The following is a 57,671-nucleotide window of genomic DNA, read 5'->3' as shown; positions in this document are numbered from 1 at the left end:
CGATACATGGTTTCTCCTGTCTATCGTGGCTATCAGTCGAAACGTTTGCGAATCGTAGGAAATAAGGGAACACTACTTGCAGTTGTCAATTTGAATAAGCTTGATGGTGCAGATTTTAATGATATTTACCATTTTGTAGAGCAAGTAGCACCACATGTAAGATGGGATTTTTCAAATTCATAATGGAGGTATTATGTTAACGGAAGAACAACTACAGGATATTTTTGAACTGGCAGACCTCATGTCAAATAGTGACAGGGAGCTATTTCTTCAACTTAGGGATGTGGTTTTTGCTAGTGATCCGAATCAGATTCTAGACTCTATTGAACGCATCTTAGAACCAGATTCATTCGATGATTTCTTGGACCGTGTCGGGGAGTCTGAAAAGGAAAATCTTTGGTTAATCTTGATAAAATTACTAGAGCATTTTAATTATATTTGTGTGCGTGATTATAAGGATAATCTTGAAGATTTTATCTACTTTTTTGACCGTCTTCATCAAGTCCGCAATGCAGGGATTTCTCTCAAATTGGATTCAGATGGATTAAATCCAGCTGCCTCTATTTCAGAATGGGCAAGAGTCGTTGATAGCAAATATCTTGATGAAAACTTTTGTCTAGGGGCAGTAGATATGGACACGGATAGTTACTATCTCTTTTTCAGTAAGCAAGCGACTTTTGTTCGACTTCAAGAACTAGCTGGAAATTTAGGGTATCGAATTGATTACGCCAAAAATATGTAAAGAAAAGGTGGGGAAACCTACCTTTTAGCGTGTTGAGGAAGAAAATCTTGTCGGCTTATGATATAATGGATTCTATGGTCGAATCATATAGTAAAAACGCAAATCACAATATGCGCCGTCCGGTTGTCAAGGAAGAAATTGTAGATTTTATGCGAACACGTCAGGCGCAAAATACAGGTTTTTTGAAAGAACTGGAAGAGTTTGCTCATCAAGAAAACATTCCAGTTATCCCTCATGAAACGGTAGCTTATTTCCGCTTGCTGATGCAGACACTCCAACCTAAACGGATTTTAGAAATTGGAACTGCTATTGGCTTCTCTGCGTTACTGATGGCTGACAATAGCCCGCATTCGAAGATTACAACGATTGATCGAAATGAAGAAATGATTGGCTTTGCAAAGGAAAACTTTGTCAAATATGATCAGCGCCAGCAGATTGAATTGCTGGAAGGGGAAGCCATGGATATTCTTCCGACTTTACCAGATGACGCATACGATTTTGTTTTCATGGATTCTGCTAAATCAAAATATATTGTATTTTTACCAGAAGTCTTGAAAAAGGTCAAAGTAGGCGGTCTAATCATTTTGGATGACATCTTCCAAGGAGGAGATGTTGCCAAAGACATCAAGGATGTCAGAAGAGGGCAGCGCACTATTTATAAGGGATTGCAACGTTTATTCGATGCGACTTTGGATAATCCAGATGTGACTGCTAGTCTTGTTTCCATGAGTGACGGTCTCCTTATGTTGAGGAAAAACAGGGAAAATGTTGACTTAAAACTTACAGAAATTTAAGAAGTTTTTAAGCTTTTGTGTTATAATGAAAGGGTTAACGAAAAAAAGGAGAGAAACTTTAAATGAAGCAAACTAAAAAAATTCTCGCGGGTGCAGTAACACTCTTTGCTGCAGTAACACTCGCTGCTTGTTCCAATGCAGCTGATAAAGATATCATTACGATGAAAGGGAATACGATTACTGTGTCTGAGTTTTATGAGAAGGTAAAAACAAACTCTCAAGCTCAACAAGTTCTATTGTCAATGATTATTAGTAATGTATTTGAAGACCAGTATGGTGACAAAGTGACTGCAAAAGAAGTCGATGAGGCTTATGACAAAATGGCAGAGCAATATGGTGATTCATTTGCAACAGCTCTTTCTTCAGCTGGCTTGACTCAAGAAACTTACAAAGAACAAATCCGTACTAATAAATTGGTTGAGTATGCTGTAAAACAGGCTGCTGAAAAGGAATTGACTGATGAGAACTACAAGGCAGCTTATGATGCCTATACACCAGAAGTGACTGCACGTATCATCAAATTGACAGACGAAGCTAAGGCAAATGAAGTTTTAGCGGCAGCACAAGCTGAAGGTGCAGATTTTGCTCAATTGGCGAAGGACAATTCTACGGATACTGCTACAAAAGACAATGGAGGCGAAGTAAAATTCGATTCAACTTCAACAACTGTTCCTACAGAAGTTCAAAACGCGGTCTTTGCTTTGGATGCAGGTCAAGTAGGGGCATCCGTTATTTCAGTAGTAGATATGACAACTTATACAACTAGCTACTATGTTGTAAAATTGGAAGCGAAGTCAGAAAAATCTGCCAACTGGGAAGACTATAAAGATAAGTTGAAAGAGATTATTTTGGCGCAAAAGCAAAGTGATTCAACATTTGTTGCTACTGTGCTGAAAGAAGCGCTCCAAAAAGCAAACGTTAAGGTTAAAGACAGTGCTTTCCAAAATCTTCTTTCACAATATGTGACAACAGAAGAAAGCAGTTCTTCATCAACGGAAAGTAGCTCTTCGTCGACTGAAAGTTCTTCTTCTACAACAGAATCTTCTAGTTCTTCAGGTCAATAATTGACGCTTTACTTATTAAGAATAGATACTTGATTACTTAGTTCAGAAAATTGGCGGTTGTTGCGAGCCATCTAGGCCAAGTATCTTGCTACTTAATAGAACAATTGAATATGAGAACCTGTATTCATAGTTTAGTACTTCTATCTAAGTCTAGTTTTTCAGCTACTCATCGTTAGTTTTTTTCAAAATACAGTCGTATTACCTTAAAAACTGCTTTGATTAGCGAAATGCTATCTCTTATATACGAGTGCTTCACTTGTGAGCATAGGTTATGAAATGAGAATGACAAGTCATTGAATGAAGGTGGTACCGCGGTTTTTCGCCCTTCGTTTGATTTCTTGTTATTTTTTTGGAGGTTATCATGAAGCAATTTCAAGTGAAACAGCGCTTTACCTTTGGTGGTGAAAAATTTGATATTCGTGATAGTTTTGGGGATCTTGCTTATCAAGTGGAGGGCTCTTTCCTCGAAATTCCAAAACGATTTATCGTGACCAATTCCAGAGGTGGGGAAGTTTGTCAGATTACTAAGAAGTTTTTGACCTTCCTGCCCCAGTTTACCATTGATATGGCAGATGGTCATTCTTTCTACTTGCAAAAGGAATTTACCTTTTTCAAGGACCGTTATACTGTGGAAAATCTAGGTTTAATCCTAGACGGAAATATCTGGGATTTGGATTTTCGCTTGAAAAGACCAGATGGTATGCTCGTAGCTGAAATCTCCAAAGAACTCTTTCATTTAACGTCTCATTACTCCGTTACTGTATTGGAGGACTCCTATGCAGATTTGGTCATTTCCTTGGTGGTCGCAATTGACTACATCGAAATGATGGAAGATGCATCGAATTAATCGTGAAATAATCATTCAGTTTAACTGGTCCGTTAAATTGAACCCGCCTAACTATCACTTATGAAAGGAAATGTTCAATTTAGATAATTTTCTGAATTGAACCGGCCCGGAAGGCTCGCTTCTTTCTAATAATTTTTCAAAATATCTAAACGAAAGGAAAGGGCATCGAGTTTATTCTGAAATGACCTCGGGCTACGGACTTTGTCAAAAAGAGAAACACTTCCTAGACGCAAGCGTCTTCATCAGGGTTCCTATTTTGACGGTGTCCGCTTAACGCCCTTAGTATCTTAGTTGAACTCGGTCTACGGACTTTCACCTAAATTATCAAATATGAAAGGAAATGTTTAATTTAACTGTTTCGTTAAATTGAACCCGCCCGGAAGGCTCGCTTCTTTCTAATAATTTTTCAAAATATCTAAACGAAAGGAAAGGGCATCGAGTTTAATCTGAAATGAACTCGGGCTAGGGACTTTGTCAAAAATAGAACCACTTCTTAGACGCAAGCGTCTTCGTCAGTTTTTCTATTTTGACGGTGTCCGCTTAACGCCCTTAGTATCTTAGTTGAACTCGGTCTACGGACTTTCCCCTAAATTATCAAATATGAAAGGAAATGTTTAATTTAACTGTTTCGTTAAATTGAACCCGCCCGGAAGGCTCGGAAAAAAGATAAACTGCCTAGGAAATCAAGATTTCCTGTCAGTTTCCTATTTTTCAGTCGCCTTCTAATCGGGCTTGGTATCTTAGTTTATGAAAAATTTATCTTCTGCTCAAATTCGTCAAATGTGGTTGGATTTCTGGAAATCAAAGGGTCACTCTGTTGAGCCTTCAGCAAATCTTGTCCCAGTAAACGATCCAACTCTTTTATGGATCAACTCTGGTGTGGCAACTCTAAAAAAATACTTCGATGGCTCTGTCATTCCAGATAACCCACGGATTACAAATGCCCAAAAATCCATCCGTACCAACGATATTGAAAACGTTGGTAAGACAGCCCGCCACCACACCATGTTTGAAATGCTTGGTAACTTCTCTATCGGTGATTATTTCCGTGATGAAGCGATTGAGTGGGGCTTTGAGCTTTTGACCAGTCCAGAATGGTTTGCTTTGCCAAAAGACAAGCTCTACATGACTTACTATCCTGATGATGTGGATTCATACAATCGTTGGATTGCCCTTGGTGTTGAGCCAAGCCACTTGATTCCGCTTGAGGATAACTTCTGGGAAATTGGTGCAGGTCCTTCTGGTCCAGATACGGAAATTTTCTTTGACCGTGGTACTGACTTTGACCCTGAAAACATTGGTATCCGTCTCTTGGAAGAAGATATTGAAAATGATCGTTACATCGAGATTTGGAATATCGTATTGTCCCAGTTCAACGCAGACCCAGCTGTTCCGCGTTCTGAGTACAAGGAATTGCCAAACAAAAACATCGATACGGGCGCAGGTTTGGAGCGTTTGGCAGCTATTTTCCAAGGGGCTAAGACCAACTTTGAAACGGATCTCTTCTTGCCAATCATTCGTGAAGTAGAAAAGATTTCTGGTAAGACCTATGACCAAGATGGCGACAACATGAGCTTCAAGGTTATTGCAGACCACATCCGTGCCCTTTCTTTTGCTATTGGTGACGGTGCCCTTCCTGGAAATGAAGGTCGTGGTTATGTCCTTCGTCGTTTGCTTCGTCGTGCTTCTATGCATGGCCAACGTTTGGGCATTACAGAGCCATTCTTGTACAAATTGGTGGAGACAGTTGGCAATATCATGGAAAGCTACTATCCAGAAATACTTGAAAAACGTGCCTTCATTGAGAAGATTGTTAAGAGTGAAGAAGAGTCATTTGCTCGTACTATCCATACAGGTTCACAATTTGCTGAGCAATTGATGGATAAATTGGCAGCAGAAGGTAAGTCTGAGATTGATGGTCGTGACATTTTCAAACTCTATGATACCTATGGTTTCCAAGTAGAATTGACAGAAGAATTGGCTGAGCACCGTGGTATGACCCTTGATATTGCTGGTTTTGAAGCGGCTATGAAAGAGCAACAGGACCGTGCCCGTGCCTCAGTTGTCAAAGGTGGTTCAATGGGTATGCAAAATGAAACCCTGGCTGCTATCACAGAAGAGTCGACCTTTGTTTACGGCCAAACAGCTCTTGAAGCAAGCTTATCTGTCATTGTGGCTGATAATGCGCGTACAGAAGCAGTCTCAGAAGGTCAAGCCCTCCTTGTCTTTGACCAAACACCATTCTATGCAGAAATGGGTGGTCAGGTTGCAGACCATGGTTTTGTGAAAAATGCTGCTGGAGACATTGTTGCGACTGTCATCGATGTGCAGAAAGCACCAAATGGTCAACCATTGCACACAGTTGAACTGTCCGCAAGCATTTCAGTTGGTCAAACCTACACACTTGAAATCGAAACAAAACGCCGTAAGGGTGTTGAGAAGAACCACACAGCAACTCACTTGCTCCATGCAGCTCTTCACAATATTATCGGCGAGCATGCAACACAGGCTGGTTCCTTGAACGAGCAAGACTTCCTCCGCTTTGACTTTACGCATTTTGAGGCAGTTACTGCGGAAGAACTTCGTCGTATTGAAGAAGAAGTCAATGAGCAAATTTGGAATGCTATCCCAGTTGTGACAGTTGAGACAGATATTGACACAGCCAAGGAAATGGGGGCAATGGCTCTCTTTGGTGAAAAATACGGTAAAGAAGTCCGCGTTGTTACTATCGGTGACTATTCTGTGGAGCTCTGTGGTGGTACCCATGTTAGCAACACCGCTGAAATCGGTATCTTCAAGATTTTGAAAGAAGAAGGTATCGGTTCAGGTACTCGCCGTATCATTGCGGTAACAGGCCGTGAAGCCTTCCTTGCCTATCGTGACCAAGAAGATGCCCTCAAAGAAGTAGCGGCAACTATCAAGTCACCGCAGATCAAGGAAGTGCCAAACAAGGTTGAAAGTCTTGCACAACAAGTTCGTGACCTGCAAAAAGAAAATGCAGCTCTGAAAGAAAAAGCAGCGGCAGCAGCTGCTGGTGATGTCTTCAAAGAGGTCAAAGATGCTAATGGCATTCGCTACATTGCTAGCCAGGTCCAAGTTTCAGATGCAGGTGCTCTCCGTACCTTCGCTGACAACTGGAAGCAAAAAGACTACTCTGACGTCTTGGTGTTGGTTGCCGCAATCGGTGACAAGGTCAATGTTCTTGTAGCAAGCAAGTCAAACGATGTTCATGCAGGTAACCTCATCAAAGTCCTTGCGCCAATCGTAGCAGGTCGTGGTGGTGGTAAGCCAGACATGGCCATGGCAGGTGGTAGCGATGCCTCTGCAATCCAAAACCTCTTGAACAGCGTAGCTGAAAACTTATAATATAGTCAGTGTATATCCCTTTGCTAGAGTGACTAGCAAGGGAATATCTTTCAAAATTGGAATGAGGAATAATAATGGAACATGTAAGTGATATTTGGCAAGAGTTGTATAATCAGGCAAAAGTCCACTATGCTCCGCATTATGTTTCGCCTTTTATTTATTCAAACCATGTTGTTGCTGCAATTGAGGCAGAAGATGGACAAATTTACACCGGTTATTGCTTTGAGGCAACAGCAGGTGTGTTTCATCTTTGTGCAGAGAGAGCAGCTGCCTTTAATATGTTTCAGGATAGTGGTCAAACAGCGATAAAACGCATTATTGCTTTTCGAGATCAAGCTCCCTTTGGAGAAGGTTCAGGAATGCCTTGCGGAGCTTGCCGTGAATTTTTGATGCAACTGTCGGCTGAGAATGCACAGACAGAAATCATGGTTGATTTTGACAAACGAGAAACCATCACATTAGGCGAACTCATGCCTTACTGGTGGGGTGAAGAAAGAATGCAAGCTGGTGTGGATCACTTGGAATAACAAATGAACTCTTTTATCCTTTGGGTAGAAGAGTTTTTTGTATGGCATTCTAGTCAATTTGACAACATTCATAAACTTTTTGACAAAAATTATTATTTTTTTGACAAAGATACTTGTCAAAAAGAAAAAGAAGTGTTACAATGATATCAAGATAAAAATCAAAAGGATTCATCTAATACGATGAACAGATAAGGAGTCACCAAATGAAACAATCCTTTATGATTACAGGAACAACCGTTGCGCGTGCAGTCGAAATAGGGTCCATTCTGTTATTGGCTTACATTCTTCTTTCTGATTTGCTGGGATGGAGCGATATGGATACAGCTCTAATGACTACTATAATTGCTTCAATTGCTTGTATCGAAGCAAGTTTACAAATGGAGAAAAAAGGAAATAAGTAGAAGGAGATAGACCATGAAACGATACATTTCAGCAGATATGGCAGCGATTATGATTGCAGGAGCCTGTATTGTCGGATTATTGATTGGAGTTGCTCTAGGTTTATTGAGTTTGAGCTAGGTGAAATAGAAGGAGAAGAAAAATGGAAAATAAAAAGAAATTATACGAAGTAGATGTTAGAAGCGATAAAAAGTTGGCAGCAAGGTTGTATGTAACTACAATTTTATTAGTGTTTCCGTTCTTTTGGCTATTTGGATTCATAGCTTCTAAAGTTGAGTTTCAAAATGTCATGAATGAGTTGCAATTTATAGAAGCACTATTTGTTTTTCTATTGCTTATTATCATGCATGAATGGATTCATGGACTGTTTTTTAAAATTTTTTGTCCCAAAAATCCAGTCAAATATGGAATTAAATGGAAAACAGGGATGGCTTATGCAATCAGTCCCAACTCCCTTTATAATCGTTTCCAAACAGTTGTAATTGCCCTTGCCCCCTTCGTTCTTATTAGTTTGGGGTTGACAGCATCTGCAATGTTTGGTTGGCTTGATAAAGGGGCTTATCAGATTCTAGCAACCATGCATTCAGTGGCTTGTATTGGTGATTTCTATTATACATATTTACTGATGGCAAAATTCAAAGAGGTAGCGGTAGAAGTAGCTGTAACAGAAAAGAGCTTGATTATCTACCAAGCCTAGAAAGGAAACAACATGGAATATGTCTTAAAAAATCGGCTCAAGGAATTGCGGGCACGAGATAGCCTCAACCAGACTGAGTTGGCAAAATTAGCAGAAGTTTCGCGGCAGACCATTAGTTTGATTGAGCGGGGGGAGTACACGCCCTCGGTGGTCATTGCCATGCGAATTGCTCAAATTTTTAATGAAAATGTGGAGAATGTCTTTCAATTAGTGGAGGTAGAAGAATGAAACAGGGGAAACAATTAACGACAAAACAAAGATGGATGAGGAATCTTACCTATTTATTTTTAGGAGCAATTTTCGGTGCATTTTATGGCTTTTTTGGAGTATTGATTTCTAAGTTTGGATTACCGTCTTTTGTCAATCTAGATAACTTTCTATTTTGTTTGCGTATCGTTACTTTTGTCATTTTCGCTGGAACCGTATATTTTATTCTTAAGGCTAACCAAACTCATAAACTTTACCATTCTATTTCAGATGAGGATGAAGAACATGTTGATGAGACATATATGAAAATGTTTCGTAACCTAGAATACGCGAACATATCTTTCAATGTTGCTGCGTCATTGACTCTTTTAAATTTAGGATTAGGTTTTGGAGTTACCTTCTTAGAAAAGGGGGCACTCATGTACGGGTCAATATTTGATGCAGTTTTCTATGTCATTCTTCTCATTTCTCAGATTTTTATCATGAAATTAACTCAGAAAATTCGTGAATATAAGTTGTCTGTATTTGCTACGGTAAAAGAGGTGAAGGATTTTATGGAGGCTATGGATGAGGGAGAAAAACAAGCTAACTACGAAATGAGTTTTCAAATCGTTTTCACTCTGAATCAAATTGTTTTGCCAGGTTTGTATCTATTCCTATTTGTACTCAGTATGCTATTGCAAGAGCGACAAATTACAGCCTTTCTAGTTGTTGCATTTTTACATATTTACATCAATGTCATGCAGGTTCGCATGGTTCGTCGTTACTTCAAATAAGAATGTTATGAAAGAGTTTTAGGTGATAGCTATGAAAAAGGAAAATCTACACATTCGAGCAATTCGTTATTTCTATGATATTGTTGGTGAGTTAGACGAGGTGTCTTATGCGGCCTTGACAAATTTCGGCAACAATATGTATATGCTCTTTATAACAGTGACACTGGTGAGCTTCCTAGTTAGCTTTGCGCTGGGAGAAGATGTCATGGGAATCAGCCTCTTCTTGACATTGGTTTATTCTCAATTCAAACAGGACGCCATTATCAAACAGTTGGGTCTAGATAAATTGGTGGTTGCCAAGGCTGATGTGAAATTGGCTCGGAAGAAAATGATGAAACGAACTCTGTTTCAAACCCTACAGATTGCCGTTTTGAGTTTGCTAGTCAGTATCGGCCTCTGGCAGTCACAAATTCCACAGGAAAGTGGAACATCTGCAGCGGAGTATTTCCAGTTTGTCACTCCTATGACAGTTATCCTGCTGACTCTTGTTGGATTCCTTAGTTTCAATATTGTCAACCGTAAGAAAATCAAACTTATTTAGTTTAGATGGAGGTCAACTCATGAAATTCTTTAAGAAAATTTATCTTGTCCTATTAATCGGTCTTGGTCTGTACGCAGTTGACTATATTTTCGGAGAATGGCTGGCTACTGGGCAGATTGATTTGTCAAATCTGAATATCCTCTTGCCGATGGTTTTGGGCTTGCCAGCTCTGCTATTGATCGAAAAAGAAAGTAATGAAAACTGACTTAGTGTATGTGAAGGAGATTGCTATGAATAGACTTGGAAATGTCAAAGATTGGAATGTGGTTAAAAATTGGAAGTTTCTCTTAGTGGGACTAGCTGTCGTTGCCCTTAATGTATTGACCCAGATGGCTATGTTTACCCTACCAAATTTTGACGGTAATAATCTGCTGATTGCTGCAGCGCTCATATTGCTTGCTGTATTGCTTGGTCTTATCTTGACTGGTAAATTAGGTCTGTGGAAAGGTGAGCAGAAGTGGGGGATGGGTGCGAATGTTGGTTTTATAGTCCTCGCCTTTATCGTTATGTTTGGTTTGAAAATAATTGGTGGGCAATTGATTATGCTGGAAGAGGGATACGGTCAGACGACTGCCAATCAGGAAATTATCAACAATTCAGGCTTGCCAACCTTAGTTTTATTTCTCTTTGCAGTTTTCTTTGCTCCAGTTTTGGAGGAACTATTTTTCAGAGGGATTCTGATGGGGAAAGTCTTTGGTAAGGATTCGATTGTGGGATTATTGCTATCGAGTTTTCTGTTTGGACTTATTCACAATCCGACCAATATCGGATCTTGGGTTGTCTACGGAGGTATGGGCCTGGTCCTTGGACTAGCCTATCGTATTTCTGGCAAATATACCAATGCACTTATTCTACACAGTCTGAATAATCTTCTCGGATTTTTGTTGATGCTTCTGATGCAAAGTCTGGGCTTGATATAGGAGGATAGGATGTAACTATTTTTATGGATTCTAGTAGGATTTCTATTTTTCAATTCTCTATCAGATAGGAAAAAAGTGAAGCAGTTGCAAGCTAGGGTAAAAAAGTTGCAGAAAACTACAAAAGGAGAAAATCAGATGTCAGTTTTATTGAAAGAATTGGTCGGAAGTAAAGCTAAAATCCGCTTTGATGAGGAATGGGTTAAAATTTCTCGTGAATTAGCGAATGGGAAGCTTGAAACCAAGTTGGTACGAGTCGATAATATTGTTGACTTGAGCTTTTAGGGAGGGAATATGTTAAAATTTATCAAACACGCTGCATTACTTTTTCTATACTTTGTTGCCTATCAAATTGCTTCAGGTTTTCTGATGGTAGGACCAACTTTACAAAGCATACCAGACATTCCTGCCCAGTTGATTGACAGTACAATTTGGATTTGTGCGATAATTGGTCTTGTTCTCTCCATTGCGCTCATTATTCTGTTATGGAAGTATATCTATCCACGCCATTCTGTTGACTATCGTGTGACAGCTTCATGGTTCCATAAGATTCAATGGCCGATATTACTCTATATTGCATTTTTTATCTTCCAATTTATTGTACCAGTCCCAGAAAGTGAAAATCAGAAGCTAGTGATTGAATTCGTATCAGCTTATCCCTTGATTGCATTTAGCTCCGTAGTGATCTTTGCTCCAATTTTAGAAGAATTGATTTTCCGTGGATTTTTTGCGACCTATTTCTTCCCTAAAATGGCAGATATGAAGGCTGTTGGAATCTATCTATTTGTAACGGGGTCTTTATTTAGTCTGGTCCATATGCCAGCAACTCTTCCTCAATTTTTGATTTATTTCACGATGGGACTCAATCTAGGATGGCTCTATCTGATCAAACGTGATATTCGTTATCCGATTGCGCTACATATGCTCAACAACGGTATTTCTTATTTGATGATTGTATTTTTAGTATAAAAAATAAGCAGCTCAGATTGAACTGCTTTTTTTGATTATAAACCGTAAAGATAATCATCATCCTGCATAGCTTCCACTTCACCGAGTAGGTATCCGTTACCGACTTGGGAGAAGAAGTCGTGGTTAGATGTACCGGTTGAGATACCGTTCATGATGATTGGGTTGACATCATCTGCTGAATCTGGGAAGAGTGGATCTTGTCCCAAGTTCATGAGAGCCTTGTTGGCATTGTAACGGAGGAAGGTCAATACTTCCTCTGTCCAGCCGACTGCGTCATAGAGGGAGCGTGTGTAACCTTCTTCATTTTCGTAAAGTTGGTAGAGAAGGTCGTACATCCAGTCGCGGAGTCTATCTTGTTCTTCCTCGGACAATTCATTGAAACCAAGTTGGAACTTGTAACCAATGTAGGTACCGTGAACAGACTCGTCACGGATAATCAGCTTGATGATTTCCGCAACGTTGGCCAGCTTGTTGTTACCAAGGTAGTAGAGTGGCGTGAAGAAACCAGAGTAGAAGAGGAAGGTTTCTAGGAATACGCTGGCAACTTTCTTCTCAAGTGGTGTACCTGTTTCGTAGATTTCGTTGATAATCTTTGCCTTGCGTTGCAAGTATTCGTTGCTGTTGGTCCATTCAAAGATGTCTTCAATCTCAGACTTGGTATTCAAGGTTGAGAAGATAGAAGAGTAAGACTTGGCATGGACTGACTCCATGAATTGGATGTTGTTGTAAACAGCTTCTTCGTGCGGTGTACGAATATCGTTGCGGAGGGCTTGGACACCTGTTTCAGATTGTAGAGTATCCAAGAGAGTTAATCCACCAAAGACCTTACCAACTAGGTCTTTTTCTTCAGCAGTAAGTTTACGCCAGTCATCCAAGTCGTTTGATAATGGGATACGTGTATCGAGCCAGAATTGCTCGGTCAACTTTTCCCAAGTTGACTTGTCGATAACATCCTCAATGGCGTTCCAGTTTATGGCTTTGTAGTAGGTTTCCATCATATTCTCTTTCTTTTTCTTATACTTCAAATATTATATCACAAATAGATAGTAGCCTGTAAAAAAATCCCCTAAAAGGGATTTTAATCGATTGCTTATTAGTTGCTTCACGTGTTGTAAGGTAGCTAGCTAATCCGCTCATAGCGGTTGGCGTAGCTTAGCTAGTTGGCTTGCCAACAGCTAGACTTGTGAAAGTTACGACCTGAGAAAAGTCGTTCGAACTTAACGACTTTTCGAGGTAGTAAGCCACTTAGGTATTGACCAAATAGTCAGTACCGTTCATTCATTAGATGCTTTGGTATTAGTGTATTGCGACACGTAGAAACTGAAGACGATATTTCTTCAGTTTCGAAGTTAGTAAGGTAGCTAGCCAATCCGCTCATAGCGGTTGGCGTAGATTAGGTAGTTGGCTTGCCAACAGCTAAACTTGTGAAAGTTACGACCTGAGAAAAGTCGTTCGATAATAACGACTTTTCGAGGTAGTAAGCCACTTAGGTACTGACCAAATAGTCAGTACCGTTCATTCATTAGATGCTTTAGCATCAATGAATGTTAGTGTCTTGAAATCGAGTTCGGGCTAAGGACTTGGCAAAAAAGATAAATCCCTTTGAGATGCAAGACATCTCTGCGGTATTTCCTATTTTTGCTGTGTCCTTTTGACGCCCTCACATCTTAGATCACACAACTTTCGCATTGATTTGCGCCGACTTCTTCGCCGTCATCGGTAAAAGTACGGATGTAGTAGATAGACTTGATACCTTTGTTGAAGGCGTAGTTACGGAGGATAGAGAGGTCACGGGTGGTTTGTTTGTTCTCTGTTTTCCATTCGTAGAGTTCTTTTGGAAGCTCACTGCGGAGGAAGAGGGTGAGGGACAAACCTTGGTCCACGTGTTCTGTTGCGGCAGCATAGACATCGATGACCTTGCGCATATCCATATCGTAGGCAGACTTGTAGAATGGAATGGTTTCAGTTGCCAAACCAGCTGCTGGATAGTAGATTTTACCGATTTTCTTCTCTTGGCGTTCTTCAATCCGCTGGGTAATCGGGTGAATAGAAGCAGAAACATCGTTGATATAGCTGATAGATCCATTCGGTGCAACAGCTAGACGGTTTTGATGATAGAGACCATCTGCCATTACTTTTTCACGAAGCTCCGCCCAATCTTGTCCACTTGGAATGAAAATGCCTTCAAAAAGTTCTTTAACACGGTCAGATTGCGGTTGGTAGTCACCGGTTACATATTTATCAAAATATGTACCGTCTGCGTATTTTGATTTTTCAAAGTTATGGAAAGTAGCCTTGCGTTCACGGGCAATGTTATTTGATTCTACCAAGGTCCAGTAGTTAAGGAGCATGAAGTAGATGTTGGTAAATTCTACGGCTGTTTTTGAACCGTAGTCGATCAGGTTCTGGGCCAAGTATGAATGAAGTCCCATAGCACCAAGACCGATAGAATGAGCACGTTCATTTCCAGCTTCGATAGACGGTACCGCAGAAATGTGCGAATGGTCCGTCACGTAGGTCAAAGCACGAGTCATGGTACGGACAGAAAGTCCAAAGTCAGGTGACTTCATGAGGTTGACGATGTTGGTTGAACCAAGGTTACATGACACGTCTGTTCCCATAGTCAAGTATTCCTGAGAGTCGTTGATAACGCTTGGCGTTTGGACTTGTAGAATTTCTGAACAGAGGTTAGACATGATAATCTTGCCGTCAACAGGATTGCTACGGTTGGCTGTATCAATGTTGATAACATAAGGATAGCCAGATTCCTGTTGAAGTTTAGAAATTTCTGTTTCTAGGTCACGTGCCTTGATTTTTGTCTTACGGATACGTGGGTTTGCTACCAACTCGTCGTATTTCTCAGTAATATCAAGGTAGCTATAAGGGACACCGTATTCCAACTCAACTGAGTATGGGCTGAAGAGGTACATATCTTCATTTTTACGTGCCAATTCGTAGAATTTATCAGGAACGGTAATACCGAGTGATAAGGTCTTCACACGAACTTTCTCATCGGCATTTTCTTTCTTAGTCGAAAGGAAGGAAATAATGTCTGGGTGGAAAACATCCAGGTAAACAACCCCAGCTCCTTGACGTTGTCCAAGTTGGTTAGAATAGGAGAAGCTGTCTTCGAAGAGTTTCATAACAGGAACAACCCCAGAAGCTGCCCCCTCATAGCCCTTGATTGGAGCACCTGCCTCACGCAAGTTGCTGAGGGAGATGCCGACGCCACCACCGATACGGGACAATTGCAGAGCAGAGTTGATAGAACGTCCGATAGAGTTCATATCGTCAGTGACTTGGATGAGGAAACACGATACCAACTCACCACGACGGGCACGGCCTGCGTTGAGGAAAGACGGTGTTGCTGGCTGGTAACGAAGATGAATCATTTCGTTGGCCAGGTTTAGTGCTAATTCTTCGTCGCCCTCAGCAAAATACAAGGCGTTGAAGAGAACACGGTCTTCCATGCTTTCCAAGTAGTAGGCACCGTCGTTGGTTTTGAGGGCATACTGGTTGTAAAACTTGTAGGCTGCCATGAAAGACTTGAAACGGAAGTTTTGGTCTTTCAAGAATTGATCAATTTTGATGATAAATTCTGGACTGTATTGGTCTAAAAACTCTTTTTCAAGGTAATTTTCTTCTAATAGATAAGCAATCTTGTCTAAAATACTATCAAATTGCTTGGTATTTGGAAGGACATTTTCCTTGAAGAAAGCCTTGACAGCCTCTTTGTCCTTGTGGAGTGGGATTTGCCCATTAACAGGACGGTTAATTTCGTTATTCAAACGGAAGTAGGACACATCGCCTAATTCTTTCAAACTCATAGTCGCAATCTCTTTCTATAAACAGTAGGGAGTTAAACCAAGGCTTTTAGTTTTCCTGGTTGAAAACCTGAGAAAACATCATTTTCAGTTTCGATAACAGGTGCAGCTGAGAAACCGAGCCCTTTTACGTGATCGATAAATTCAGGCTGTTCATCTAGATTGATTTCTTTATAATCTACACTATGTTGATCCAAGAATTTCTTGGTCATTTTACACTGTACACAATCATTTTTTGAATAGATCGTTACCATTCAATTTCTCCTTTGTCCATGAGGGATTAATAGAAAATCCCAATTTTGTTACCAATCTAGGATACAAGATTTTAAGGTTAAAGTCAAGAAGGAAGTTTATTTAAAATCACAAAATATAGTGCACAATATTTTTACAAGACACCATATATTGTACATACGTCCAATGCTGCCAAGTCGAAAATAGCGTTTACATAGCTGTTTCTATTTAGTTTGATAACCCTAACAATCTCTCGGTAAAGTATAAATCAGCTTTTTTACAAATGTCATAATGTTTTGAAGGAAACATGCAGTGTTATAAAATGTAACATTTATAGTGATATATGTATTGAATATATATTAGCTTTTGTACTATACTATTTAATAATGCCAAAGGAGGTTATAAAATATGGAAAAATCACATAGAAAACGCTTGTTTCATAAAGGGAAAGAATATTCATATTATGCATTGGATTCGATTTCAATGGAAGAAAAAGTGGATATTCATTCACTTCCCTATACTATTCGTATTTTATTAGAAAGTCTTTTAAGAAAAAAAGATGGTTTGGATGTTACAAAAAATCACATAATGGAGTTGCTTCATTATCAGGCTGCATCTCCTAAAGGAGAAATTCCTTTTAAACCTAGTCGTGTTATTTTGCAAGATTTTACAGGTGTTCCTGTTGTGGTAGATTTAGCCTCCATGCGTGATGCGGTGGTGAAAGCAGGTGGAAACCCTGAATTGATTAATCCGGAAATTCCAGTGGATTTAGTCATCGACCACTCCGTTCAAGTTGATTTTTTTGGGACTGAAGATGCTCTGGAGAAAAATATTGCCTTAGAGTTCGAAAGAAATAATGAACGTTATGAATTTCTGAAATGGGCAGAGAATTCCTTTGAAAATTATCGCGCTGTGCCTCCAGCGACAGGAATTATCCATCAGGTAAATATTGAATTTCTAAGCGATGTTATTATCAACAAGGATGGTTTGCTTTATCCAGATTCTATGTTTGGTACAGACAGTCATACGACCATGATTAACGGTATTGGTGTACTTGGTTGGGGTGTAGGTGGTATTGAGGCGGAAGCTGCAATGTTGGGTGAAGCATCCTATTTTCCCGTTCCTGAAGTGATTGGCGTTCGCCTAGCTGGGCAATTGCCTAAGGTTGCCACTGCAACGGATTTGGCGCTTAAGGTCACTCAACTTCTACGTCAGGAAAATGTAGTTGGGAAGTTTGTCGAATTTTTTGGACCAGGTTTATCTTCTCTTACATTAGCGGATCGAGCAACTGTTTCCAATATGGCTCCAGAATACGGTGCGACCTGTGGCTATTTCCCGATCGATGGAGAAACTTTACATTATATGAGATTGACCAACCGTTCGGAGGAGCACGTGGAGTTGACAGAAGCCTATGCTAAGGCTAATTATTTATTCTATGATGCTGAACGTTTTCCGTCTTATAGCAAGGTTTTAGAATTGGATTTATCGACAGTAGTCCCATCTATTTCTGGTCCTAAGAGACCACAGGATTTGATAGAATTAACAGATGCAAAAGCAGAGTTTCAGGCTAGTTTAATACGTGAAGTAGGTGTGCGTGGATTTGGTTTGGAGGAAGCAGAGTTAGATAAAACAGCCACGGTTAAGTATGTTGAAGGAGATGAGCAAATTCAAACAGGTCATGTTGCTATTGCGGCGATTACCTCGTGTACAAATACCTCTAATCCGTATGTCCTTTTGGCGGCAGGATTACTGGCAAAAAATGCGGTAGAAAAAGGTTTGGCAGTTTCTAAGACGGTCAAGACGTCATTGGCACCAGGCTCAAAAGTAGTGACTGGCTATTTGAAAAAATCAGGTTTGCAGACCTATCTAGATGCTTTAGGGTTCAATTTGGTTGGTTATGGTTGTACAACTTGTATAGGTAACTCAGGTGATCTGCGTCCTGAAGTAGCGGAGGCGATTAAGGAAGAAGATTTATTGGTTTCTGCGGTATTATCTGGAAATCGTAACTTTGAAGGCCGGATTAATCCATTGGTAAAAGCTAATTTCTTAGCGAGCCCACCGCTTGTTGTTGCCTATGCTATTGCGGGAAATATGAATGTAGATTTAACAAGGGATCCGCTGGGGTATGATGAGAAGCAACAAGCTGTCTACCTTGCGGACATTATGCCAAGTCGTAAGGAGGTAGATGACTACATTGAGCGTTATGTGACTCGTGACCTTTATAAGGAAGAATACCAACAGGTATTTACAGATAGTCAGGCTTGGAATGCGATTGAAACAAAGACAGAGAAGAATTACAATTGGAATTCATCTTCAACCTATATTCAAAATCCGCCCTATTTTGACAACATGCAGGCAGATTTATCCATAAAACCACTGGAAAATTTATCTGTTTTGGCTAAATTTGGCGATTCTGTAACGACAGATCATATTTCCCCGGCGGGGAATATTGCACGATTGAGTCCTGCAGCTCATTATCTCGAAGAGAATGGTATTGTTTATAAGGATTTTAATTCTTATGGAAGTCGTCGTGGAAATCACGAAGTCATGATGCGTGGGACTTTTGCAAATATTCGTATAAAGAATGAGCTGGCAGCTGGAAAAATTGGTGGTTGGACAAGAGTTGGCGATGAGATTCTTCCAATCTATGATGCAGCCATGAGATATAAGGAAGCTGGTGTCGGTAGTATTGTTATTGCTGGTAAAGACTATGGGATGGGGTCAAGCCGTGACTGGGCAGCCAAAGGTTCAAGTTTACTTGGTGTGAAGGCTGTTCTTGCTGAGTCATTTGAGCGGATTCACCGTTCAAACTTAGTGATGATGGGTGTTCTTCCTTTACAATTTTTAGAAGGTCAGTCGGCAGAAAGTCTTGGCTTGACTGGACATGAAAGCTATACAATCGACTTGCCAGAAGATGTCGGTGTTGGTCAAATTGTAACAGTCCATGCGCAAACAGACGAGGTTAAAAAGGAGTTTCAAGCTCTGGTGCGGTTTGATGCAGAAGCGGATATTCGTTATTATCGCCACGGAGGTATTTTACCTATGGTAGTAAGAAAGAAACTAGGAGGAAAGGTATGACAGAAACGAATGGGTTAAAAGATGCGATTGCCTGTGATACGCGAATCAGTGCAATTGAAAATGACCGTTTGTCCTATGCAGGGTATGACATTGCTGAATTGATGGAGAATAACGCTTCTTTTGAGGAAGTCATCTATCTTCTGTGGAACCTGCATTTGCCAACTCAGATTGAATTAAATTATTTTGAGAAAAGTCTGCGAAAAGAATATGCGATTTCAGATGCGGTAGAGCAATGTATTCTGATTCAATCACGGCGACATTTGCATCCTATGAGCGTGTTGCGTTCGACTGTATCTCTCCTTGGAGTATATAATGTACACGCTGAAGAGAATTCGTTAGAAGCATTGTATGAACAATCTATTCAGATTATGGCCAAGGTTCCGACGATTATTGCAACATTTGCTCGTTTGAGACGTGGATTGGTTCCAATTGAACCGCGGTCTGATCTGGGGTTTGCGGCGAATTTTCTTTATATGCTGAATGGTGAGGAGCCGAGTGATTTACAAATCAAAGCGTTTAACAAAGCTTTGGTGCTTCATGCTGATCATGAATTGAATGCGTCTACTTTTGCTGCGCGTGTCACGGCATCAACGTTAACGGATTTATATTCTTGTGTCACCACGGCAATTGGGACTCTGAAAGGCTCATTGCATGGTGGTGCAAATGAACGAGTGTTTGACATGTTGCTGGCTATTCGCGAGAGTGGTGATACCGAGAGATATTTGCAGAAGAAGCTGGATTCGAAGGAAAAAATTATGGGATTTGGTCATCGAGTCTATAAAACGGTTGATCCTCGTCAAGAGTATTTGAAGGAGATGGCGCGTGATTTGACATTCGGAACAGACGATGAAGCGTTTTATAGATTGTCAGAGGAAGTAGAGAGCTTTATTAAAAACAAAAAAGGTTTAATTCCAAACGTAGACTTCTATTCGGCGACAGTTTACCATGTGCTAGGTATTGATAGTGATATTTTTACATTGATTTTTGCAATGAGCCGTATGGCGGGGTGGATTGCACATGTCCAGGAACAACGGAAAAATAATAAATTGCTTCGTCCGCGCTCTTCCTACTTAGGTGGTAGGAATTTGGCTTACATCCCGATTGGAAAGAGGTAAATATGGCAGAAAAAATCCTGATGAGAGAGGGACGGTTAATTGTCCCAGATTGTCCCGTTATTCCCTATATTGAAGGAGATGGTATTGGCAGGGATATTTGGTCAGTCAGTCAAAAAGTTATTGATGCTGCAGTGAAAAAAGCCTATGCAGGTCAACGTTCTATTCAGTGGAGGGAGGTTTTTGCAGGAGAAAAGGCTTATGAATTAACGGGAACTTCTTTGCCGAGTGAGACACTGGAAATAATCCGTGAGCATCTGGTTGCAATCAAAGGTCCCTTGGGGACGCCGATTGGGAAAGGTCATCGTTCTCTTAATGTTGCACTTCGTCAAGAATTAGATTTGTATGCCTGTGTGCGCCCGATTCGCTATTTTAAGGGAGTACCAAGTCCGCTGAAAGAGCCTGAAAAGACGGATATTACTATTTTTCGTGAAAATACAGAAGATATTTATGCAGGTATTGAATGGGAGGCTGGTTCAGATGAAGTTGCCAAAGTCATTTCCTTTTTACAAGAAGAAATGGGAGTGGTAAATATCCGTTTTCCAGAATCTTCAAGTATTGGTATCAAACCGATTTCGGAAGAAGGGAGTAAACGCCTCATTCGCTCTGCAATAGAATATGCCCTAGAACATCAATTGAAGAAGGTGACCTTGGTTCATAAGGGAAATATTCAAAAGTTTACAGAAGGCGGTTTCCGCAAGTGGGGTTATGAATTGGCGAAAGAAGAATTTGCTACAGAACTTGCAGAGGGGATTTTGGTAGTAAATGACATTATTGCGGATAACTTTCTGCAGCAGATTTTATTGGCGCCGGAAAACTTCCAGGTGGTTGCTCTTACAAATCTAAATGGAGATTATGCATCAGATGCTCTTGCGGCACAGGTCGGAGGAATAGGCATCTCACCGGGTGCTAACATTAACTACCAGACAGGTCATGCGATTTTTGAGGCAACCCATGGAACTGCTCCTGATATTGCAGGAAAGGATTTGGCTAATCCATGTTCCCTCTTGCTTTCGGCTTGTATGATGTTGGAATATATAGGCTGGAAAGAAGCAGCTGCTTTAATTATTCAGGCCTTGGAAGACGCTTTTATAAATAAAAATGTTACGCTTGATTTTGCTAAAATTTTGGACGTTGCTCATCAATCTACTAGTCAATTTTCAGAAGTTCTAATAGATTCTATAATGAAGAAAAAGTAAAATGAACCTCTCTTTTTATCGAAAGTTCTATAATGAAGTTAGCCACCTTACCTTAGTCAAGAATTAGATGTTTCACTATGTTTGAGTAAGTTGATGATTTCATTTGATAACAGGCTTGAAGCTGTTAGGCTAGTTGCCCAAGGCTAATCATAGCCTTGGTTTAGCTGAAAAAACAGCTTCAAGGGTGCCTGGTGTCAAATGAAATGTGATTTAAGGTATAAGAAAACACCTCTGTGCTATACTTGTTGTTCACCACAAACACAAGGAAAGGCACAGAGATGCAAGGACATTATACCCCAAAAGGGAAACATTTGACAATAGATAACCGTCGCTTGATTGAGCGGTGGAAACTTGAAAATAAGTCAAATCGTGAAATTGCAGGCTTGTTAGGAAAGGCGCCTCAAACGATTCATAATGAAATCAAGCGTGGGACAACCTTACAACAAGTGCGAAAAGGGGTCTACAAAAAAGTTTATTCTGCTGATTATGCACAAACTGTTTACCATTCCAATCGAAAACGGTCGGTTAAAAAGATAATCCTAACGAAAGAAATGAAAGAGAAGATTTTACACTATCATAAGCAAAAATTTTCACCTGAAATGATAGTGAAGAAGAAGCAAGTGAAAGTAGGTATTTCAACCATCTACTATTGGTTTCATAATGGTCATTTAGGATTGAAGAAATCGGACATGCTTTATCCTAGAAAAGGGAAAGGTGGCAAGAAGCAAGCTAGTCCGAACTTTAAGCCAGCTGGTAAATCAATCGAAGAGCGACCAGAGGTCATCAATCTTCGATTGGAAAACGGTCATTATGAAATTGATACAGTTCTACTAACCAGAGCGAAAAATCAGTGTCTTTTAGTCTTAACCGACCGACGAAGTAGACACCAAATCATAAGATTAATTCCAAGTAAAACTGCTGAAGCTGTCAATCAGGCACTTAGGTTACTATTGGCTGAGTATCATATTTTATCAATAACTGCAGATAATGGTTCGGAGTTCAAACGATTGTCTGAGGTATTTCCTGAGGAACATATCTACTATGCACATCCCTACTCTTCATGGGAAAGAGGTTCAAATGAAAACCATAATCGATTGATTCGGAGATGGTTACCTAAAGGAACCAAGAAAACGACTCCGAAAGAAGTAGCTTTTATCGAAAATTGGATTAACAACTACCCTAAAAAATGCTTGGACTACAAGTCGCCAAGTGAATTTCTTTTGGGTGGCTAACTTCAACTTGAAATTTGGGCCTCTCTTTTTATGACGGAAACATGAAAGAAAGGTAAAAAAATCTTGAAAATGATTTCAAAAAGTGGTATAATGTCTTTTGTAAGGGTTATCACAAATAACTCACAATTTTGTAAAAATAAAGGAGAATCCAAATATGGCTTCAAAAGACTTCCACATTGTGGCAGAAACAGGTATCCACGCTCGTCCAGCAACTTTGCTTGTTCAAACTGCTAGCAAATTCGCTTCAGACATCACTTTGAACTACAAAGATAAATCAGTTAACCTTAAATCTATCATGGGTGTTATGAGTCTTGGTGTTGGTCAAGGTGCTGACGTAACAATCTCTGCTGAAGGTGCTGATGCTGACGACGCAATCGCAGCTATCACTGAAACAATGGAAAAAGAAGGATTGGCATAAGAATATGACAGAAATGCTTAAAGGAATCGCAGCATCAGATGGTGTTGCTGTTGCTAAGGCATATCTACTCGTTCAGCCAGATTTGTCCTTCGAAACTGTTACAGTTGAAGATACAAATGCAGAAGAAGCTCGTTTGGATGCAGCTCTTGCAGCATCTCAAAACGAGCTTTCTCTTATTCGTGAGAACGCAGTAGCTAGCCTAGGTGAAGAGGCCGCAGCCGTATTTGATGCACACTTGATGGTTCTTGCTGACCCAGAAATGATTGGTCAGATTAAGGAAACTATTCGTGCTAAGAAAACAAACGCTGAGACTGGTTTGAAAGAAGTAACGGATATGTTCATCGCTATCTTTGAAGGTATGGAAGATAACCCATACATGCAAGAGCGTGCAGCAGATATCCGCGACGTTGCAAAACGTGTCCTTGCTCACTTGCTTGGCGTTCGTTTGCCAAACCCTGCGACAATTGATGAAGAGTCAATCGTTATCGCACACGACTTGACACCTTCAGATACAGCACAATTGAACAAACAGTTTGTAAAAGCCTTTGTAACCAACATTGGTGGTCGTACAAGCCACTCAGCTATCATGGCTCGTACACTTGAGATTGCAGCTGTTTTGGGTACAAATAACATCACTGAAATCGTTAAAGATGGCGATGTCCTCGCTGTTAACGGTATCACAGGTGAAGTTGTTATCAACCCATCTGAAGAAGTGATTGCAGAATTTAAGGTAGCTGGTGAAGCCTACGCTAAACAAAAAGCTGAATGGGCTCTTTTGAAAGATGCTCAAACAGTAACAGCTGATGGTAAACACTTTGAATTGGCAGCTAACATCGGTACACCAAAAGACGTTGAAGGTGTAAATGATAACGGTGCTGAGGCAGTTGGTCTTTACCGTACAGAGTTCTTGTACATGGACTCACAAGACTTCCCAACAGAAGATGAACAATACGAAGCTTACAAGGCTGTTCTTGAAGGTATGAATGGCAAGCCAGTTGTGGTTCGTACAATGGATATCGGTGGTGATAAGGAGCTTCCTTATTTCGATCTTCCACACGAAATGAACCCATTCCTTGGATTCCGTGCCCTTCGTATCTCTATCTCTGAGACTGGTAACCAAATGTTCCGTACTCAGTTGCGTGCCCTTCTTCGCTCATCAGTACATGGTAAACTTCGTATCATGTTCCCAATGGTTGCCTTGTTGACAGAATTCCGTGCAGCAAAAGCAATCCTTGAAGAAGAAAAGGCCAACTTGTTGGCAGAAGGTGTAGCAGTTGCGGATGATATCCAAGTGGGTATCATGATTGAAATCCCTGCAGCAGCAATGCTTGCAGACCAATTTGCCAAAGAAGTTGACTTCTTCTCAATCGGTACAAACGACCTTATCCAGTACACAATGGCTGCAGACCGTATGAATGAACAAGTTTCATACCTCTACCAACCATATAACCCATCAATCCTTCGCTTGATCAACAATGTTATCAAGGCTGCACACGCAGAAGGTAAATGGGCTGGTATGTGTGGTGAGATGGCTGGTGATCAACAAGCTGTTCCACTTCTTGTAGGTATGGGCTTGGATGAGTTCTCTATGAGTGCAACATCTGTACTTCGTACACGTAGCCTTATGAAGAAACTTGATACAGCTAAGATGGAAGAATATGCTCACCGTGCCTTGATAGAATGTGCAACGGCAGAAGAAGTTCTTGAACTTCAAAAAGAGTATGTTGATTTCGATTAATAAGAAATTTAAAGTTTGGAGTAGATAAACTACTTCAAACTTTTTTGTATGCTCCAGCATTGAGTACTATATATTTTTTGAGATATTCGGCTTAAAATACTTTGAAGATTGAAATTAATTTGAAAGAAAATTTGAAATTTTCAAAAAATTATTGCGAAACCAGGTTCAATATGTTACAATAATCACATTATACTCAAAGGAGGAAAAAATGAAGGCGTATAATAATTATATTAACGGTTCTTGGGTTGGATCAGAAAAATCAATCGCGATTCACTCACCGATTAATCAAGAAAAACTAGGTACAGTACCTGCTATGTCAAAAGAAGAAGTTGATCAGGCGATGGATGCTGCTAGAAAGGCATTACCTGCTTGGCGTGCCTTGTCAGCATTTGAACGTGCTCAATATTTGCACAAAGCTGCCAATATTTTGGAAGAACGTAAAGATGCAATCGGTGAAATTTTAGCTAAAGAAGTTTCGAAAGGGATCAAGGCTTCCATCGGAGAAGTGGATCGTTCTGCCCACCTCATTCGTTTTGCTGCTGAAGAAGGCTTGCGTGTTTATGGTTCATCATTAGAGGGTGGAACCTACGAGCCAACTGCTAAGTCAAAGGTTTCTTTGGTTCGTCGTGAACCGGTAGGTATCGTATTGGCAATTGCACCGTACAACTACCCTGTAAACTTGTCTGCTTCGAAGATTGCTCCGGCTCTAATCGGAGGAAACGTGGTTATGTTTAAACCACCAACACAGGGTTCTATTTCTGGTCTATTGTTGGCAGAAGCTTTCGCAGATGCAGGAATCCCAGCGGGTGTCTTCAATACAATTACAGGTCGTGGTTCAGAAATTGGAGACTACATCATCGAACACCCAGAAGTTAACTTCATTAACTTTACAGGTTCAACACCAATTGGACAAAAAGTTGGTAAATTGGCAGGTATTCGTCCAATCATGCTTGAATTGGGTGGTAAGGATGCAGCAGTTGTTATGGAAGATGCGGATTTGGACCACACTGCAAAAGAAATTGTAAGTGGTGCCTACAGCTATTCAGGTCAACGTTGTACTGCTATTAAGCGTGTTCTTGTTATGGATTCTGTAGCTGATGAATTGGCTGCGAAGTTGAAAGCAGAAGTTGAGAAATTGACTGTCGGTGATCCATTTGAGAACAAGGACATTACGCCAGTTATTGACGAACAATCAGCAGAATTTATTGAAGGTCTGGTTAGAGATGCTCAGGCTAAAGGTGCAACGGAATTGACACCATACAAACGTGAGAAAAACTTGATTTGGCCAACCCTTCTTGACCATGTTACACCAGATATGGAAATTGCTTGGGAAGAACCATTTGGACCAGTTCTTCCAATTATTCGTATTTCATCATTGGATGAAATGTTGGAATTGTGTAACCAGTCTGAGTATGGTCTTCAATCTTCTATCTTTACAAGCAACTATCCATTTGCTTTTGATTTTGCTTCTAAATTAGAAGTTGGTACGGTTCATATCAATGCCAAGACCCAACGTGGTCCAGATAACTTCCCGTTCTTGGGTGTCAAGGGTTCGGGAGCAGGTGTACAAGGTATCCGTTACAGTATCGAAGCGATGACGAAAGTGAAGTCAGTGGTATTTGACGTTCAATAAAATAATAAGGGAGTGGGACAAAAATCGGTAACCCGCAGGGTTCGATGAGTCGTTAGCCACCCCCGCACAGTTGAGTAGGGCTGTAAAGAGGCTGGGCAGAAAGTCCAGCCTCGCTTCTCAGAGTTCGTGTCAACATCTCAGCGCAGTGGTTGATTGGCAGATTTGTTCGTGTTTCACACTCCAAATCTGACCTATACGACTGATGCGAACAGAGTTCGCTTCATCTCCAACCTCAAACTGTCTCCCAGACAGTTTGAGCTGTGTGGGGGTGGGAGTGAAACAGTCTGGGGATAGACTGTTTCAGCTCAACAACTTAAAACGAAAAATTGTTGACGAACTCTTTTTAAACTGGTCGAGTTCTTTCCCACTCCCTAATTAGAGCCCACTCAACCACTGCGTCAAGTTTAACTATTGAAAAAAACTAAGGAGGCCAGGACTTTTGTCCCAGCCTCTTTTACTTACGTACTGGCAATCATTCATTCACGAAAAAAGTTCTAACCTCAAAATGAGATTAGAACAGGATTTGGTTATTTAGCTTGATAAAACTTATTGTGTTGGTAGATAGGGTCAAAGGTAAGATTGATGCCTAGTTTACGAAGGACGCTCTTGTCTTCATCAGAAAGGATAACAGTCGAGTGTGCTTCGCTACCATTTAATTTGCCCAATTCTTTCATTGCTTGTGTAGCGACAGGGCTATCCTGTGCAGTGATGGCAAGGGCGTTAAGAATCTCACTTGCATCAAGTCGTGTATTGGTCTTATCCAGATAATCTGCCTTCAATTCTTGAATTGGACGGATGTAGTTTGGTTCGATGAGAAGTGTTTCATCATCGATGTTAGCAATTTGCTTGATGGCATTGAGAAGGACAGTTGCAGTTGGCTTGAGGAGGTCGGATGTCTTACCTGTTACAATCTCTCCAGTTGGCAACTGAATAGCAAGGGCAGGGCTAGTTGTCAGCTCCGCTTTTTCGCGCGCAGCGATAACAACCTTACGATCTGCTGGTGTCACACCGACTTCATTCATGAGGAGTTCAATCTTTTTAACTGCTTGCTCACCAACCCGCTCTGCTTTGAAATCAACCAAGGTCTGGTAGTAGCGGCGGATAATTTCTTGCTTGGAAGCCTCAATAGCAGCTTCTTCATCAACGATGGAATAGCCCACCATGTTAACGCCCATGTCTGTCGGTGAGGCGTATGGTGATTTGTTCAAAATACGTTCAAAGGTACGGTTGAGGACAGGGAAGACCTCGATGTCACGGTTGTAGTTGACCGCTGTTTTGCCGTAAGTTTGCAGGTGGAAGGGGTCGATCATGTTGAGGTCGTCCAGGTCAGCAGTCGCTGCTTCATAGGCCAAGTTAACGGGATGGTGGAGTGGTAAGTTCCACACTGGGAAGGTTTCAAACTTGGCATAGCCTGATGTTACGCCATGCAATTGGTCGTGGTAAAGTTGGGAGATACAAGTCGCCAATTTACCTGAACCAGGTCCAGGTGCGGTGACAACGACGAGGTTGCGACTAGTTTCAATGTAGTCATTTTTGCCCATACCTTCTGGTGAAATGATGTGGTCGATATCAGAAGGATAGCCCTTGATTGGGTAGTGGAGATAGGATTTGATACCATGTTTTTCCAACTGCTTGCGGAAGGTGTCTGCAGCTGGTTGGTTGCGGTATTGGGTAATGACGACAGAACCAACGTAAATATCAATATCATTAAATGTATCAATCAAGCGGAAGACTTCTTGGTCGTAAGAAATACCTAGGTCGCCGCGTGCCTTAGAATGCTCGATATTGCTGGCATTGATGGCGATGACGATTTCTACTTGGTCTTTTAACTCTTGGAGGAGTTTGATTTTATTATCTGGTTCATAGCCAGGTAAAACACGGGCTGCGTGGAAATCTTCCAACATTTTTCCACCAAATTCCATATAGAGCTTGCCTTCAAACTGAGCAATACGCTCTAAAATATGGTCACGTTGCAAATTCAAATATTTAGTTGAATCAAATGCGATTTTCTTCATCAAATATGTCCTCCAAATGTGTATTAATCTCAGGGAAAACAAAAAATAGCTCCCTAAAACTAGGGAGCCTTTTCTCCGACCTCTCAAAAGAGGTGCCCGAACAATACTATAACAAACTGTGCTAATCTTGTCAAGAAAAAGTCAGATAGAACAAAAATTAAACAATTGCTTAAAAAATATTTAATTTTTATAAAATTAAATATTGACTTTATTGAAATAAAGTGTAAAATAAGATTAAACAAATATTTAATTTTATTAAAAGGAGTTTCTTATGAAAAAACTAGTCAACAATAAATTGTTCCTGTCCAGCTTTGTAGCGGACTTGATTTCTAACTTTGGCGATACGCTTTACTATCTAGCACTGATGAACTATGTCTTGCTACTTCCAGATACCAAATTTGCTCTGGCCATGATTACCGCTTCTGAAACCTTGCCGATTTTGGCAGGCCTCTTCATAGGAATCTGGGCGGACAAGACTAAAAATAAACTGGATACCATTCTAGCTACCCTTGTGATCCGTGTTGGTTTGTATGCCCTTGTTGGTTTCTTGATGGGATTTACCCCAGCCCTGTGGGTTGTGGCAGTGGTCTGCGTCATCAACTTCCTGTCTGACCTTGCTGGTCAATACGAAAACGGTCTCTATATGCCAGTCAGCTTGCGGGTTGTGGCTGCTGAAGACCGTGAAACAGCTATGGCTTTTAAAATGACTGTTAAAAATCTCTTGCAAATTGCCTTCCAAGCCAGTGGTGCCATCCTGATCGGATTTATGTCCTATCAAAACCTAGCCTTCTTCAACGCTGGGACCTTCTTGGTCAGTCTTGCGATTATGGCAGGTTTGCGTCCAGCTTTTGCCAAGTTGTTGAAAGAGAGTCCTATCCAAGAAGTTGAACAAACCGAAACAGAAGCAGGACTTATCAAGGGAATTGGTCAGAGTATCAAAGATTCCTACCAAGCTGTGCAGAATATTCCAGTTCTCAAAGCGTCAATTATTACCATTGCAAGCTTGAATGCGATTTTTACTGCCCTCTCACCATTAGCAATTCTTAATATGAAGGACTTTTCAGACTTTGTGATTGTCAATGCGGGGACAACGGTGGCTCTGATTTCCATTCTCTTCTCAGTTGGTAGTATCTTGGGGTCAAGTATCGGTATGGCTCTTTTCAAAAATGTTAGCTTGGTCAACCTCCTCAAGTTCTCTACTCTTATGCCTGTTTTACTTTTCTCAGGTTTCTTTCTTCACAACATCTATGTAGTATTGGCAGTGATCTTCGTAACGGCAGTGACACTGGGAATTTTCAATCCAAAAATGAGTGCTCTGGTTATGAATGAATTGCCGGAGGATAAATTGGCAACTGTCGGTGGTGGGATTGATTCTTTCTGCCAGATTGGTATGGTAGCTGGTCAAGCCTTGGTTGCTCTTATGGTGACGGTGCTTTCTGCGACAAGTATTTCTCTCATCTTCCTCTTGCTTTCTGTGGGACTAGTAAGCTATACTATTCTTGTGGGGCGTAGGCCTAAAAATGAAGTAGTTGTTAAAGCTTAGAAAGTATACGTATGAAATTAGATTACCGAGATTATAGAAGCGAGATTGTTGAAAAGTTCTTTATTCCCTTGATTGTCAAGGAGCGTGAGGAGCCGTTTGAGGCGGATTTTTCACAAAAAGAAAAAGACATTCTCAAAGATGCCTTGGACATTCGAGATGAAATAGAGGAAAAACTGGCGGATTATCGTCAGGAGGTTAATGAGGTCTTTGTCTGGGGACATATCTTTACAATCCTGCACACCTTGTATTTCTACCTCTTGGATCAAGGACAGGATCCTAAGACAGTCAAGGAAGCTTGTCAATTGATTTTAAAGCTGTCTCAAGAAGAAGTAGAAGATGCCATGCGAACCATGTTGGCGTCTGAAAATGACGGACATCGTGAGAAGACCCTTAGCCTCATGGAACTCTTGGAAAAAACGGATAAAAAGCCGGCAGATAAGTGGTACTGGTCACTGGCTATTCGCAATCCTTTGGAAACAGTTCAGCGGTCTGTCCATCTCTTGGATAAGCTGCTCCCAATCTATCAGCCCTATTTTGAGCTGGCAAGGGCGGAGCGTGAAAAATTTGCTCATGAATTTGACATTGAAAAACTCTATCAAGAGTCCAAGCGGTTGTCCATGACTAGCTTGGATGCTTTGAGTGTTGAAAATGCTCAATTCTTCGTTCTCAGTCCGTGGAATTATTGGTTTGCTTATTATGGCAATGAACAATTTGACTATATGAAAGTCGCTCTTTTAGCTTCCTGTCGAATTGATCAGATTATGCTGTCAAATGACGAGCTGGATCTGGATGATTTGACAACGGCTCTTAAAGTCATCAGCGACAGCACGCGCTATCAGGTCTTGGTGGAGCTGACCAAGCCTCATGCCAAGAGCAAGGACATTGCAGAACGCCTGGCTATTACAGGGGCGGCAGTGTCTTTCCACACCCAGAAACTGATTAACGGCGACCTGCTTCTCTTTAATGCTAAAGACAAGAATGTCAAATACAGTGTCAATCGTGACCTGCTCCTACAGGTGATTGATAAGTTGAAAGAGGATTTTGATTTGTAAAAAAGCCTTGTAAGTTAAGTCTTACAAGGTTCTTTTGTGCTTATATTCTTCGAAAATCAAAATCAGACGTTGTTGACTTGATTTGATGAGTGAAAAGGTCCAGTGGATCTTTTCAGCCTGTTCCCTTGAAATATAATAAGGAACAGTGTTCTATCCGCATCTTACGGTCACGAACCAAGTTCGTCTAATTTCCGACCTCCAACAGTCTATTCCCAGACTGTTGGAGCTAGTCTGTTTTTGATTTTCTTTGAGTATTAATGATTAACCAGCTGAGCAGTTGGCAAGTGATGATGGTGATAAGGAAGACTAACCAACCTTGCTGTATTTTGGTCAGGGAACTAGTTTCTAGGAAGAAAAAGCTGATTTCGACTGGGATAACATGGATAAAATAATAATAGCTGGCGTATTCTTTTAGAAATTGGAATTTTTTCTGGCGGAAGAGGTCTGTGGTTAGGGTCCAGGCGACTAGATAGGCTGTGAATGGAATCAGGCTAAATAGAAAGTTCTTGTCGTAGCCCTGATTGAGATAGATGATAGTGGCTTCAAAGGCTAAAAGGGCTGTGCAGACAAGTAGTTTGTTTTTTTGTCGGTATTGGAAAATGGGGTGATTGAGTTTGTCGGCTAGATAAAAGCCTGTCAGGACAAAAATCGGTGCGTAGAAGAGGCCGTTGCGGCTGGTGAAAAAGAAGGTTTTGTAGCTGTCAAATGCGGTCAGTAAAGCCGATTCTGCCAGGTAGGAGGAGTAGGTTTCGACTGAGCCTAGGAGATAGAGAAGGCAGGCTAGACAAGCTGTGATGCGCCAGCCCCATTTCTCCAAGGAAAAATGGACGAGGACAAGTCCTAGCAAGAAGGCGGGCATGTACCAGAGTTGGTAGCTGGTGCCGGTGTAGGTCAGGCCGACTAGGAGTGCGAGGGGATAGTAGGGGAGGGGGATTTCTTGGAGTGTTAGGTAGAAGAGGTAGAAGGGCAGGTAGAGGGCGGACCAGGTCAAGTATTGTTTGCTGTAGCGGATGAGGTATAGTTTGGAGAGGCTGGGGTAGTTGCGTCTGAGGAAGAAGCTGGCTGTGACCATGAAGTAGGGAACGACCATGCGGCTAAAGATTGATTTTTGGATGAAGTGGAGCTGGTCTGCTTCAAATAACCTGCGGCAATGGAGGGCGATAACGAGAATGGCTCCGATGAACTGGATGAGGGAGAGTAGTGATGTATTGAGTGGTTTTGTCTTATTTTGCATGCTAACGTTTTTCTTTTTTTCTTCTATTTTATCGAAATCTGATGAATATGTAAATGTTTGCAAAAAGATGTGGAGAGGTGCCGGCTGAAACTTAGTTGACAAGAGAAGTCCAGTGGAAAATATGGTATAATGTTAGGACGGAGTAAATGTAAACCATCTATTTCGTTTAAGTTAGAAAGGAGCATATAGATGAAAGATTTACATGCAAAATTATTGGCTGATTTTGGGATTGATTTTTCGGATTTGAATTTATTAGAAACGGCTTTTACCCATACTTCTTATGCCAATGAGCATCGCCTTCTAAAAATTTCACATAATGAGCGCTTGGAATTTTTAGGAGACGCTGTTCTCCAGTTGATGATTTCCAAATATCTCTATCAAAAATATCCTGATAGCCCCGAAGGTGAGATGTCCAAGTTGCGTTCGACCTTTGTACGTGAGGAGTCATTGGCTGGTTTTTCACGTGCTTGTGGTTTTGATCGGTTTCTTCGTCTTGGTAAGGGGGAAGAGAAGTCTGGAGGGCGAAATCGCGATACTATTTTAGGAGATGCTTTCGAGGCGTTCTTAGGAGCTCTGCTATTGGACAAGGGGGAAAAGACCGTGGAGGAATTTATCCATAAGGTCATGATTCCTCGTTTAGAAAAAGGGAATTTTGAGCGCGTGACCGACTATAAGACTGCTTTGCAGGAAATTTTGCAGGTCAATGGTGAGATTGCTATTTCGTATCAAGTAATAGCGGAGTCTGGACCTGCCCATGATAAGACCTTTGAAGTGGAGGTATCTGCTGATCAGCGTGTGATTGGTCGTGGTCGTGGTCGCTCTAAGAAATTAGCTGAACAAGCCGCCGCCAAAAATGCTGTGGAGGCTAGAGGATAGGTATGTATCTAAAATCAATTGAAATGCAGGGCTTTAAGTCCTTTGCGGATAAGACTAAGGTAGTCTTTGATCGTGGAGTGACTGCTGTTGTAGGGCCGAATGGTTCTGGCAAGTCCAATATTACAGAAAGTCTACGTTGGGCCTTGGGAGAGTCGTCTGCTAAAAGCCTACGTGGAGGCAAGATGCCAGACGTCATCTTTTCGGGAACAGAAAGCCGCAAGGCTCTTAACTACGCCTCGGTTGTCGTGACCTTGGATAATAGCACAGGTTTTATCGCCAATAAACAGAAAGAAATCAAGGTAGAACGCCACATTTATCGATCTGGTGATAGTGAGTACTTGATTGATGGGCAAAAGGTTCGTCTACGGGATATTCATGATCTTTTCATGGATACGGGCTTGGGACGTGATTCTTTCTCTATCATTTCACAAGGGCGGGTTGAAGCAATTTTCAATTCCAAGCCTGAGGAACGCCGTGCTATTTTTGAAGAGGCTGCAGGGGTCTTAAAATACAAGACGCGTAAAAAAGAAACAGAAAGTAAGTTGGCACAGGCCCAGGGCAACTTGGACCGCTTGGATGATATTATCTATGAACTGGATAATCAGGTCAAACCATTGGAGAAACAGGCACAAACTGCTAAGAAATTTCTAGAATTAGATGGTCAACGTAAGGAATTATACTTAGATGTTTTGGTGGCTCAGTTGTCGCTTGGTAAGGAAAAGTTATCGAAAAAAGAAGCCGAACTAGAGTCTGTCAAAACGGAATTGACTAGCTACTACAAACAGCGTTCTGAGCTGGAGCAAGAAAATCAGAACTTGAAAGAGAAGCGCCACCGCCTTTCAGAACAATTGGAGCGTGAACAGGCAGTTCTGTTGGATTTGACCAAGTTAATCAGTGATTTGGAGCGAAAAATTGAGGTCCATAAACTGGAATCTAGTCAAAACGAATCAAGTCGTCAAGAAGCGCAGGCGCGTTTGGAAAACTTGTTGACTAGACGAGAGCAGTTGGCAGAACAGATTGAGCAAAAGCAAGAAACGCTTGCGCAATTAGATAGTTCCTTGTCTAGCTTGAAAGACGATATTGCTGCGGTAGACAAAGAAATTTCCTACTTTTCAGAAGATCCTGATCAGGTTTTAGATCATCTGCGTGAACAGTATGTTGCTCTGATGCAGGAAGAGGCAGAAGCTTCAAACCGTCTGACCAAGATTCAGCAGGATATTGCCAATCAAATCAGTCTTTCTGAGAGTAAATCTGAAGACTTGGCACGCTTGCAGACGGAAAAACAAACAGCTCAAGAAGTACTTGATAAGAGTCGGAAAAGTTTAGAAGAAGCTGATCACGTGTTACGCCAGTTGCTTGAGAGCTATCAGACCAAAAAAACAGAATTGGATCAAGTCCAGACTGCTTATCAGGCTGAGCAAGGTCGCTTGTTTGATTTGCTGGATCAGTTGAAAGGCAAGCAGGCTCGCCAGTCTAGTTTAGAAGCTATTTTAAAAAATCATTCCAATTTCTACGCAGGGGTTAAGGCTGTCTTACAGGCGGCACCAATCTTAGGAGGAATTATTGGAGCAGTCAGTGAACAATTGACCTTTGATACTCGTTACCAAACGGCTTTGGAAATTGCTCTTGGCGGTGCTAGTCAAAACGTCATCGTTGAAGATGAAGCGACTGCTAAACGAGCTATCGCATTTTTGAAAGAAAAACGGCAAGGACGGGCAACCTTCTTACCTCTAACAACTATCAAGCCACGTCAGCTTTCTGGACAGCAAGTCTCTTTACTAGAATCTTCAGAAGGATTCTTGGGGCTTGCAAGTGATTTGGTGACTTATCAGCCAAATTTAGATGCGATTTTCCAAAATTTGCTAGGCACTATCGCGATTTTTGATACCATTGACCATGCCAATCAGGCGGCGCGGGCAACCAAGTTTCAAGTGCGTATGGTGACCATGGATGGAGCGGAAATCCGTCCTGGTGGAGCCTTTGCTGGTGGTAGCAATCGAAATAACAGCACGACCTTTATCAAACCAGAACTGGATGCTCTTTTAGGAGAAATAGCAGAGCTGTCCAGCCAGTTGCAGGAGCAAGAAAGCTTGGTTGCAGCTAAGAAAACTAGCTTGGACCAGACCAGAGAAGCCTTGGAAACGATTAAGGCGGAGGGGGAAGAAGCTAGATTGAACCAGCAGAGCGCAAGGATTCATCAGGAACAGGCAGAAAATAGACTGACTCAGCTATCAGCCCAGTATGACCTGCAAATGAGTCAGGTTAGTCCGACCATTTTGACTGAGCTAGAAGAGGCTGCTGCTAAGGAAGAAGTAAATGTCCAAGCCTTGAATGAGAAAAAACTAGCCTTGGATCAACAAATCAATCAAGTTCGTGATAATCGCGACAGTATTCAAGAAAGCTTGCAGAAACTACAGACTCAGAAGGGTCAACTAACTTTGGAACAGGCTGAACTCACTAGCCAACTTCGTTTTGAACAGACAGATCTGAGACGTTTGCAAGAAGAAAAAGTGGTTGCAGATAAGGAAATTTCTCTTTTAGAGGATATGATTGACCAGAAGCTAGAAGCTCTTGAAGATACTAGTATTGAGATTCTTGAAGAACAATTGCAGGCCGCATCTGATAAGCAAAACCAGACCAATCAGATTCTAATTCGCTTAAAGTTTGAGTTGGAAGATATTGATGGGCAGTTTGAAGACTTGGAAGAAAGATTGCAACAAGCTCGGACTAAGAATGATGATTTGATTCGTAAGCAGGCTAAGTTAGAGGCGGATTGTGAGCAAGCGGGCGATAAATTACGGACTTTACTTGGTAATTTGACCGAGCATTTCAAATTGAGTTTTGAAGCTGCTCAGTCTCAGGCCAAGGAAGTTGGGAATCTTGCAGTTGCTGAACAAAGCCTCAAAGACCTAGAAAGAGCTATTCGTGCTTTGGGTCCAGTCAATTTGGATGCTATTGAGCAGTATGATGAGGTCAATAATCGCCTCACCTTTCTCAATGAGCAACGGACAGATATTTTGTCGGCGCGTGATTTACTACTAGATACTATCCACGAGATGGATGATGAAGTCAAAGAGCGTTTCAAGGTTACTTTTGAAGCTATTCGTGAAAGCTTTAAGCAGACATTCAAACAAATGTTTGGCGGTGGTTCAGCGGATTTGATTTTGACAGAAGGTGACCTATTGACTGCGGGTGTGGAGATTTCAGTTCAACCTCCGGGTAAGAAAATTCAATCTCTCAACTTGATGTCTGGTGGCGAAAAAGCCCTTTCGGCTCTCGCTCTGCTATTTTCCATTATCCGTGTTAAGACCATTCCTTTTGTAATTCTCGATGAGGTGGAGGCAGCCTTGGATGAGGCCAATGTCAAACGTTTTGGTGACTATCTCAACCGTTTTGATAAGGAGAGTCAGTTTATCGTCGTGACCCACCGTAAAGGGACCATGGCGGCAGCGGATGCCATGTATGGGGTGACCATGCAGGAATCTGGTGTGTCCAAGATTGTTTCCGTTAAGCTGAAAGATGTGGAGAAATTATGATTAACAAAATTTACGCCAGTGATATGGATGGTACCTTTTTACGAGAAGACCATAGTTTTGATAAGGAACGGTTTCGTCGTATACTGAATCAGTTTAAGGAAAAAGGTTATTTATTTGTGGCAGCAAGTGGGAGATCTATGCAAAGCCTGAAACTTGTTTTTGAAGATTTTGTAGATGAAATCGGTTTTGTGGCAGAAAATGGTTCAATCGTTGAATATCAGGGGCAGACTATCTTTATGGATGATCCAATTAGTCCTGAAATCTATCTGCCGATTATCGCGGGTATTGATGCAGGTCCCTTTGGTAGCAGTCAGTCCATGGTGCTGTCTGGACTCGAAAACTTTTATTTATTAAAAAATGCTGAGCCTCAGTTTTTAGAAGCGATGACGAATTATTACGCACATTTTCGATTGGTAGACACATTTGAAGAAGTTCGAGAAGAGATTATAAAAATCAATGCCAAATTTTCTCCTGAGGAAATGGACGATGCCAGACGATGGTTAAATGATACATTTGAAAGTGTAACGGCCATGACAACTGGTTTTGACAATATTGATATAATTCCAAATGGTTCAAATAAATCAGTTGGATTGAGCCATCTCTGTGCTCATTTTGAAATTGCCCGTCAGGATGTAGTGGCATTTGGTGATAATCAAAATGATTTAGATATGTTTGGCTTTGCAGGTCTGGCTCTTGCGACAGAAAATGCAAGAGAGGACGTGAAGGCCAAGGCAGATTCTATTATTGGTCATTGCAATGATGGAGCAGTATTAGCCTATTTAGAGGAGGAAGTAAATGGCAATTAAGTTGATTGCATTGGATTTGGATGGAACACTTCTGACATCGGACAAACGGATTTCAGAAGCTAATAAAAAGGCCTTGCAGGCAGCGCGTGAGCGTGGAGTTTATGTAGTTCTGACAACAGGGCGTCCTTTACAAGCTATCGGTACTTTTCTAGAAGAACTAGATCTGCTAGGGGAGAATCAATATTCGATTACATTTAACGGTGGTCTAGTCCAGGAAAATACAGGTCGGGTTTTGGATAAGGTTGGCTTCACCATTGAAGATGTGCGCACCATCCGTCGTGTGACAAATGATTTAGACCTGCCTCTGGATGTTCTCTATGGTGGTGATGTCTATTCTCTACCATCAGCCCATGAATCACTTTATCTAACTTGTAATCCATTGCTTAATAAAATTGTGGCAAGCGATGAGGAAATGCCAGAAGATTTTGTCTACAATAAGGCAGTTTCAGCTGTGGCAGCAGACTTTTTGGATGGACAAATTCCAAAAATTCCTGCGGAACTTCACGAGCGCTTCGAGATTTTCAAATCGCGTGATATTCTGCTCGAGTGGAGTCCAAAAGGTGTTCATAAGGCAAATGGTTTGGCTAAGTTGATTGGACATCTGGGGATTGATCAGTCAGAAGTCATGGCCTGTGGTGATGAAGGAAATGACTTGTCTATGATTGAATGGGCTGGTTTAGGAGTTGCCATGGCAAACGCAACTGAAGAAATCAAATCAGCAGCAAATGTCGTTTTACCAAAAACCAATGATGAAGATGGCATTGCTTGGGCCATCAAGCACTATGTATTGAATGAGGACTAGTATGGGATTATTTGATCGATTATTTGGACAAGAAAAACAAGAGGAGCAAGTCGCTCTTGTTGAAGAAGTGGAAAGGGAGCAGTCGGCTTTTAGCGAAGATACAGTAACTACTGAGGTTGAGTCAGCTACTCAAGAAATGGAAGAGTTCCAGTCTGAAGTAGCAGATCCTGAATTGACAGCCGAACAAGAAGCTCAGAAACAACGGACCTTAGACATGATGGCTCAATATTATGCAGCCAAAGAAGCCGCTGCGGCTCGAGTGAAGGAAGCGCAGGAACAAGGCTTTGACCCAGCTATTCAAACCAAGGCCAAAGAAGAGCCTGTTCAGGAAGTGGCTCCAGTAGAGCAAGAAAGTGAGCAGGATAAGTACCAGCGTACCTTGAAAAAGACACGTACAGGCTTTGGGGCAAGGCTCAATGAATTCTTTGCCAATTTCCGTTCGGTTGATGAAGAATTTTTCGAAGAGTTGGAAGAAATGCTGATTTTGTCAGACGTAGGTGTGCAAGTTGCTTCTACGCTGACAGAGGAGCTCCGCTATGAAGCCAAGTTGCAAAATGCCAAGAAGACAGATGAACTCCGTCGGGTTATCATCGAAAAATTGGTGGATATTTACGAAAAAGACGGTCAATTCAGCGAGCATATCAATTTCCAAGATGATTTGACAGTCATGCTCTTTGTCGGTGTCAACGGTGTTGGGAAGACGACGTCTATCGGTAAGTTAGCCTACAAGTACAAGCAAGCTGGCAAGAAGGTCATGTTGGTCGCAGCGGACACCTTCCGTGCGGGTGCGGTAGCCCAGCTGGTCGAGTGGGGTCGCCGTGTCGATGTGCCAGTGGTCACAGGACCTGAAAAGTCAGACCCAGCTAGTGTGGTTTTTGATGGGGTAAAACGTGCCGTGGCAGAAGGCGTGGATATTCTCATGATTGACACAGCAGGTCGTTTGCAAAATAAAGAAAACCTTATGGCAGAGCTGGAAAAAATCGGTCGTATCATTAAACGAACACTTCCTGATGCACCGCATGAAACCCTCTTAGCACTAGATGCCTCGACAGGACAAAACGCCCTTAGTCAAGCCAAAGAATTTGCAAAAATTACTCCATTGACAGGTCTTGTTTTGACCAAGCTAGACGGTACTGCAAAAGGTGGCGTCGTTCTTGCTATTCGTCAGGAACTAGATATTCCAGTGAAATTGATTGGTTTCGGTGAGAAAATCGATGACATCGGAGAATTCAAGTCTGAAGAGTTCATGCGTGGGCTTTTGGAAGGATTGGTGTAGAAAAAAGTCGTTAGTTCAACAAGAACTAGCGACTTTTTCTATCTGTATGCAACAGTGAGTAAAGGGTAACCGCCCAATAACAAGGTATATTGAAAAGGTTCCAAAGTCCTGTCGACTCTGGAACCTTTTTCTATTTGCACTTTTCTTGAATATTTTCAGCCCATGGTAAATAAGCCTCCAGAACTTCTTTTTTTGCGAGCGTCTCTTCGTTAGGTAAGTGTTCTAGAAGATAGGTCATATATTTCTCTGCATCAAGACCGTGTCGTTTAGCAGTTTCTAAAAGACTCAAAATGATAGCTGTCGACTTGGCCCCCTCAAAGCTTTGAGAGAACAGCCAATTTTTACGTCCCATCACCAAGGTCTTCATAGCCCTCTCAGCCATATTGTTGGACAGGACTAAATCGCCATCCGAGAGAACGGTTCGGAAGGTGGTTTCGTATTTGAGGCTATACTCTATTGCAGTGCCCAATTTGGAACCTGGCAAGACAGCCTGATTGCGACACCAATCAAAGAACTCGTCCATCAAGGGAGCCAACTCTGTCTGCCGTTTATGCAGCCGCTCCTCAGTAGACAAGTCAGTCCAGTCATTCTCCAAGGCAAACAGGCGGTCGCAATAGGCTAAGCCCTTGGCTCCTAAAGAAGTCTTGTCTGTCTTCTTAGGAGTCGCCTCAAAGAATTTTCTTCTGACATGAGCCCAACAGCCAACCAGCTGAGCCTTGTCTAACTGCCGATAGGCTGACCACATGTCACAATGTACATAGCCCGCATAGTCCCCAAGAACTTCCTCCACAACCAAGCCACTCCGTCGTTTGTCATGATGATAGAGGGTGATGCCCTTTTTCTCATGCTTCCCAGACAAGAAAGTCCAGTAGAAGGTCAACTGGCTATCATTTTCTAAGACCTTGTAGGAGGTTTCATCCGCATGGAGAATAGGCTGCTCCAACAATTTCTCGTGCAACAGGTTATAAATCGGTTCGAAATAATACTGACTAGACTTGATGTGCCAATTGGCTATTTCCTTGCGACTGATGGGCAGACCGAGCTTGTTCCAATCCTCTTCCTGACGGTAATTGGGCACCTTCAGATTGAACTTCTGGTGAATGGTGTGGGCAATGATAGAGGCTGAACCCAAGCTGTGTGCCAAAGGTGCCTTAGGAATGGGAGCCTTGATAATCTTATCGCTCAGATTCTTCTGACTACATGCCTGACACTTGTATGCGTGTTGAACATGGTCAATCCGCTTTAATTGTGCAGGAATGAAGACCAACTCTTGTCGTTGAACAGTTGAACCAATCTCCTTTAATTGACCATGACAGTCTGGACAGGTACAATCTTCGCCTTGCAATTCGTGATGCACTATCTCTGGAGTGAATTGGCTGAAAATAGCCTGACGAACTCCCTTAGCTTTCTTGCGTTTATAGGTAATCGTTTCTGTTTCAACTGGGTAAGTCAGCTTCTTCTTCAGGGAGAATTTCCTCCCCAAACAAGCTCAGCTGACCGGGTTGATACACAACCTTCTCTGATGATTTTCCGTAGAGTTTCTGTCTCAGATACTCAATCTGTTCACGAAGGAGGCTCAACTCGTTGGTCATGATTTCAATGGTTTTTGTTAGACTTTCAATCACTTTATCTTGTGACTCCATGGACTTACCTCCTTCTTTTTATCTCATTATACACAAAGAAAAGCCATGATTTCAATAGAAATCACGACTTTTTGAAAGATTTATTTTTGGATTGATAGAAAATCCTTTCATGAGCCAGTCCACCTGCTCGGAAGTTAGAGCCTTGACCTCTTCTTCATTGTTTGGCCAGGTCAATTTTCCATTCTCAAAACGTTTATACAATAACCAAAATCCTTGTCCGTCCCAGTAAAGAGCTTTGAATCGGTCTTTTCGACCTCCGCAGAAGAGATAGACCTGACCTGAAAAGGGATCCAGATTGAATTGACTTTTGACAAGGTAGGCGAGAGAATCAATCCCTTGACGCATGTCCGTTTTACCGCAAACCAAGTAGACTTGACCTAAATCACTGAGTCGGATGGTCATAGTGCAGTACCTTATCCAAGATTGTTTCTAATATTTTTTGGTTGATAGAGTGAAAGAATGTGACTTCCACTTTTCCGAGACGAATTTTCATCAGAATATCATTTCTGCCTTTCTTCTCAAAGCGGCGAGATAGGGGAATAGTCAATGGGACGATGGGGTGTGACATAATAAATCCTCCAGTTTTGTTTTTTATAACAGTATACAGGAGGAGGGAGTGATTAGATAGATACCTTGTTATTGGGCGGTTACAGTAAAGGGCAATATCCACAATACCACAATTGTTTCGAGCGGCTTGGCGGAGAGTTCCTTCATAGGTCATACCGACTTTTTCCATGACGCGACCAGACGGACGGTTCTTACTACCGTGAACAGCTGTAATCAGTAAACAGCCGCCCTCTTCTAGTAGAAAGCGAGTGACTTCGGGCAGTATAGTCTTTTAGTTTACTTTTAGTACTAGGCAACGAGCTGCAGACAGTACTAGAGTACGGCAAAGCGAGTTAACGAAGTAATAAAAGAAAAACTAAATGACTAGATAGCCTTGGCCCCACCATTGTCTGCTAAACACCCAACCTAATTCGGCAGCTTGAACTCTTTCATCAAGGCTGACAACGGAAATATCTCCAATGGGTTGCTGATTTTCTTTGAGCTCAATTACCCACCTGTATGTTTTTTCCTGTGAATAGGATTGAAGACAGAACTGGACATAGTCTTCAGTATCTTGGAGTGTCTGATGAGTTGGCCAGGTCAGATAGGTGGTAACCTTTTCATCTGAAGTTCAGTTTTGGAAAACGGGCTCAACATCGCTTGCTTGAAAAGGGCGTAAAATCAGTCGTTCTGTTTCTAAAATCTGAGTTCCTTTATGTTGCATCTCATTTCCTCCTCAATAATGCCTCAATCCAGTCGGGTGCATAGGCAGAAGTACAGCCTTTTGGTACTTTCATGTCCGCATAGACAGCTAACTCTTGACCGATTGCAATGCCTTGTTCCAGATAGTTGGGATAGGCAACCGCAATCTCCACCAAGCATTGGTTCATGGTCCATTGGATAGGCGGGGCTGCGGTTTGCAAATGCTGGCGAATATGGTCTAGAGTTTCTTCGATTTCTTGATTTGAGGCAGTTCTTCCAGCAAAATATTTGGCACGGAGGAACCAGCCAATGCGTTGAAAAATGGCTGAATTTTTGTCCAGCAAGTAGGTTTCCCAATCCTTACTGTCTTTTCGTTTGCTGAGAATGATAGAAGCTAGTTTGTCTAAGACATTGACAGAAAATTCTTCCTTGAGGCAGTTTTCTAAATCCTCTAGGGTCAGTTGGTCGGGCTTATTTTTGGCAATTTGAATGGCTAAATATTGTGCCTCTAGGACACCTGTTTGCCAGAGTGGAGCAAACAAGTCCAGTCGATTTTTATAAGTCTTAGCGATACCAGAAATAGCTCCCATTGGAACGCCGTAGTAGGGCTTGGTTTCACCAATTTTTTCATAACGCTTGAGGGTGCCAGCATGGCTGGCTGCTTGGAGTTGTGTGAGAATGGTGTTTAATTCAGTCATAAATATCTCCCAAAAAAACTGGATTGCTCCAGTTTTTATATGTAGTCGTTTAGTTTGCTTTTAGTACAAGGCAACGAGGTGCAGGTTGCTAGAACAGCCTAGAGGCTGTTCTAGGTTGGAAATAAGACATGCGAAGCAAGTCACTTTCGTGGAGTACGGCAAAGCGAGTTAACGAAGTAATCAAAGATAAACTAAATGACTATTTCAATAAGCCACGCTCACGGTACCACACATCTGGCGTCCATACCCACTTGCAGCCGTAGCTTTCTAGCAAATCAAAGGCTGCCTCAGGTCCCATAGTTCCAGCTGGGTAGGTGTGGAGAGGAACTTGGTTGCTTGCCCACAAATCAACAATGCGGTCAATCAAGCTCCAGCTTGCTTTCACTTCTTCCCAATGGCTAAAGTTAGTAGAATCACCATTTAGGACATCGAAAAATAGTTTTTCGTAGGCTTCAGGTGAATTTCCAAGAGCCGTTGCATTGTGGCGGAAGTTGAGTTTGGCAGGAGTTAGAGCAAAGTGGGAACCAACTTCCTTACCGTTGATAGAGAGCATGAAGCCTTCTGTTGGTTGGATAAATATGGTCAATACATTGGCTTCAGAAGGCTGACCAAAAATATCTTCCGCATGCTTGAAGGTGATGGTTACGCGCGTGCCCTTTTCTGTCAGACGTTTACCTGTACGGAAGAAGAAAGGTACATCACGGAATCGGTCAGTATCAACGAAGAAGACACCTCCTGCAAAGGTTTCTGTCTGAGAAGCTTCGGCAATATTTGGTTCATCCAAGTAGCTAACGTAGTCTTTTCCATCGATAGAACCTGCAGCATACTGTCCGCGAATGAAGTTGCGCTTGAGGTCTTCGTCAGAAGGCTGACGCAAGTGTTGGAAGACCTTGATTTTCTCAGCGCGGACATCTTCCTCCTTGAAGCTGGCTGGCTTATCCATTGCTAGAAGGGAAAGGACTTGAAGGGCATGGTTTTGCACCATGTCCTTCAAGGCGCCAGAATGATCGTAGTAGCTCCCACGATCCTCAACACCAATCGCTTCAGCAAATGTAATTTGGACGTTATCGATGTAATCGCGGTTCCAAATATGCTCAAAAATGATATTGGCAAAGCGAACCGCAAAGATATTTTGTACCATTTCCTTGCCTAGGTAATGGTCGATACGGTAGATTTGGTCTTCATTGAAGGCTGCTGCCAATTCATCATTGAGTTTGGTAGCTGTAGCAAGGCTAGTTCCGAAAGGTTTTTCGATAATCAAACGCTCAAAACCTTGTCCGTCAACGATCTTCTCAGACTTGAGGTGTTTGGCAATGGTTCCGAAAAATTCTGGCGCCATGGATAAGAAGAAGACCTTGTTGTGCTGGGTATCGTATTTTTCACACAAGTCATCCTGCAATTTACGAAGAGCTACATAATGTTCCGTGTCATTGACATCATGGCTTTGGTAGTAGAAATGACTAGCAAATTCATGAGCTTGACGTGGTGTGTCAGGCAGATCACCCAGTGATTCAATGACGGTTTGCTCAAAAAATTCCTTGGTCCAGGGTCTGCGAGCTGTACCAATTACTGCAAAGTTTTCCTTGATGTGTCCAGCCTTATAGAGGCGAAATAAAGATGGGTAAAGTTTGCGTTTGGCAAGGTCGCCACTAGCACCAAAAATTGTAAACAATACATGTGATGACATAATTTCATTCCTATCTGTTGAATATCATTAATAGTATACCACAAATTGTCAGAAAATTCACTTTTTGAGTTGGGATTATTAGAAAACACGGTAGACATACGGGGAATCTGGCTGTTCAATCTGAACCATCGATTGTAATTCAAGTGTTGGGAGATTTTGTTTCAACGATGTGTGGTAGGAAACCTTGACTGTTCCTCTGGCTTTTACCCAAGTATTGTTAGGAAATTCTGTGGTAGCCCCCGTAGAGAGTAAGCCATATACCCCAGAATCAGCAATGCAGTGAATAATACCAAAGCGGAAAAGGAAAAATTGCTGGCTATTGTCAGGGTCATTGTAGACAAATCCAATCATTTCAATCGTTTTTCCTGAAAATTCCGTAGGATAGTCGTAGATTGCTTCCATCACTTCCATATAGTTTTCATTAGTAACGACAATGGTTTCTTCAGCCAAGTATCTATCAGCAATTTCACGCATCTGGTTTTGATAGGCAGATTTTGTAAAATAAATAGAAGTATCAGGCTTGAGATACTGAACAGTCGTCCCTTCTTGGTTTTGTGTATTAGCATCGTTTTCTGCTGCTAGTGGGAAATGATAGCCCTTGGCAGCAACAGTTGTTGAATCCAGGCTGACCGTAGGAAAGAGCCAGGCTATAGCAAGAGGAATGAGCAATAGTCCAATGCTTGATAGTTTGGCAATTTTGCTTTTTAAATGGCTATGTACTCGAATTTCTTTTACCCAGACATACAATTGTACGATGGCAAGTATGAAAGATAAAATCATGGATAGATAGGCTAGATAGCTATAGTGTAGATTGATGTATTGGTCTAATTTTCCAGAAATATAGAGATACATGGTCATCTCAAAATAGCCTGCAAGAATTAAAAAACGAATCATACTACACCTCCAAGTATCAGACTATATCCCAAAATAACGAGAGTGATAGTAATGATAAAACCGGCTATAAATTTTCCCTTGAAATAATGTTTCATCATGAGCAAGTTTTTAACATCCACCATGGGTCCGATAACTAAGAAAGCCATTACTGGGGCGAATCCGAAGCTGGATAGTAGGGATGCACCAATAAAGGCATCGGCTTCAGAACATAGGGAAAGAAGAAAGGCCAGCAACATCATCAGTATAATAGCTGTTAATGGACTGTGACCGATGGTAGTCAGGACAGCAGTTGGAATATAGACTTGTACGAGACTGGCAAATAGACAACCAAAGACTAGGTAACGTCCCGTATCAAAAAATTCATCAATGGCATGAATAAGTGCGAAGCCAACTTTTTGCCAGCTGGTTTTATCTGAATAATCATGCTGGTGATGGTCAAACTTGCTTCCTTTAAGAATTTGTCCTTTTACGAAAAAACCAAGAATGATTCCCAATACTAGGGATACAATGATGGCTCCTAGGGCTCTATAGAGGGCGAAAAGTAGGGAATTGCCAAAAGCGGTAAAGGTTGCAAAAAGGACGATAGGATTAATGACAGGCGCCGTTACTAAAAAGGGAACAGCAGTGTAACTCGGCACTTTTTTCTCTAATAGCCGATTGACAATAGGGACAATACCACATTCGCAAGACGGAAAAATGAAGCCGATAAAGGTTCCAAATAGAATGGCAAGAAACTTGTTTTTGGGTAAGAGTTTACGAACCTTATCTGGTGTTATAAACACATCAATGAAGCCAGAAATCAATGCTCCAATCAAAACAAAAGGCAAGGCTTCAATCATGATAGACAGGAAAATAGCCCCCGCCTGTAGGACGGAGGTAGGTAATTGATCAAGACCAAACATATTATTTTTTATCCTGATTCAAGTTGTTTTTCTCGGAATGTTCTTTTGATTTTGGATCTGGATACTCAATTTCTTCCAATTTTTCAAATGAAGCAAATTCTTCCAGCATCTTTTCTAAATCATCTTGTCGTTTATAGGTTACAGCCATAGGGCACCTCCAAAAATTTTATATACACATTATACATTTTTTACTAAAAATTATCTAAAGGAATCTGTTTTTATTGAAGCGCAAATATAGTTCGCATCCTCAAATCATGATATAATATTCTTATGAAAACAAGAATATCAGAATTAGTTAGCGTGCTCAATCAATACGCTAAAGAGTATTATCAATTGGACCAACCTAGCGTATCAGATTCAGAATATGATACGCTTTATCGTGAATTAGTAGAGCTAGAAACGGCTCATCCAGAACTGATTTTACCAGATAGTCCTACCCATCGGGTCGGGGGAAAGGTGTTAGACGGATTTGAAAAATATAGTCATGTTTATCCACTTTTTAGTTTGCAGGATGCCTTTTCTCGTGAAGAGTTAGAAGCTTTTGACCAGCGAGTTCGCAAGGAATTTCCTCAAGCAACGTATATCTGTGAATTGAAGATTGATGGTCTGTCTATTTCCCTGACCTATGAAGCGGGCAATCTAGTCGTGGGTGCTACACGTGGTGACGGTAGTGTCGGTGAAAATATCACAGAAAATCTCAAACGAGTGGCTGATATTCCTTTGACCTTACCCGAAGCTGTGGACATTACTGTCCGAGGTGAGTGTTATATGCCAAAGGCTTCCTTTGACCGTGTTAACAAACAGCGTCAGGAGGCTGGTGAAGCTGAATTTGCTAATCCGCGTAATGCAGCAGCAGGGACCCTCCGCCAGCTTGATACGGGAGTGGTGGCCCAGCGTGGTCTCGCTACCTTCCTCTACCAAGAGGCAAGCCCCTCTGAAGCGACCAGCCAGTCACAAGTGCTTGAAAAACTGGATGCTCTGGGATTTGTGACCAACCATGAATATTGCTTGGCGGAGTCGATTGATGACACGTGGGATTTTATTGAAAAAATAGCAGAGCGTAGAGATGATTTACCCTATGAGATAGATGGTGTTGTCATCAAGGTAAATGATTTAGCTATACAAGAAGAACTAGGATTTACAGTTAAAGCGCCTCGATGGGCAGTAGCTTACAAGTTTCCAGCTGAGGAAAAAGAAGCAGAAATCTTGTCGGTTGATTGGACTGTTGGCCGAACAGGTGTTGTGACACCAACTGCCAATCTTAGTCCTGTTCAACTGGCAGGAACGACTGTCAGTCGAGCGACCTTGCACAACGTAGACTATATCGCCGAAAAAGATATTCGTATTGGCGATACGGTCATTGTTTATAAGGCGGGAGATATTATTCCAGCAGTTCTGAAAGTGGTGGACAAGTATCGAAAAGAGCAAGAAATCATGCCCATTCCTAGTCATTGTCCGTCTTGTCAGAGCGACCTACAACACTATGAGGACGAAGTTGCCCTCCGCTGTATCAACCCTATTTGTCCTAGCCAGCTGATGAGTAAGTTGGAACATTTTGCAAGTCGGGATGCCATGAACATCGCAGGACTAGGGTCTTCAATCGTTGAAAAACTCTTTGGAGCAGGCTTGGTACACGATGTTGCTGATATTTATAAATTAACTGTTGATGACCTATTGACCTTGGAAGGTTTCAAAGAAAAATCAGCTGACAAGCTCTATCAAGCCATTCAAACTTCTAAGAGCAACTCAGCAGAACGCCTCCTATTTGGACTAGGTATTCGCCATGTAGGTAGTAAGGCAAGTAAGATTTTAGTAGAAAAATTTGGTGATTTAGAAACTCTAGCATTTGCTGATCAAGAAGCAATTGCTTCGCTAGAAGGTCTTGGTCAGGTTATTGCTAAGTCTTTGACAACTTTTTTTGCTAGTGAGGGTGCGCAACAACTTTTAGCCGAACTTAAGGAAGCTAAGGTAAACTTAACCTATCTCGGACAAGTAGTAGATGAAAATGCTACACTATCGGGTATGACAGTTGTACTGACTGGTAAATTGGAGCGAATGAAACGAAACGAAGCCAAAGCCAAATTAGAAGCTTTAGGGGCAAATGTAGCGGGATCTGTTTCTAAAAAAACTAATCTTGTAGTTGCCGGAACAGATGCAGGCAGTAAATTGACTAAAGCACAGGAGCTAGGTATCGAAATTAAAGATGAGGCTTGGTTAGAGAGCTTGTAAAGGTAAAACGATGGAAGAAAGAAAACGTGCTAGACTAATATATAATCCGACCTCAGGTCAAGAAATCATGAAGAAAAATGTGGCCGAAGTATTGGAAATTTTGGAAGGCTATGGTTATGAGACTTCAGCTTTCCAAACAACTGCTGAGAAAGACTCTGCAAAGAATGAAGCTACACGTGCGGCGCTTGCAGGCTTTGACTTGATTATCGCGGCTGGTGGAGATGGAACAATCAATGAAGTCGTCAATGGAATTGCTCCGCTTGAAAAACGTCCGCAGATGGCCATCATACCGACTGGCACCACCAATGACTATGCGCGTGCCTTAAAAGTGCCTAGGGGAAATCCTGTAGAAGCAGCTAAGGTTATCGGTAAGCAGCAGACCATTTTAATGGATATTGGTTTAGCCAAAAATCAAAAAAATGGTTTTCATCAAGAACATTATTTTATCAACATTGCTGCGGCAGGTACACTTACGGAGTTGACCTACAGTGTTCCCAGTCAACTTAAGACCATGTTTGGCTATTTGGCCTATGTAGTAAAAGGAGCAGAACTCCTGCCACAAGTACAATTTACACCTGTTCGTGTAGAGCATGACGAGGGAGTATTTGAAGGCTCGGTTTCAATGATTTTTGTCGCTTTAACCAATTCAATTGGAGGTTTTGAACAGATTGTTCCCGATGCTAAGTTAGATGATGGTAATTTTACCTTATTGATGGTTAAAACAGGGAATTTATTTGAAATTCTACATCTGATTCGTCAAGTCTTAGATGGTGGCAAACACATTGAGAGTGATTTAGTTGAATACATAAAAACAAAGAGCCTATCCATCGAAAATCTGAACCCAGATAACCGCCTACTGCTCAATCTAGATGGAGAGTTTGGTGGGGAAGCCCCTGTTCGTCTGTACAACCTATCAAACCATATAGAGTTTTTCGCAGATACAGATCTGGTTTCTGACCATGCAATCACTCTTGATACTGATCAGATGAATCGAGAAGATATGGCCAAACGATTCATTGAAGAAACAGACCATATTGATGAAGCTATTAAATAGGAAGAAAAGATGAAATACTCTTTTCTTTTTATTTTACAAAAACGAATTAAACGCTTACAATGGCGGTATTTTCTTGACAAATAGATGTTTTAGGAGTATCCTTACATGGTATTAAATTTTAAAAGGAGAATTCGTTATGAGTTTAGGCGCATTGGCCCTTGGATTGGCCTGTCTTGGTGTAAGTATCGGTGAGGGACTGTTGGTGGCTTCATACCTTAGTTCGACTGCACGTCAACCAGAAATGCAAAGTAAATTGATGGCTGGTGTATTTTTGGGTGTTGCCTTTATCGAGGGAACTTTCTTCGTAACCTTGGCTATGACATTTGTCTTGAAATAGTAGAAAATAGAGAAATAGAAAAGGGGGGAACCTCCATTGGAAGAACATTTAAGTCCAACCCTTACCCTTGGTCCCGTAACCTTTGACCTGACCATGGTATTGGTTTCTGTCATTACCATTTCCATTATTTTCTTACTTGTTTTTTGGGCTAGTCGTCGGATGGAGCTCAAGCCTAAAGGAAAACAGAATGTTTTGGAGTACGTTTACGAATTGACCATCAATTTTACAAAAGGGAATCTTGGCGATGCGGAAGCAAAGCGGTATTCCTTGTTCTTCTTTACAGTCTTTACTTTTCTTTTGGTTGCCAATAATCTAGGTTTGATGACCAAATTGGAAACAGCAGAAGGACATAATTTGTGGACTTCTCCAACGGCCAATATGGCTTACGATTTCGGTTTGGCAACAATTGCAACAGTATTTTGTCATGTTGAGGGTATTCGTCGTCGCGGTTTCAAGGCATACCTCAAATCTTTTGTGACACCCTGGGCTATGGCTCCAATGAACATTTTGGAAGAAGTGACCAACCTTGTGTCGCTTGCTCTTCGTCTGTACGGTAACATTTATGCTGGTGAAGTGCTTGTCTCTCTTCTTCTACAATTATCTCAACAAAGTGCACTTGCATATCCAATTGCCTTTGCTCTGAACGTTGTTTGGACAGCATTTTCTGTATTCATTTCATGCTTGCAGGGATATGTATTTATCATGTTGGTATCTATGTACTTAAATAAAAAAATCAGTAGTGAGAGTGAATAGGAAAGGGAAAGACAACTATGGCAACAACTATTACAATGCAATCTAGTACCATTCTTGGAAACTTTATCTTGGTAACAGTCTCATTTGCAGTACTTATTATTCTTATTCGTGTTTTTGCATGGGATAAAATTACAGGTATTTTTGAAGAACGTGCCAATAAGATTGCGAACGATATTGATGCTGCAGAAGAAAAATTAACAGCAGCAGCAAACCTTGTTCAACAACGTGAAGATGAGTTGGTACAGGGACGTATCGAAAGTCAAAAGATTATTCAAGATGCGGTTGAACGTGCAAAACTAGAGAAAAAACGAATTTTAGAACAAGCTGAAGTTGAGGCTCAAGCTCTAAAAACAAAAGCGACAATGGAAATTGAAGCTGAAAAACGTGAGGCACAAGAAAACTTGCGCGTTCAAGTTGCTGAATTGGCAGTTGATCTTGCAAGCAAAATTATTTTGGAAGATTTGGACCAACAAGCTCATAGTAACTTGATTGACCGTTATTTGGACAAACTAGGAGACAAGTAGATGAACGCTAGAGAAAATGCCATCGTGCAAAAATATGCTCTATCATTTGTTGAAAAAGTCAGTGATCATGCAGATATTTGGGATATGTATGACCAGATTTCTGACTTGATTTCCATCATTCATGATAGTAAGCTGAATCGACTCTTGCTGTCAGCGACAGTATCGAGAGAAGAAAAGGCTGATTTTGTAAGGACGGTACGTCAATCTAGTTTCTGGCAAATCAATGACTTGATTGAAGATGTTATTCGTGATGGTCATGCAGACTTGCTTCTTGAAACCCTTGAGCGTGTCCAATTACAAATCAGTAAATTTAAAAATGAATTTGAAGCCCGTGTGGTTTCAGTCTATCCGTTGACAGAAGCTCAAAAAGAGCGTCTCCGTCACTTGGTAGAACAACGATTTTCCTTGCGTGTACGCAATATCACGGAAGAACTTGATCAAAGTCTCCTCGGTGGTTTTATTGTAACGGTTAACCATAAGGTAATCGATGCAAGCGTTCGGACACAGTTGAAGGACGTTAGAAAAAACTTTAGAAAATAGAAAGTGGTGTTCTTTTGATTAATGCACAAGAAATTAGCGCTTTACTAAAACAACAAATTGAAGGCTTTCAGCCTGACTTTGACTACACAGAGACTGGTGTCGTAACCTATATCGGTGACGGTATCGCCCGTGCGCAAGGTCTTGACAATGCCATGAGTGGAGAGCTTTTGGTATTTGAAAATGGCACCATTGGTATGGCACAAAACTTAGAAACCAACGATGTTGGTATCATCATTCTCGGACAATTTACCGATATTCGTGAAGGATCAGTTGTTCGTCGTACTGGTAAAATTATGGAAGTACCAGTTGGTTCGGCTTTGATTGGTCGTGTCATCAACCCACTTGGTCAACCTGTAGATGGTCTTGGTGAAATTCGTACTAGTAAGACTCGTCCGATTGAATATCCAGCACCAGGTGTTATGCAACGTAAGTCGGTTAATGAACCGCTTCAAACTGGTCTTAAGGCTATTGACGCTTTGGTTCCGATTGGTCGGGGTCAGCGTGAATTGATTATCGGTGACCGTCAGACAGGGAAGACGTCTGTAGCTATCGATGCTATTCTCAACCAAAAAGGCCAAGACATGATTTGTATCTATGTGGCTATCGGTCAGAAAGAGTCAACTGTTCGTACTCAGGTTGAAACCCTTCGTCAATATGGTGCTTTGGATTACACAATCGTAGTAACTGCGTCTGCTTCACAACCGTCTCCATTGCTTTTTTTGGCTCCTTATGCTGGTGTTGCGATGGCAGAAGAGTTCATGTATGAAGGCAAACACGTCTTGATTGTTTACGATGATTTGTCAAAACAAGCGGTAGCTTACCGTGAATTATCTCTCTTGCTTCGTCGTCCTCCGGGTCGTGAAGCCTATCCAGGGGATGTATTCTACTTGCACAGTCGCTTGCTTGAGCGTTCAGCGAAGGTTTCAGATGAATTGGGCGGTGGCTCCATTACAGCTCTACCATTTATCGAAACACAAGCGGGAGATATTTCAGCTTACATCGCGACCAACGTGATTTCAATCACGGATGGACAAATCTTCTTGAAGGACGATTTATTCAACTCTGGTATCCGTCCAGCCATTGATGCGGGTTCTTCTGTATCACGTGTAGGTGGCTCTGCACAGATTAAGGCCATGAAAAAGGTTGCAGGTACCCTTCGTATCGATTTGGCTTCATACCGTGAATTAGAAGCCTTTACTCAATTTGGTTCGGATTTGGATGCAGCAACTCAGGCCAAACTCAACCGTGGTCGTCGGACTGTGGAAGTGTTGAAACAACCATTGCATAAGCCACTTCCAGTTGAAAAACAGGTTTTGATTTTGTATGCTTTGACAAATGGCTTCTTGGATTCAGTGCCAATTGATGATATTTTGGCATTTGAAGAAGAACTGTACGCATATTTTGATTTGCACTACGATGGTCTTTTGGATGTTATTCGTACAACAAAAGATCTTCCTGATACAGATGAATTGAATGCTGCTATCCAAGCTTTCAAAGACCAGTCTGTCTTTAAGTAAAGGAGTGAATAATGGCAGGTTCTCTAAATGAAATCAAGTCAAAAATTGCATCTACTAAGAAAACCAGTCAAATCACCGGTGCCATGCAGATGGTTTCGGCTTCTAAACTAGCCAAATCAGAGCAATTAGCGCAATCCTTTCAGATCTACGCTAGTAAGGTTCGTCAGATTACAACGGATCTCTTGCGTGGAGAATTGATGGCTTCAGATACAAGCAATCCAATGCTGATTCGTCGTCCAGTTCAAAAATCTGGTTATATTGTCATTACCTCTGACAGTGGACTAAAAGGTTCTTATAATTCCAGTATTTTGAAGGCTGTGATGGGAATGATTGAACAGGACCATGACTCAAAAGATGAGTATGAGATTATTGCTATTGGTAGTATGGGAGCTGATTTCTTCCGTGCCCGTGGTATCAATCCTGTCTTTGAATTGCGTGGTTTAGCAGACAACCCAAGTTTTGAAGAGGTTCAAAAAATCATTTCTAAGTCTGTTGAGATGTACAAGAATGAACTCTTTGATGAGTTGTATGTTTGTTATAACCACCATGTCAATAGTTTGACCAGTCAGGTGCGTGTACAACAGATGCTTCCTGTAGAAGATTTGGACCACAATGAAGCAGATGGTTATACAGCTACCTTTGAGTTGGAACCAAACCGTGAGGTTATTTTGGAACAACTCTTGACTCAATATGCAGAATCAACTATTTATGGAGCGATTTTGGATGCCAAAACTGCTGAAAATGCAGCAGGTATGACAGCCATGCAGACAGCGACGGATAATGCTAAGAATGTCATTAACGATTTGACAATCCAATACAATAGGGCTCGTCAGGCAGCGATTACTCAGGAAATTACTGAGATTGTAGCTGGTGCCTCAGCCCTTGAGTAATAGAAATAGAGGAAATAGAATGAGTTCAGGCAAAATTACTCAGGTTGTCGGACCAGTTGTAGACGTTGCGTTTGCAGCAGAAGATAAACTTCCTGAGATTAACAACGCACTCGTTGTATATAAAAATGATGATTCCAAACAAAAAGTCGTGCTTGAAGTGGCTTTGGAACTTGGTGATGGCGTTGTACGGACCATTGCCATGGAATCAACGGATGGATTGACACGTGGGATGGAAGTTCTCGATACAGGTCGTCCCATCTCTGTTCCAGTCGGTAAAGAAACGCTGGGTCGTGTCTTCAATGTGTTGGGAGATACCATTGACCTTGAAGAGCCTTTTCCGGCAGATTTTGAACGTGAGCCTATCCATAAGAAAGCGCCGGCTTTTGACGAATTATCTACTTCAAGCGAAATTTTGGAAACAGGGATTAAGGTTATCGACCTCCTAGCACCTTATCTAAAAGGTGGTAAGGTTGGTCTCTTCGGTGGTGCCGGTGTTGGTAAAACCGTCCTTATCCAAGAATTGATTCACAATATTGCCCAAGAACACGGTGGTATCTCTGTATTTACCGGAGTTGGCGAGCGTACCCGTGAAGGGAACGATCTTTACTGGGAAATGAAAGAATCAGGTGTTATTGAAAAAACGGCCATGGTATTTGGTCAGATGAATGAGCCACCAGGAGCTCGTATGCGTGTTGCTCTTACTGGTTTGACCATTGCGGAATACTTCCGTGATGTGGAAGGGCAGGATGTTCTTCTGTTCATCGATAATATCTTCCGTTTCACGCAGGCTGGTTCAGAAGTGTCTGCCCTCTTGGGTCGTATGCCATCAGCCGTTGGTTATCAGCCGACACTTGCAACTGAGATGGGACAATTGCAGGAGCGTATTACCTCAACCAAGAAGGGTTCTGTTACATCTATTCAGGCTATTTACGTACCTGCGGATGACTATACAGACCCAGCTCCAGCGACAGCCTTCGCTCATTTGGACTCGACTACCAACTTGGAACGTAAGTTGACTCAGCTTGGTATCTACCCTGCGGTGGATCCATTGGCTTCGTCATCACGTGCACTTGCTCCACAAATCGTTGGTGAAGAGCACTATGCAGTAGCTATGGAAGTAAAACGTGTCCTTCAACGTTACCAAGAATTGCAAGATATTATTGCCATTCTCGGTATGGATGAATTGTCAGATGAAGAGAAGACCTTGGTTGGTCGCGCTCGTCGTATCCAATTCTTCCTCTCTCAAAACTTCAACGTTGCGGAGCAATTTACAGGTATGCCAGGTTCTTATGTGCCAGTAGCTGAAACGGTGAAAGGCTTTAAGGAAATCTTGGACGGCAAACACGACCATCTACCAGAAGATGCCTTCCGAAATGTCGGTTCAATCGAGGATGTGGTCGCTAAAGCTGCTAAAATGAAATTCTAGAGGTGGCTTATGGGACAAATGACTGTACAAATCGTAACACCAGACGGTATCAAATATGACCATCATGCAGCATTTGTTTTGGTCAAAACGGTTGATGGTGAGATGGGTGTCTATTCTGGACATGAAGAACTGATTGCAGTTTTGGAAATCGGTGAAATGAAAGTGCGTCGTGTTGATGATGAAAACCATGTAGACTGGATTGCGGTCAATGGTGGAATCATTGAAGTCAACAAGGATATTATTACGGTCATTTCTGACTCCGCTGAGCGGGAACGGGATATTGATATTAGTCGTGCGGAACGTGCCAAATTGCGCGCGGAACGTGAATTGGAAGAAGCACAGACTGCTCGTAATATTGATATGGAGATGCGTGCAACAGTCGCCCTCCAACGTGCGATAAATCGTATTCGTGTCGGGAAACATTAATATATATGGGATTGAACTTGGTTCAGTTCCATTTTTTAATTTCATGGTATAATGGAAACATGGTAATTTCAATTTTACAGTTTTTTAGTCATATATTGTTTATCTATCTGGCTCATCATCTCTTGGTTACAACAGTTGATTGGTCGCGGTGGTTGAAGGTGACTGGGGGCAATCAGCGTAAAATCAATTTGCTGATTCTCTTTCTGGCAATAGCACTGGGATACTTGGTCTCGACTTTCTTTTTAGAATTGTTGATGGTGGGACGCTCTTTTGCAAATATGTGATTTAAGTAAGAAAAGGATAAGAAATGGATACAATTATTGTTACAGGTAGTAAAAACGGTTTGAAGGGACAGGTTGAGATTGAGGGGGCAAAGAATGCCGTTCTGCCTTTATTGGCAGCAACAGTTCTAGCAAGTCAAGGGCAAACCAAATTGACTCAGGTTCCTATTTTGTCTGATGTCTATACAATGAATAATGTTGTACGTGGTCTGGGAGTTCGTGTGAATTTTGACGAAGATAGCAAGACTATTGACATTGATGCGACAGGTCGTCTTGGCAATGAAACACCTTATAAGTATGTAAGTCAGATGCGGGCTTCTATTGTTATTCTTGGTCCGATTTTGGCACGCAATGGTTATGCTAAGGTTTCTATGCCAGGAGGTTGTACAATTGGTAGCCGTCCGATTGATTTGCATTTGAAGGGTTTACAGGCACTTGGTGCCAAGATTAAGCAACGTGCGGGTTACATTGAGGCGAGTGCAGAGAAATTACAGGGAGCCCATATTTATCTTGATTTCCCAAGTGTTGGGGCTACGCAAAACTTAATGATGGCTGCAACGCTTGCTCAAGGTACGACTGTTTTGGAAAATGCTGCGCGGGAACCAGAAATCGTTGACTTGGCAATTTTCCTCAATAAAATGGGTGCCAAGGTCAAGGGGGCAGGTACAGAAACCATTACCATTACAGGTGTTGACCAGCTGCATGGAGCTGCACACCAAGTTGTTCAAGACCGTATTGAAGCAGGAACCTTTATGGTGGCTGCGGCCATGACTGGTGGAGATGTCTTGGTCAAGGACGCTGTCTGGGAGCACAACCGTCCACTCATTTCTAAGATGTTGGAAATGGGAGTTGAGGTGACGGAAGAAGCTGAGGGGATACGGGTGCGTTCGCAAGTGGATAAACTTAAACCTGTTACCGTAAAAACTTTGCCACACCCAGGATTCCCAACGGATATGCAGGCTCAATTTACAGCCCTTATGGCAGTTGCAAAAGGTGAGTCAACCATGATTGAAACAGTATTTGAGAATCGTTTCCAGCATTTAGAAGAAATGCGCCGGATGGACTTGCATGCGGAGATTTTACGGGATACAGCTATTATTACAGGTGGGAAAGCCTTACAGGGAGCACCAGTTATGTCAACGGATTTGCGGGCTAGTGCCGCCTTGATTTT

Annotated in this window: 54 protein-coding genes and 3 pseudogenes (2 of these 57 only partly in view); 42 read left to right on the top strand and 15 right to left on the bottom strand. The window is 41.7% G+C overall.

Going from position 1 to position 57,671, the window contains the following annotated elements:
• From CWM22_08420 to CWM22_08345, 16 genes and pseudogenes are all read left to right on the top strand, one after another.
• Positions 1-183, top strand: partial view of a hypothetical protein gene (locus CWM22_08420; GenBank protein ID AUC91914.1) — the 3' portion only. It extends 261 nt beyond the left edge of the window; only the last 183 of its 444 coding nucleotides appear in the window; its start codon lies off the left edge, out of view; its stop codon occupies positions 181-183.
• A gap of 10 nt (positions 184-193) precedes the next feature.
• Positions 194-742 carry a hypothetical protein gene (locus CWM22_08415; GenBank protein ID AUC91913.1) on the top strand — a complete coding sequence of 183 codons (549 nt, stop codon included), beginning with the start codon at positions 194-196 and terminating at the stop codon, positions 740-742.
• A 74-nt stretch (positions 743-816) separates the two neighbouring features.
• Positions 817-1,536, top strand: a complete 720-nt coding sequence (locus tag CWM22_08410; protein AUC92871.1) for a methyltransferase — start codon at positions 817-819, stop codon at positions 1,534-1,536.
• A gap of 62 nt (positions 1,537-1,598) precedes the next feature.
• A complete protein-coding gene (locus CWM22_08405; GenBank protein ID AUC91912.1) occupies positions 1,599-2,600 on the top strand; it encodes a foldase PrsA in 1,002 nt (333 codons plus the stop codon).
• Between the two features lie 361 nt (positions 2,601-2,961).
• Complete coding sequence (locus CWM22_08400) at positions 2,962-3,447, top strand: UDP-N-acetylenolpyruvoylglucosamine reductase (protein ID AUC91911.1); 486 nt, start codon at positions 2,962-2,964, stop codon at positions 3,445-3,447.
• A gap of 747 nt (positions 3,448-4,194) precedes the next feature.
• Positions 4,195-6,813 (top strand): alanine--tRNA ligase, encoded by a 2,619-nt coding sequence (locus CWM22_08395; GenBank protein AUC91910.1) that lies wholly within the window; start codon positions 4,195-4,197, stop codon positions 6,811-6,813.
• Positions 6,814-6,887: 74 nt separating this feature from the next.
• Positions 6,888-7,340: a cytidine deaminase gene (locus tag CWM22_08390; protein AUC91909.1), complete on the top strand. Its 453-nt coding sequence runs from the start codon at positions 6,888-6,890 to the stop codon at positions 7,338-7,340.
• A gap of 203 nt (positions 7,341-7,543) precedes the next feature.
• A complete protein-coding gene (locus tag CWM22_08385; protein AUC91908.1) occupies positions 7,544-7,741 on the top strand; it encodes a hypothetical protein in 198 nt (65 codons plus the stop codon).
• Between the two features lie 140 nt (positions 7,742-7,881).
• Positions 7,882-8,436 (top strand): transcriptional regulator, encoded by a 555-nt coding sequence (locus CWM22_08380; protein AUC91907.1) that lies wholly within the window; start codon positions 7,882-7,884, stop codon positions 8,434-8,436.
• A 12-nt stretch (positions 8,437-8,448) separates the two neighbouring features.
• A complete protein-coding gene (locus tag CWM22_08375) occupies positions 8,449-8,664 on the top strand; it encodes a transcriptional regulator (GenBank protein AUC91906.1) in 216 nt (71 codons plus the stop codon).
• Entirely contained in the window at positions 8,661-9,419 is a 759-nt protein-coding gene (locus tag CWM22_08370; protein AUC91905.1) for a DUF3169 domain-containing protein, read from the top strand. Before CWM22_08375 ends, CWM22_08370 begins: the two co-directional genes overlap by 4 nt.
• Before the next feature lie 31 nt (positions 9,420-9,450).
• Positions 9,451-9,960, top strand: coding sequence for a hypothetical protein (locus tag CWM22_08365; protein ID AUC91904.1), 510 nt, complete (start codon positions 9,451-9,453; stop codon positions 9,958-9,960).
• 19 nt (positions 9,961-9,979) lie between these two features.
• On the top strand, positions 9,980-10,165 hold the full coding sequence (locus CWM22_08360) for a hypothetical protein (protein ID AUC91903.1): 186 nt from the start codon (positions 9,980-9,982) through the stop codon (positions 10,163-10,165).
• 25 nt (positions 10,166-10,190) lie between these two features.
• Positions 10,191-10,880, top strand: a complete 690-nt coding sequence (locus tag CWM22_08355) for a CPBP family intramembrane metalloprotease (GenBank protein ID AUC92870.1) — start codon at positions 10,191-10,193, stop codon at positions 10,878-10,880.
• A gap of 9 nt (positions 10,881-10,889) precedes the next feature.
• Positions 10,890-11,162, top strand: a pseudogene (locus CWM22_08350) (hypothetical protein).
• Between the two features lie 9 nt (positions 11,163-11,171).
• On the top strand, positions 11,172-11,846 hold the full coding sequence (locus CWM22_08345) for a CPBP family intramembrane metalloprotease (GenBank protein ID AUC91902.1): 675 nt from the start codon (positions 11,172-11,174) through the stop codon (positions 11,844-11,846).
• 35 nt (positions 11,847-11,881) lie between these two features.
• Here the strand turns inward: CWM22_08345 and CWM22_08340 are convergent, their stop codons facing one another.
• From CWM22_08340 to CWM22_08330, 3 genes are all read right to left on the bottom strand, one after another.
• Positions 11,882-12,841: a class 1b ribonucleoside-diphosphate reductase subunit beta gene (locus CWM22_08340; GenBank protein AUC91901.1), complete on the bottom strand. Its 960-nt coding sequence runs from the start codon at positions 12,839-12,841 to the stop codon at positions 11,882-11,884.
• A gap of 672 nt (positions 12,842-13,513) precedes the next feature.
• Positions 13,514-15,673 (bottom strand): class 1b ribonucleoside-diphosphate reductase subunit alpha, encoded by a 2,160-nt coding sequence (locus CWM22_08335; protein AUC91900.1) that lies wholly within the window; start codon positions 15,671-15,673, stop codon positions 13,514-13,516.
• A 32-nt stretch (positions 15,674-15,705) separates the two neighbouring features.
• Positions 15,706-15,924, bottom strand: a complete 219-nt coding sequence (locus CWM22_08330; protein ID AUC91899.1) for a glutaredoxin-like protein NrdH — start codon at positions 15,922-15,924, stop codon at positions 15,706-15,708.
• A gap of 385 nt (positions 15,925-16,309) precedes the next feature.
• Here CWM22_08330 and acnA point away from each other — a divergent pair, with 385 nt between their 5' ends.
• The 7 genes from acnA (at position 16,310) to CWM22_08295 (ending at position 26,311) form a co-directional block, all read left to right on the top strand.
• On the top strand, positions 16,310-18,979 hold the full coding sequence (gene acnA / locus CWM22_08325) for an aconitate hydratase AcnA (GenBank protein AUC91898.1): 2,670 nt from the start codon (positions 16,310-16,312) through the stop codon (positions 18,977-18,979).
• Positions 18,976-20,094: a citrate synthase gene (locus CWM22_08320; protein AUC91897.1), complete on the top strand. Its 1,119-nt coding sequence runs from the start codon at positions 18,976-18,978 to the stop codon at positions 20,092-20,094. The genes acnA and CWM22_08320 overlap by 4 nt, the downstream gene beginning before the upstream one ends.
• Before the next feature lie 2 nt (positions 20,095-20,096).
• Positions 20,097-21,290, top strand: a complete 1,194-nt coding sequence (locus CWM22_08315; GenBank protein ID AUC91896.1) for an isocitrate dehydrogenase (NADP(+)) — start codon at positions 20,097-20,099, stop codon at positions 21,288-21,290.
• Between the two features lie 278 nt (positions 21,291-21,568).
• Entirely contained in the window at positions 21,569-22,522 is a 954-nt protein-coding gene (locus tag CWM22_08310; protein ID AUC91895.1) for an IS30 family transposase, read from the top strand.
• A 154-nt stretch (positions 22,523-22,676) separates the two neighbouring features.
• Complete coding sequence (locus CWM22_08305; GenBank protein ID AUC91894.1) at positions 22,677-22,940, top strand: phosphocarrier protein HPr; 264 nt, start codon at positions 22,677-22,679, stop codon at positions 22,938-22,940.
• A 4-nt stretch (positions 22,941-22,944) separates the two neighbouring features.
• Positions 22,945-24,678 carry a phosphoenolpyruvate--protein phosphotransferase gene (gene ptsP / locus CWM22_08300; GenBank protein AUC91893.1) on the top strand — a complete coding sequence of 578 codons (1,734 nt, stop codon included), beginning with the start codon at positions 22,945-22,947 and terminating at the stop codon, positions 24,676-24,678.
• Between the two features lie 208 nt (positions 24,679-24,886).
• The gene (locus tag CWM22_08295) at positions 24,887-26,311 is read left to right on the top strand and encodes an NADP-dependent glyceraldehyde-3-phosphate dehydrogenase (GenBank protein AUC91892.1); all 1,425 of its coding nucleotides are present in this window, start codon (positions 24,887-24,889) and stop codon (positions 26,309-26,311) included.
• Positions 26,312-26,838: 527 nt separating this feature from the next.
• Here CWM22_08295 and CWM22_08290 read toward each other — a convergent pair.
• Complete coding sequence (locus tag CWM22_08290) at positions 26,839-28,326, bottom strand: hypothetical protein (protein AUC91891.1); 1,488 nt, start codon at positions 28,324-28,326, stop codon at positions 26,839-26,841.
• 271 nt (positions 28,327-28,597) lie between these two features.
• Here CWM22_08290 and CWM22_08285 point away from each other — a divergent pair, with 271 nt between their 5' ends.
• A complete protein-coding gene (locus tag CWM22_08285) occupies positions 28,598-29,869 on the top strand; it encodes an MFS transporter (protein ID AUC91890.1) in 1,272 nt (423 codons plus the stop codon).
• A gap of 11 nt (positions 29,870-29,880) precedes the next feature.
• The gene (locus tag CWM22_08280; GenBank protein AUC91889.1) at positions 29,881-30,921 is read left to right on the top strand and encodes a transcriptional regulator; all 1,041 of its coding nucleotides are present in this window, start codon (positions 29,881-29,883) and stop codon (positions 30,919-30,921) included.
• 226 nt (positions 30,922-31,147) lie between these two features.
• Here the strand turns inward: CWM22_08280 and CWM22_08275 are convergent, their stop codons facing one another.
• Complete coding sequence (locus CWM22_08275; GenBank protein AUC91888.1) at positions 31,148-32,155, bottom strand: hypothetical protein; 1,008 nt, start codon at positions 32,153-32,155, stop codon at positions 31,148-31,150.
• 189 nt (positions 32,156-32,344) lie between these two features.
• Between CWM22_08275 and CWM22_08270 the strand changes: the two genes are divergently transcribed.
• Genes CWM22_08270 through CWM22_08250 form a run of 5 tightly spaced genes read left to right on the top strand, consistent with a single transcriptional unit; the run spans position 32,345 to position 39,451 of the window.
• Entirely contained in the window at positions 32,345-33,031 is a 687-nt protein-coding gene (locus tag CWM22_08270) for a ribonuclease III (protein AUC91887.1), read from the top strand.
• A 2-nt stretch (positions 33,032-33,033) separates the two neighbouring features.
• Positions 33,034-36,567, top strand: coding sequence for a chromosome segregation protein SMC (gene smc, locus CWM22_08265; protein ID AUC91886.1), 3,534 nt, complete (start codon positions 33,034-33,036; stop codon positions 36,565-36,567).
• Positions 36,564-37,373: an HAD family hydrolase gene (locus CWM22_08260; GenBank protein ID AUC91885.1), complete on the top strand. Its 810-nt coding sequence runs from the start codon at positions 36,564-36,566 to the stop codon at positions 37,371-37,373. Before smc ends, CWM22_08260 begins: the two co-directional genes overlap by 4 nt.
• Positions 37,363-38,175 carry a Cof-type HAD-IIB family hydrolase gene (locus CWM22_08255; GenBank protein AUC91884.1) on the top strand — a complete coding sequence of 271 codons (813 nt, stop codon included), beginning with the start codon at positions 37,363-37,365 and terminating at the stop codon, positions 38,173-38,175. Before CWM22_08260 ends, CWM22_08255 begins: the two co-directional genes overlap by 11 nt.
• Before the next feature lies 1 nt (position 38,176).
• Positions 38,177-39,451: a signal recognition particle-docking protein FtsY gene (locus tag CWM22_08250; GenBank protein AUC91883.1), complete on the top strand. Its 1,275-nt coding sequence runs from the start codon at positions 38,177-38,179 to the stop codon at positions 39,449-39,451.
• Positions 39,452-39,581: 130 nt separating this feature from the next.
• On the opposite strand, the gene CWM22_08245 is transcribed toward CWM22_08250, so the two are convergent.
• From CWM22_08245 to CWM22_08200, 10 genes and pseudogenes are all read right to left on the bottom strand, one after another.
• Positions 39,582-40,934, bottom strand: coding sequence for a transposase (locus tag CWM22_08245; protein ID AUC91882.1), 1,353 nt, complete (start codon positions 40,932-40,934; stop codon positions 39,582-39,584).
• Positions 40,888-41,094, bottom strand: coding sequence for a transposase (locus tag CWM22_08240; GenBank protein ID AUC91881.1), 207 nt, complete (start codon positions 41,092-41,094; stop codon positions 40,888-40,890). Before CWM22_08240 ends, CWM22_08245 begins: the two co-directional genes overlap by 47 nt.
• Before the next feature lie 51 nt (positions 41,095-41,145).
• On the bottom strand, positions 41,146-41,496 hold the full coding sequence (locus CWM22_08235; protein ID AUC91880.1) for an IS66 family insertion sequence hypothetical protein: 351 nt from the start codon (positions 41,494-41,496) through the stop codon (positions 41,146-41,148).
• On the bottom strand, positions 41,477-41,662 hold the full coding sequence (locus CWM22_08230; protein ID AUC92869.1) for a hypothetical protein: 186 nt from the start codon (positions 41,660-41,662) through the stop codon (positions 41,477-41,479). The genes CWM22_08235 and CWM22_08230 overlap by 20 nt, the downstream gene beginning before the upstream one ends.
• Before the next feature lie 84 nt (positions 41,663-41,746).
• Positions 41,747-41,905: pseudogene (locus tag CWM22_08225) on the bottom strand (N-acetyltransferase).
• A 120-nt stretch (positions 41,906-42,025) separates the two neighbouring features.
• A pseudogene (locus tag CWM22_08220) lies at positions 42,026-42,364 on the bottom strand (N-acetyltransferase).
• Between the two features lies 1 nt (position 42,365).
• Positions 42,366-43,040: a hypothetical protein gene (locus CWM22_08215; GenBank protein AUC91879.1), complete on the bottom strand. Its 675-nt coding sequence runs from the start codon at positions 43,038-43,040 to the stop codon at positions 42,366-42,368.
• A 199-nt stretch (positions 43,041-43,239) separates the two neighbouring features.
• A complete protein-coding gene (locus CWM22_08210) occupies positions 43,240-44,727 on the bottom strand; it encodes a glucose-6-phosphate dehydrogenase (GenBank protein AUC91878.1) in 1,488 nt (495 codons plus the stop codon).
• 78 nt (positions 44,728-44,805) lie between these two features.
• Positions 44,806-45,621: a TIGR03943 family protein gene (locus CWM22_08205; protein ID AUC91877.1), complete on the bottom strand. Its 816-nt coding sequence runs from the start codon at positions 45,619-45,621 to the stop codon at positions 44,806-44,808.
• Entirely contained in the window at positions 45,618-46,523 is a 906-nt protein-coding gene (locus CWM22_08200; protein ID AUC91876.1) for a hypothetical protein, read from the bottom strand. Before CWM22_08200 ends, CWM22_08205 begins: the two co-directional genes overlap by 4 nt.
• A gap of 270 nt (positions 46,524-46,793) precedes the next feature.
• Between CWM22_08200 and ligA the strand changes: the two genes are divergently transcribed.
• The 12 genes from ligA to murA all read left to right on the top strand — a co-directional run.
• A complete protein-coding gene (gene ligA, locus CWM22_08195) occupies positions 46,794-48,752 on the top strand; it encodes a DNA ligase (protein ID AUC91875.1) in 1,959 nt (652 codons plus the stop codon).
• A gap of 10 nt (positions 48,753-48,762) precedes the next feature.
• Positions 48,763-49,806, top strand: coding sequence for a diacylglycerol kinase (locus tag CWM22_08190; protein AUC91874.1), 1,044 nt, complete (start codon positions 48,763-48,765; stop codon positions 49,804-49,806).
• Between the two features lie 136 nt (positions 49,807-49,942).
• Positions 49,943-50,143, top strand: a complete 201-nt coding sequence (locus CWM22_08185; protein AUC91873.1) for a F0F1 ATP synthase subunit C — start codon at positions 49,943-49,945, stop codon at positions 50,141-50,143.
• A 36-nt stretch (positions 50,144-50,179) separates the two neighbouring features.
• The gene (locus CWM22_08180) at positions 50,180-50,896 is read left to right on the top strand and encodes a F0F1 ATP synthase subunit A (GenBank protein ID AUC91872.1); all 717 of its coding nucleotides are present in this window, start codon (positions 50,180-50,182) and stop codon (positions 50,894-50,896) included.
• A gap of 17 nt (positions 50,897-50,913) precedes the next feature.
• Positions 50,914-51,420 carry an ATP synthase F0 subunit B gene (gene atpF / locus CWM22_08175; protein AUC91871.1) on the top strand — a complete coding sequence of 169 codons (507 nt, stop codon included), beginning with the start codon at positions 50,914-50,916 and terminating at the stop codon, positions 51,418-51,420.
• Positions 51,421-51,960 carry a F0F1 ATP synthase subunit delta gene (locus CWM22_08170; protein AUC91870.1) on the top strand — a complete coding sequence of 180 codons (540 nt, stop codon included), beginning with the start codon at positions 51,421-51,423 and terminating at the stop codon, positions 51,958-51,960.
• Positions 51,961-51,974: 14 nt separating this feature from the next.
• Positions 51,975-53,477: an ATP synthase subunit alpha gene (locus tag CWM22_08165; protein AUC91869.1), complete on the top strand. Its 1,503-nt coding sequence runs from the start codon at positions 51,975-51,977 to the stop codon at positions 53,475-53,477.
• An 11-nt stretch (positions 53,478-53,488) separates the two neighbouring features.
• Positions 53,489-54,367 (top strand): ATP synthase subunit gamma, encoded by an 879-nt coding sequence (locus CWM22_08160; protein AUC91868.1) that lies wholly within the window; start codon positions 53,489-53,491, stop codon positions 54,365-54,367.
• Positions 54,368-54,386: 19 nt separating this feature from the next.
• On the top strand, positions 54,387-55,793 hold the full coding sequence (atpD, locus tag CWM22_08155; protein AUC91867.1) for a F0F1 ATP synthase subunit beta: 1,407 nt from the start codon (positions 54,387-54,389) through the stop codon (positions 55,791-55,793).
• Between the two features lie 9 nt (positions 55,794-55,802).
• Positions 55,803-56,219 (top strand): ATP synthase epsilon chain, encoded by a 417-nt coding sequence (locus CWM22_08150; protein ID AUC91866.1) that lies wholly within the window; start codon positions 55,803-55,805, stop codon positions 56,217-56,219.
• A 59-nt stretch (positions 56,220-56,278) separates the two neighbouring features.
• Positions 56,279-56,503, top strand: a complete 225-nt coding sequence (locus tag CWM22_08145; protein AUC92868.1) for a hypothetical protein — start codon at positions 56,279-56,281, stop codon at positions 56,501-56,503.
• A 23-nt stretch (positions 56,504-56,526) separates the two neighbouring features.
• Positions 56,527-57,671 carry the 5' portion of a UDP-N-acetylglucosamine 1-carboxyvinyltransferase gene (murA, locus tag CWM22_08140; protein AUC91865.1) on the top strand. The gene runs 139 nt beyond the window's last position, so 1,145 of the gene's 1,284 nt are visible here — the first part of the coding sequence; it begins with the start codon at positions 56,527-56,529; its stop codon lies off the right edge, out of view.

It is taken from the genome of Streptococcus suis, assembly GCA_002831545.1.
GTDB classification, from domain to species: Bacteria; Bacillota; Bacilli; order Lactobacillales; family Streptococcaceae; genus Streptococcus; species Streptococcus suis_P.
Note: the sequence above shows the minus strand (reverse complement) of the source record. Positions and strands in the feature narration are given on the sequence as shown.

What these genes read in the sequence shown, in the direction of transcription:
- CWM22_08230 (AUC92869.1), bottom strand. Translation starts at nt 41,662, where the DNA reads ATGTCACACCCCATCGTCCCATTGACTATTCCCCTATCTCGCCGCTTT.
- CWM22_08375 (AUC91906.1), top strand. Translation starts at nt 8,449, where the DNA reads ATGGAATATGTCTTAAAAAATCGGCTCAAGGAATTGCGGGCACGAGAT.
- CWM22_08190 (AUC91874.1), top strand. Translation starts at nt 48,763, where the DNA reads ATGGAAGAAAGAAAACGTGCTAGACTAATATATAATCCGACCTCAGGT.
- CWM22_08210 (AUC91878.1), bottom strand. Translation starts at nt 44,727, where the DNA reads ATGTCATCACATGTATTGTTTACAATTTTTGGTGCTAGTGGCGACCTT.
- CWM22_08370 (AUC91905.1), top strand. Translation starts at nt 8,661, where the DNA reads ATGAAACAGGGGAAACAATTAACGACAAAACAAAGATGGATGAGGAAT.
- acnA (AUC91898.1), top strand. Translation starts at nt 16,310, where the DNA reads ATGGAAAAATCACATAGAAAACGCTTGTTTCATAAAGGGAAAGAATAT.
- CWM22_08360 (AUC91903.1), top strand. Translation starts at nt 9,980, where the DNA reads ATGAAATTCTTTAAGAAAATTTATCTTGTCCTATTAATCGGTCTTGGT.
- CWM22_08355 (AUC92870.1), top strand. Translation starts at nt 10,191, where the DNA reads ATGAATAGACTTGGAAATGTCAAAGATTGGAATGTGGTTAAAAATTGG.
- CWM22_08340 (AUC91901.1), bottom strand. Translation starts at nt 12,841, where the DNA reads ATGGAAACCTACTACAAAGCCATAAACTGGAACGCCATTGAGGATGTT.
- CWM22_08310 (AUC91895.1), top strand. Translation starts at nt 21,569, where the DNA reads ATGCAAGGACATTATACCCCAAAAGGGAAACATTTGACAATAGATAAC.
- CWM22_08285 (AUC91890.1), top strand. Translation starts at nt 28,598, where the DNA reads ATGAAAAAACTAGTCAACAATAAATTGTTCCTGTCCAGCTTTGTAGCG.
- CWM22_08385 (AUC91908.1), top strand. Translation starts at nt 7,544, where the DNA reads ATGAAACAATCCTTTATGATTACAGGAACAACCGTTGCGCGTGCAGTC.
- CWM22_08255 (AUC91884.1), top strand. Translation starts at nt 37,363, where the DNA reads ATGGCAATTAAGTTGATTGCATTGGATTTGGATGGAACACTTCTGACA.
- CWM22_08395 (AUC91910.1), top strand. Translation starts at nt 4,195, where the DNA reads ATGAAAAATTTATCTTCTGCTCAAATTCGTCAAATGTGGTTGGATTTC.
- CWM22_08150 (AUC91866.1), top strand. Translation starts at nt 55,803, where the DNA reads ATGGGACAAATGACTGTACAAATCGTAACACCAGACGGTATCAAATAT.
- CWM22_08280 (AUC91889.1), top strand. Translation starts at nt 29,881, where the DNA reads ATGAAATTAGATTACCGAGATTATAGAAGCGAGATTGTTGAAAAGTTC.
- CWM22_08250 (AUC91883.1), top strand. Translation starts at nt 38,177, where the DNA reads ATGGGATTATTTGATCGATTATTTGGACAAGAAAAACAAGAGGAGCAA.
- CWM22_08315 (AUC91896.1), top strand. Translation starts at nt 20,097, where the DNA reads ATGGCAGAAAAAATCCTGATGAGAGAGGGACGGTTAATTGTCCCAGAT.
- CWM22_08365 (AUC91904.1), top strand. Translation starts at nt 9,451, where the DNA reads ATGAAAAAGGAAAATCTACACATTCGAGCAATTCGTTATTTCTATGAT.
- CWM22_08200 (AUC91876.1), bottom strand. Translation starts at nt 46,523, where the DNA reads ATGTTTGGTCTTGATCAATTACCTACCTCCGTCCTACAGGCGGGGGCT.
- CWM22_08335 (AUC91900.1), bottom strand. Translation starts at nt 15,673, where the DNA reads ATGAGTTTGAAAGAATTAGGCGATGTGTCCTACTTCCGTTTGAATAAC.
- CWM22_08345 (AUC91902.1), top strand. Translation starts at nt 11,172, where the DNA reads ATGTTAAAATTTATCAAACACGCTGCATTACTTTTTCTATACTTTGTT.
- CWM22_08240 (AUC91881.1), bottom strand. Translation starts at nt 41,094, where the DNA reads ATGGAGTCACAAGATAAAGTGATTGAAAGTCTAACAAAAACCATTGAA.
- CWM22_08400 (AUC91911.1), top strand. Translation starts at nt 2,962, where the DNA reads ATGAAGCAATTTCAAGTGAAACAGCGCTTTACCTTTGGTGGTGAAAAA.
- CWM22_08260 (AUC91885.1), top strand. Translation starts at nt 36,564, where the DNA reads ATGATTAACAAAATTTACGCCAGTGATATGGATGGTACCTTTTTACGA.
- CWM22_08290 (AUC91891.1), bottom strand. Translation starts at nt 28,326, where the DNA reads ATGAAGAAAATCGCATTTGATTCAACTAAATATTTGAATTTGCAACGT.
- CWM22_08170 (AUC91870.1), top strand. Translation starts at nt 51,421, where the DNA reads ATGAACGCTAGAGAAAATGCCATCGTGCAAAAATATGCTCTATCATTT.
- ligA (AUC91875.1), top strand. Translation starts at nt 46,794, where the DNA reads ATGAAAACAAGAATATCAGAATTAGTTAGCGTGCTCAATCAATACGCT.
- atpF (AUC91871.1), top strand. Translation starts at nt 50,914, where the DNA reads ATGGCAACAACTATTACAATGCAATCTAGTACCATTCTTGGAAACTTT.
- CWM22_08295 (AUC91892.1), top strand. Translation starts at nt 24,887, where the DNA reads ATGAAGGCGTATAATAATTATATTAACGGTTCTTGGGTTGGATCAGAA.
- CWM22_08305 (AUC91894.1), top strand. Translation starts at nt 22,677, where the DNA reads ATGGCTTCAAAAGACTTCCACATTGTGGCAGAAACAGGTATCCACGCT.
- CWM22_08330 (AUC91899.1), bottom strand. Translation starts at nt 15,924, where the DNA reads ATGGTAACGATCTATTCAAAAAATGATTGTGTACAGTGTAAAATGACC.
- CWM22_08145 (AUC92868.1), top strand. Translation starts at nt 56,279, where the DNA reads ATGGTAATTTCAATTTTACAGTTTTTTAGTCATATATTGTTTATCTAT.
- CWM22_08410 (AUC92871.1), top strand. Translation starts at nt 817, where the DNA reads ATGGTCGAATCATATAGTAAAAACGCAAATCACAATATGCGCCGTCCG.
- CWM22_08235 (AUC91880.1), bottom strand. Translation starts at nt 41,496, where the DNA reads ATGACCATCCGACTCAGTGATTTAGGTCAAGTCTACTTGGTTTGCGGT.
- CWM22_08270 (AUC91887.1), top strand. Translation starts at nt 32,345, where the DNA reads ATGAAAGATTTACATGCAAAATTATTGGCTGATTTTGGGATTGATTTT.
- ptsP (AUC91893.1), top strand. Translation starts at nt 22,945, where the DNA reads ATGACAGAAATGCTTAAAGGAATCGCAGCATCAGATGGTGTTGCTGTT.
- CWM22_08275 (AUC91888.1), bottom strand. Translation starts at nt 32,155, where the DNA reads ATGCAAAATAAGACAAAACCACTCAATACATCACTACTCTCCCTCATC.
- CWM22_08185 (AUC91873.1), top strand. Translation starts at nt 49,943, where the DNA reads ATGAGTTTAGGCGCATTGGCCCTTGGATTGGCCTGTCTTGGTGTAAGT.
- CWM22_08405 (AUC91912.1), top strand. Translation starts at nt 1,599, where the DNA reads ATGAAGCAAACTAAAAAAATTCTCGCGGGTGCAGTAACACTCTTTGCT.
- atpD (AUC91867.1), top strand. Translation starts at nt 54,387, where the DNA reads ATGAGTTCAGGCAAAATTACTCAGGTTGTCGGACCAGTTGTAGACGTT.
- CWM22_08380 (AUC91907.1), top strand. Translation starts at nt 7,882, where the DNA reads ATGGAAAATAAAAAGAAATTATACGAAGTAGATGTTAGAAGCGATAAA.
- CWM22_08320 (AUC91897.1), top strand. Translation starts at nt 18,976, where the DNA reads ATGACAGAAACGAATGGGTTAAAAGATGCGATTGCCTGTGATACGCGA.
- CWM22_08205 (AUC91877.1), bottom strand. Translation starts at nt 45,621, where the DNA reads ATGATTCGTTTTTTAATTCTTGCAGGCTATTTTGAGATGACCATGTAT.
- smc (AUC91886.1), top strand. Translation starts at nt 33,034, where the DNA reads ATGTATCTAAAATCAATTGAAATGCAGGGCTTTAAGTCCTTTGCGGAT.
- CWM22_08160 (AUC91868.1), top strand. Translation starts at nt 53,489, where the DNA reads ATGGCAGGTTCTCTAAATGAAATCAAGTCAAAAATTGCATCTACTAAG.
- CWM22_08215 (AUC91879.1), bottom strand. Translation starts at nt 43,040, where the DNA reads ATGACTGAATTAAACACCATTCTCACACAACTCCAAGCAGCCAGCCAT.
- CWM22_08390 (AUC91909.1), top strand. Translation starts at nt 6,888, where the DNA reads ATGGAACATGTAAGTGATATTTGGCAAGAGTTGTATAATCAGGCAAAA.
- CWM22_08415 (AUC91913.1), top strand. Translation starts at nt 194, where the DNA reads ATGTTAACGGAAGAACAACTACAGGATATTTTTGAACTGGCAGACCTC.